Origin of the sequence: Streptomyces sp. NPDC048196 (genome assembly GCF_040652715.1) — a bacterium.
Lineage (GTDB): Bacteria > Actinomycetota > Actinomycetes > Streptomycetales > Streptomycetaceae > Streptomyces > Streptomyces siderophoricus.
The window spans coordinates 1-57,671 of sequence record NZ_JBEZMM010000023.1 but is presented as its reverse complement, the minus strand read 5'-3'; the positions used below and the strand labels follow the sequence as shown (position 1 = coordinate 57,671).

43 protein-coding genes and 1 pseudogene (1 of these 44 running past the window's edge) are annotated in these 57,671 nt (G+C 74.2%); 34 read left to right on the top strand and 10 right to left on the bottom strand.

The genetic code is table 11. The annotated features are described in order from the left end of the window. The 3 genes in view from AB0E02_RS22270 to AB0E02_RS22260 are tightly spaced (at most 14 nt apart) and all read left to right on the top strand, a layout consistent with a single transcriptional unit that may run on beyond the window. Positions 1-1,426: the 3' portion of a thiamine pyrophosphate-requiring protein gene (locus AB0E02_RS22270; protein WP_362141930.1), read on the top strand. 389 nt of this gene lie to the left of the window's left edge; 1,426 of the gene's 1,815 nt are visible here — the last part of the coding sequence; its start codon lies off the left edge, out of view; its stop codon occupies positions 1,424-1,426. Between the two features lie 2 nt (positions 1,427-1,428). Further along, complete coding sequence (locus AB0E02_RS22265; protein ID WP_362141928.1) at positions 1,429-2,553, top strand: enolase C-terminal domain-like protein; 1,125 nt, start codon at positions 1,429-1,431, stop codon at positions 2,551-2,553. Between the two features lie 14 nt (positions 2,554-2,567). Beyond that, positions 2,568-3,584, top strand: a complete 1,017-nt coding sequence (locus tag AB0E02_RS22260) for an SDR family oxidoreductase (protein WP_362141926.1) — start codon at positions 2,568-2,570, stop codon at positions 3,582-3,584. A 38-nt stretch (positions 3,585-3,622) separates the two neighbouring features. Here AB0E02_RS22260 and AB0E02_RS22255 read toward each other — a convergent pair whose 3' ends face one another. Both AB0E02_RS22255 and AB0E02_RS22250 read right to left on the bottom strand, forming a co-directional pair. Next, positions 3,623-5,680, bottom strand: coding sequence for a CocE/NonD family hydrolase (locus AB0E02_RS22255; protein ID WP_362141924.1), 2,058 nt, complete (start codon positions 5,678-5,680; stop codon positions 3,623-3,625). 44 nt (positions 5,681-5,724) lie between these two features. Beyond that, entirely contained in the window at positions 5,725-7,017 is a 1,293-nt protein-coding gene (locus tag AB0E02_RS22250; protein WP_362141922.1) for an ATP-grasp domain-containing protein, read from the bottom strand. A gap of 220 nt (positions 7,018-7,237) precedes the next feature. Here AB0E02_RS22250 and AB0E02_RS22245 point away from each other — a divergent pair, with 220 nt between their 5' ends. The 11 genes from AB0E02_RS22245 to AB0E02_RS22195 all read left to right on the top strand — a co-directional run bounded on the left by AB0E02_RS22245 (position 7,238) and on the right by AB0E02_RS22195 (position 18,932). Continuing rightward, on the top strand, positions 7,238-8,200 hold the full coding sequence (locus tag AB0E02_RS22245; protein ID WP_362141920.1) for a UDP-glucuronic acid decarboxylase family protein: 963 nt from the start codon (positions 7,238-7,240) through the stop codon (positions 8,198-8,200). A gap of 61 nt (positions 8,201-8,261) precedes the next feature. Further along, complete coding sequence (locus AB0E02_RS22240) at positions 8,262-9,941, top strand: carbamoyltransferase C-terminal domain-containing protein (protein WP_362141918.1); 1,680 nt, start codon at positions 8,262-8,264, stop codon at positions 9,939-9,941. Beyond that, entirely contained in the window at positions 9,938-11,011 is a 1,074-nt protein-coding gene (locus tag AB0E02_RS22235; protein WP_362141916.1) for a glycosyltransferase, read from the top strand. The genes AB0E02_RS22240 and AB0E02_RS22235 overlap by 4 nt, the downstream gene beginning before the upstream one ends. Next, positions 11,008-11,625, top strand: coding sequence for an HAD family hydrolase (locus tag AB0E02_RS22230; RefSeq protein ID WP_362141914.1), 618 nt, complete (start codon positions 11,008-11,010; stop codon positions 11,623-11,625). The genes AB0E02_RS22235 and AB0E02_RS22230 overlap by 4 nt, the downstream gene beginning before the upstream one ends. Then, positions 11,622-12,737 (top strand): glycosyltransferase family 9 protein, encoded by a 1,116-nt coding sequence (locus tag AB0E02_RS22225; protein WP_362141912.1) that lies wholly within the window; start codon positions 11,622-11,624, stop codon positions 12,735-12,737. The genes AB0E02_RS22230 and AB0E02_RS22225 overlap by 4 nt, the downstream gene beginning before the upstream one ends. After that, positions 12,734-13,699, top strand: a complete 966-nt coding sequence (locus AB0E02_RS22220) for a glycosyltransferase (protein WP_362141910.1) — start codon at positions 12,734-12,736, stop codon at positions 13,697-13,699. Before AB0E02_RS22225 ends, AB0E02_RS22220 begins: the two co-directional genes overlap by 4 nt. Next, positions 13,696-14,934: a glycosyltransferase gene (locus AB0E02_RS22215; protein ID WP_362141908.1), complete on the top strand. Its 1,239-nt coding sequence runs from the start codon at positions 13,696-13,698 to the stop codon at positions 14,932-14,934. The genes AB0E02_RS22220 and AB0E02_RS22215 overlap by 4 nt, the downstream gene beginning before the upstream one ends. 129 nt (positions 14,935-15,063) lie before the next feature. Beyond that, entirely contained in the window at positions 15,064-15,696 is a 633-nt protein-coding gene (locus AB0E02_RS22210) for an SIS domain-containing protein (protein ID WP_362141906.1), read from the top strand. Beyond that, the gene (gene rfaE2, locus AB0E02_RS22205) at positions 15,693-17,093 is read left to right on the top strand and encodes a D-glycero-beta-D-manno-heptose 1-phosphate adenylyltransferase (protein ID WP_362141904.1); all 1,401 of its coding nucleotides are present in this window, start codon (positions 15,693-15,695) and stop codon (positions 17,091-17,093) included. Before AB0E02_RS22210 ends, rfaE2 begins: the two co-directional genes overlap by 4 nt. Further along, positions 17,090-17,971 carry a glycosyltransferase gene (locus AB0E02_RS22200; protein ID WP_362141902.1) on the top strand — a complete coding sequence of 294 codons (882 nt, stop codon included), beginning with the start codon at positions 17,090-17,092 and terminating at the stop codon, positions 17,969-17,971. Before rfaE2 ends, AB0E02_RS22200 begins: the two co-directional genes overlap by 4 nt. 28 nt (positions 17,972-17,999) lie before the next feature. Beyond that, the gene (locus AB0E02_RS22195; RefSeq protein WP_362141900.1) at positions 18,000-18,932 is read left to right on the top strand and encodes a glycosyltransferase; all 933 of its coding nucleotides are present in this window, start codon (positions 18,000-18,002) and stop codon (positions 18,930-18,932) included. Here AB0E02_RS22195 and AB0E02_RS22190 read toward each other — a convergent pair. Beyond that, positions 18,920-19,885 (bottom strand): polysaccharide pyruvyl transferase family protein, encoded by a 966-nt coding sequence (locus tag AB0E02_RS22190; protein ID WP_362141898.1) that lies wholly within the window; start codon positions 19,883-19,885, stop codon positions 18,920-18,922. The genes AB0E02_RS22195 and AB0E02_RS22190 overlap by 13 nt on opposite strands. Next, complete coding sequence (locus tag AB0E02_RS22185) at positions 19,882-20,928, bottom strand: glycosyltransferase family 9 protein (protein ID WP_362141896.1); 1,047 nt, start codon at positions 20,926-20,928, stop codon at positions 19,882-19,884. The genes AB0E02_RS22190 and AB0E02_RS22185 overlap by 4 nt, the downstream gene beginning before the upstream one ends. Positions 20,929-21,472: 544 nt before the next feature. On the opposite strand from AB0E02_RS22185, the gene AB0E02_RS22180 reads away from it, so the two are divergent. The 3 genes from AB0E02_RS22180 to AB0E02_RS22170 are packed head-to-tail and all read left to right on the top strand — an operon-like array spanning position 21,473 to position 23,254. Continuing rightward, positions 21,473-22,906, top strand: coding sequence for an MFS transporter (locus AB0E02_RS22180; RefSeq protein WP_362141894.1), 1,434 nt, complete (start codon positions 21,473-21,475; stop codon positions 22,904-22,906). 18 nt (positions 22,907-22,924) lie between these two features. Then, on the top strand, positions 22,925-23,080 hold the full coding sequence (locus AB0E02_RS22175) for a hypothetical protein (RefSeq protein WP_362141892.1): 156 nt from the start codon (positions 22,925-22,927) through the stop codon (positions 23,078-23,080). A gap of 18 nt (positions 23,081-23,098) precedes the next feature. Next, positions 23,099-23,254: a hypothetical protein gene (locus AB0E02_RS22170; RefSeq protein WP_362141890.1), complete on the top strand. Its 156-nt coding sequence runs from the start codon at positions 23,099-23,101 to the stop codon at positions 23,252-23,254. A 3-nt stretch (positions 23,255-23,257) separates the two neighbouring features. On the opposite strand, the gene AB0E02_RS22165 is transcribed toward AB0E02_RS22170, so the two are convergent. Then, complete coding sequence (locus AB0E02_RS22165; RefSeq protein WP_362141888.1) at positions 23,258-24,244, bottom strand: winged helix-turn-helix domain-containing protein; 987 nt, start codon at positions 24,242-24,244, stop codon at positions 23,258-23,260. Positions 24,245-24,377: 133 nt separating this feature from the next. Here AB0E02_RS22165 and AB0E02_RS22160 point away from each other — a divergent pair, with 133 nt between their 5' ends. Together AB0E02_RS22160 and AB0E02_RS22155 are read left to right on the top strand one after the other, a co-directional pair. Beyond that, positions 24,378-25,661, top strand: coding sequence for an alpha/beta hydrolase (locus tag AB0E02_RS22160; protein ID WP_362141887.1), 1,284 nt, complete (start codon positions 24,378-24,380; stop codon positions 25,659-25,661). Between the two features lie 95 nt (positions 25,662-25,756). Continuing rightward, the gene (locus AB0E02_RS22155) at positions 25,757-26,971 is read left to right on the top strand and encodes an aromatic acid exporter family protein (RefSeq protein WP_362141885.1); all 1,215 of its coding nucleotides are present in this window, start codon (positions 25,757-25,759) and stop codon (positions 26,969-26,971) included. 369 nt (positions 26,972-27,340) lie between these two features. Here AB0E02_RS22155 and AB0E02_RS22150 read toward each other — a convergent pair whose 3' ends face one another. Beyond that, entirely contained in the window at positions 27,341-27,571 is a 231-nt protein-coding gene (locus tag AB0E02_RS22150) for a DUF5133 domain-containing protein (protein ID WP_362141883.1), read from the bottom strand. 94 nt (positions 27,572-27,665) lie between these two features. Next, positions 27,666-28,637 carry an SDR family NAD(P)-dependent oxidoreductase gene (locus tag AB0E02_RS22145; RefSeq protein ID WP_362141881.1) on the bottom strand — a complete coding sequence of 324 codons (972 nt, stop codon included), beginning with the start codon at positions 28,635-28,637 and terminating at the stop codon, positions 27,666-27,668. 467 nt (positions 28,638-29,104) lie between these two features. Here AB0E02_RS22145 and AB0E02_RS22140 point away from each other — a divergent pair, with 467 nt between their 5' ends. Both AB0E02_RS22140 and AB0E02_RS22135 read left to right on the top strand, forming a co-directional pair. Next, positions 29,105-29,653, top strand: a complete 549-nt coding sequence (locus AB0E02_RS22140) for a type 1 glutamine amidotransferase domain-containing protein (RefSeq protein ID WP_362141879.1) — start codon at positions 29,105-29,107, stop codon at positions 29,651-29,653. 1 nt (position 29,654) lies between these two features. Beyond that, positions 29,655-31,736, top strand: a complete 2,082-nt coding sequence (locus AB0E02_RS22135; protein WP_362141877.1) for a catalase — start codon at positions 29,655-29,657, stop codon at positions 31,734-31,736. A 68-nt stretch (positions 31,737-31,804) separates the two neighbouring features. Here AB0E02_RS22135 and AB0E02_RS22130 read toward each other — a convergent pair whose 3' ends face one another. Next, positions 31,805-32,887: a S1 family peptidase gene (locus tag AB0E02_RS22130; RefSeq protein ID WP_362141876.1), complete on the bottom strand. Its 1,083-nt coding sequence runs from the start codon at positions 32,885-32,887 to the stop codon at positions 31,805-31,807. A 989-nt stretch (positions 32,888-33,876) separates the two neighbouring features. Here AB0E02_RS22130 and AB0E02_RS22125 point away from each other — a divergent pair. The 6 genes from AB0E02_RS22125 (at position 33,877) to AB0E02_RS22100 (ending at position 43,610) form a co-directional block, all read left to right on the top strand. After that, a complete protein-coding gene (locus tag AB0E02_RS22125) occupies positions 33,877-35,400 on the top strand; it encodes a long-chain fatty acid--CoA ligase (RefSeq protein WP_362141874.1) in 1,524 nt (507 codons plus the stop codon). A 156-nt stretch (positions 35,401-35,556) separates the two neighbouring features. After that, a complete protein-coding gene (locus AB0E02_RS22120) occupies positions 35,557-40,035 on the top strand; it encodes an aminotransferase class I/II-fold pyridoxal phosphate-dependent enzyme (protein ID WP_362141872.1) in 4,479 nt (1,492 codons plus the stop codon). Positions 40,036-40,044: 9 nt separating this feature from the next. Then, positions 40,045-41,313: an MFS transporter gene (locus AB0E02_RS22115; RefSeq protein WP_362141870.1), complete on the top strand. Its 1,269-nt coding sequence runs from the start codon at positions 40,045-40,047 to the stop codon at positions 41,311-41,313. Continuing rightward, a complete protein-coding gene (locus AB0E02_RS22110; protein WP_362141868.1) occupies positions 41,310-42,110 on the top strand; it encodes a class I SAM-dependent methyltransferase in 801 nt (266 codons plus the stop codon). Before AB0E02_RS22115 ends, AB0E02_RS22110 begins: the two co-directional genes overlap by 4 nt. Before the next feature lie 179 nt (positions 42,111-42,289). Next, on the top strand, positions 42,290-42,904 hold the full coding sequence (locus AB0E02_RS22105) for a hypothetical protein (RefSeq protein WP_362141866.1): 615 nt from the start codon (positions 42,290-42,292) through the stop codon (positions 42,902-42,904). Then, complete coding sequence (locus AB0E02_RS22100; RefSeq protein ID WP_362141864.1) at positions 42,879-43,610, top strand: Fic family protein; 732 nt, start codon at positions 42,879-42,881, stop codon at positions 43,608-43,610. Before AB0E02_RS22105 ends, AB0E02_RS22100 begins: the two co-directional genes overlap by 26 nt. 107 nt (positions 43,611-43,717) lie before the next feature. Here the strand turns inward: AB0E02_RS22100 and AB0E02_RS22095 are convergent. After that, positions 43,718-44,368, bottom strand: a pseudogene (locus AB0E02_RS22095) (CPBP family glutamic-type intramembrane protease); the annotation flags it as partial. Between the two features lie 347 nt (positions 44,369-44,715). Next, a complete protein-coding gene (locus tag AB0E02_RS22090; protein WP_362141862.1) occupies positions 44,716-46,797 on the bottom strand; it encodes a protein kinase in 2,082 nt (693 codons plus the stop codon). A gap of 175 nt (positions 46,798-46,972) precedes the next feature. Between AB0E02_RS22090 and AB0E02_RS22085 the strand changes: the two genes are divergently transcribed. From AB0E02_RS22085 to AB0E02_RS22055, 7 genes are all read left to right on the top strand, one after another. After that, on the top strand, positions 46,973-47,446 hold the full coding sequence (locus AB0E02_RS22085) for a MarR family transcriptional regulator (protein ID WP_362141861.1): 474 nt from the start codon (positions 46,973-46,975) through the stop codon (positions 47,444-47,446). A 102-nt stretch (positions 47,447-47,548) separates the two neighbouring features. Beyond that, positions 47,549-48,460, top strand: a complete 912-nt coding sequence (locus AB0E02_RS22080) for a hypothetical protein (RefSeq protein ID WP_362141859.1) — start codon at positions 47,549-47,551, stop codon at positions 48,458-48,460. A 159-nt stretch (positions 48,461-48,619) separates the two neighbouring features. Beyond that, a complete protein-coding gene (gene bglX, locus AB0E02_RS22075) occupies positions 48,620-50,929 on the top strand; it encodes a beta-glucosidase BglX (RefSeq protein WP_362141857.1) in 2,310 nt (769 codons plus the stop codon). 428 nt (positions 50,930-51,357) lie between these two features. Next, entirely contained in the window at positions 51,358-52,236 is an 879-nt protein-coding gene (locus tag AB0E02_RS22070; RefSeq protein ID WP_362141855.1) for a glutathione S-transferase C-terminal domain-containing protein, read from the top strand. Positions 52,237-52,308: 72 nt separating this feature from the next. After that, positions 52,309-53,400: a hypothetical protein gene (locus tag AB0E02_RS22065; RefSeq protein WP_362141853.1), complete on the top strand. Its 1,092-nt coding sequence runs from the start codon at positions 52,309-52,311 to the stop codon at positions 53,398-53,400. Between the two features lie 111 nt (positions 53,401-53,511). Next, complete coding sequence (locus tag AB0E02_RS22060) at positions 53,512-55,200, top strand: CocE/NonD family hydrolase (protein WP_362141851.1); 1,689 nt, start codon at positions 53,512-53,514, stop codon at positions 55,198-55,200. 757 nt (positions 55,201-55,957) lie between these two features. Then, positions 55,958-57,460 carry a glutamate synthase subunit beta gene (locus AB0E02_RS22055; RefSeq protein ID WP_362141850.1) on the top strand — a complete coding sequence of 501 codons (1,503 nt, stop codon included), beginning with the start codon at positions 55,958-55,960 and terminating at the stop codon, positions 57,458-57,460. Positions 57,461-57,671: the final 211 nt, after the last annotated feature.

Below are 57,671 nucleotides of genomic sequence, written 5' to 3'. Positions count from 1 at the left end.
CGAAATGGTGACCGTCCCCGAGCAGCTGCCCAACGCGATCGACCGGGCCATCCGCACCGCCTACGGCCGGCGGACCGTGACCGCGGTGATCGTCCCCGCCGACGTCCAGGAACTGGACTACTCGCCGCCCACCCACGCCTTCAAGATGGTCCCCTCCAGCCTCGGCCTCGCCTCCTACGCGCCGGTGCCGACCGACGACGACCTCGCCCGGGCCGCGGAGGTCCTCAACGCCGGGGAGAAGGTCGCCGTCCTGATCGGGCAGGGCGCCCGCGGGGCCCGCGCCGAGGTGGAGCAGCTCGCCGACGTGCTCGGCGCCGGGGTGGCCAAGGCGCTGCTCGGCAAGGACGCGCTGCCCGACGACCTGCCCTACGTCACCGGCGCCATCGGGCTGCTGGGCACCCGGCCCTCCTACGAGATGATGCGGGACTGCGACACCCTGCTCGTGGTGGGGTCCAGCTTCCCCTACACCCAGTTCATGCCGGAGCTGGACCAGGCCCGGGCGGTGCAGATCGACATCGACCCGCACATGGTCGGGATGCGCTACCCCTTCGAGGTCAATCTCGTCGGCGACGCCAAGGCGACTTTGCAGCGGCTGCTGCCGCAGCTCAGGACGAAGAAGCACGGCACCTGGCGGAAGAAGATCGAGAAGGACACCGCCCGCTGGTGGGAGGTGATGGAGCGGCGGGCCGCCGTCGAGGCCGACCCGGTCAACCCCGAGTACGTCGTCCACGCCCTCGACGCGCTGCTCCCCGACGACGTCATCCTCGCCGCGGACTCCGGCTCGTCCGCCAACTGGTACGCCCGCCACCTGCGGATGCGCGGCACGATGCGGGGCTCGCTCTCCGGGACGCTGGCGACCATGGGCCCCGGCGTGCCGTACGTCATCGGTGCGAAGTTCGCCCACCCCGACCGGCCGGCGATCGCCCTCGTCGGGGACGGCGCGATGCAGATGAACGGCATGGCCGAGCTGATCACCGCCGGCAAGTACTGGTCCGAGTGGCAGGACCCGCGGCTGATCGTCGCCGTCCTCAACAACCAGGACCTCAACCAGGTGACCTGGGAGATGCGCGCCATGTCCGGCGCCCCGCAGTTCCTGCCCTCACAGGCGATCCCGGACGTGCGGTACGCCGACTTCGCCCGCTCCATCGGCCTGGACGGCGTCCGGGTGGAGAAGCCCGGCGAGGTCGAGGACGCCTGGCGCAAGGCGCTCGCCGCCGACCGGCCGTTCGTCATCGACTTCCGCACCGACCCGGCCGTCCCCCCGATCCCGCCGCACGCCAGCCTCGACCAGATCGAGGCCGCGGCCACGGCCATCCTCAAGGGCGACAGCGACCGCGCCGCGATGGTCAAGCAGGGCCTCAAGGCGAAGGTCCAGGAGATGCTTCCGGGCGGCAAGCACCGGCACGGCCGGCCGGACCAGGGCTGACGGTGCAGCAGACCAGCGGGGGCGGTGACCCGGTCGTCGACGCGGTCGAGGCGGCCGCCTACACCGTCCCCACCGACGCGCCCGAGGCCGACGGCACCCTGGAGTGGCACGAAACGACCCTGGTCGTGGTGCAGCTCCGCTCCGGCGGCACCACCGGCCTCGGCTACACCTACGGCGCGCCCCAGACCGCCGCGGTCGTCCGCGACGTACTGGCCCGGGAGGTGCGCGGCGCGTCCGTCTGGGACGTGCCCGCGGCCAACGAGGCGATGTCCCGGGCGGTGCGCAACGCCGGCCGGCCAGGGCTGGTCGCCGGCGCCCTGTCCGCCGTCGACATCGCCCTGTGGGACCTCAAGGCCCGGCTGCTCGGCCTGCCGCTCGTCCGGCTGCTCGGCGCGGCCGGCCGGGCGGTGCCCGTGTACGGCAGCGGGGGATTCACCACCTACGACGCGGACCGGCAGGACCGGCAGCTGCGCGGCTGGGTCGAGGAGCAGGGACTGCCCCGGGTCAAGATCAAGATCGGGGAGTCCTGGGGCCGGGCCGAGGGCCGCGACCGGGAACGCATCGCGCAGGCCCGCACCAGCATCGGCCCCGCCACCGAGCTGTACGTCGACGCCAACGGCGGCTACTCCGTCAAGCAGGCCGTCCGGCTCGCCGACCACCTCGCCCGGCACGGCGTCACGTGGTTCGAGGAGCCGGTCTCCTCCGACGACCTGACGGGCCTGGCTCAGGTCCGGGAAGCGGTGCCGGCCGAGGTCACCGCCGGCGAATACGGCTACGCCCTCCCGTACTTCGCGCACATGCTGGACGCCCGCGCGGTGGACTGCCTCCAGGCCGACGCCACCCGCTGCGGCGGCCTCACGGTCTGGCTGCGCGCCGCCGCGCTCGCCGAGGCCCGCGGCCTGGCGCTCTCCGGGCACTGCGCACCCCACGTCCACGCCCATGCGGCCGCGGCGATCCCCAACCTGCGCCACCTGGAGTGGTTCCACGACCATGTCCGCATCGAGAACCTGCTGTTCGACGGCGTGCTGGACCCGTCGGGCGGCAGCGTGACACCGGGCGCCGACGGAGCGCCGGGACACGGGCTGACCCTGCGCACCGCGGACGCCGAGCCGTACCGGGCCGGCTGAGGAGGACAACCGACATGGCACAGACCGTCGTCATCACAGGAGCGAGCGCCGGCATCGGCCGCGCCACCGCCCGGCTGTTCGGCGACCGGGGCGCCGACGTGGCGCTGGTGGCCCGCGGCCGGGCCGGTCTCGAGGCGGCCGCGGCGGAGGTCGAACGGGCCGGCGGCCGGGCGCTGGTACTGCCCACCGACGTCGCCGACCACGAGCAGGTGGAGGCCGCCGCGCAGGCCGCCGAGGACGCCTTCGGCCCGCTCGACGTCTGGGTCAACGACGCCTTCACCTCGGTCTTCGCGCCCTTCACCGAGATCGGGCCGGACGAGTACCGCCGGGTCACCGAGGTCACCTACCTCGGCTTCGTGCACGGCACCCGGGCCGCGCTGCGCCGGATGCTCCCCCGCGACGCCGGCACGGTCGTGCAGGTCGGCTCGGCGCTCGGCTACCGGTCCGTACCGCTGCAGTCCGCGTACTGCGGCGCCAAGCACGCCATCAACGGCTTCACCTCCGCCGTGCGCACCGAACTGCTCCACCAGGGCAGCAAGGTGCGGATCACCGTGGTCCAGATGCCCGCGGTCAACACCCCGCAGTTCTCCTGGGTGCTCTCCCGGCTGCCCCGGCACCCCTCCCCGGTGCCGCCCATCTACCAGCCCGAGGTCGCCGCCCGCGCCGTCGTGCACGCCGCGAACCACCCGCGCCGCAAGCAGTACTACGTCGGCGCGTCCACCGCGGCGACGATCTGGGCCGAGAAATTCGCCCCCGGCCTCCTCGACCGCTACCTCGCCCGCACCGGCTTCGACTCCCAGCAGACCGACCGGGCCCCGTCCTCCGCCCGGGACGTCAACCTGTGGCAGCCGGCGGACGACACCCCGGGCCACGACTACGGTGCCCACGGCGTCTTCGACCCGCAGGCCAAGGCGCACTCCGCCCAGGCGGCACTCGCCCGGCACCCCGCCCTGACCGCGGGCGCGGTCACCGCCACCGCGCTGGGCGCCCTCTCCCTGCTGCGGTCACGGGGGCGCCGCGCCGGGCGGTAGCGCCGGCGCGGCAAGGGGACCTCTCCCGTAGGAGGGCCCTACAGCAGATCCCGGGGCAGCCTCTCGTTCCACGTACGGGAGAACACCCGGCGGTCGTTCTCGAAGCCGTCCAGGGTGGCGTCCACGTGGAACTCCGTCCCGCTGCACCTGAGGACCGTGCGGGTCTCCACCCGGACGTCCCAGTCGTCGCGCCGGAAGCGCGTGGTCCAGGCCGCCTCACCGCGGACGGACGTGAAGTCGTCGGCGACCGCCGTGTACCGCTCGTGGGCGCGGATCCCGACGTCCAGCCCGATGCCCTCGTAGCGCACCGTCCCGCGGTCCTTGACGATCTCCAGCTCGGAGCGGTAGTCGACCAGGTCCCGCTTGACCTCCCAGCGCTGCTCCGGGGCCGTCAGCTGCGTGGTGGCGAGCGGCGGTGCGGCCTCGGGTTCCCCGAACGGGTCGGCGGGCACGAGGTCGGGCTCGCGCACCGGGCGCACCGGCAGGGTCAGGGTGCTGCTGCCCTCGTACATGGTCAGCCGCACCGGCCGGGGCGGCGGCCAGGCCAGTGGCCAGTACGACGTGGACAGCGACAGCCGGATGCGGTGGCCGGGCGGGAACGCCTGGGCGACACCGTTGAGTTCCACCGTGGCCCGGTAGCGGGCGCCCGGCTCCAGCGGTTCCGGCGTACCGATCCCGTTCCGGTGGGTCAGGTTCAGCACCCCGTAGGTGACCCGGGTGGCGGCACCGTCCGGGCTGACGTCGGACAGTCGGGCGGCCACCATGGCCACCGGCTCGTCGGCCGAGAACTCCAGCTCCACCGTAGGGGAGCCGAGGATCTCCACCCGCTCGGTGAGTGCCCCGGTCTCGAAGACCAGTGAGCCGCCGTCCTCCTCCCGCTGGTCGTACGGCAGGTCCGGGGGAGCGTTGTAGGAGGCCCACTTCCCGGCGAACTGGCCGACGGACAACGGGGACCGGACGGTCAGCGCGGCATCCTCCCGCGCCCGGTCACCGGGCTCGGTCGCCTCCTCCGCCGCCGCCTCGGGCGGGTCGATGCGGTACCCGCGCAGCGGGTGGCACACCGGCCGGACGTGCGGCGACGGCCAGTCCGGCTCGCCGACCCAGCGGCCCGGCCGCTCCTCGTACGACGTCGAGGGCGGCACGCTGTCCTGCATCCAGGTGCGCAGCATCGGGCCGTCCATCGCCCCGTTGTCGACGCCCTTGAGCCAGTGGTCCCACCACCGCACCACCTCCTGGAGATAGCCGATGGCCGGGCCGGGCTCGCCCACGTGCGGGTACTTGTGCGACCAGGGGCCGATCAGCCCCTTGCGCGGGACGTCCAGGTTGGCCAGCAGCCGGGTCACGGCGTTGGAATAGCCGTCCGCCCAGCCGCTGGAGGCCAGGACCGGGCAGCGCACGGCCGCGTAGTCCTCGCAGACCGAGGCGTGCCGCCAGTAGTCGTCGCGGCGCTGGTGACGCAGCCACTGAAGGACCCAGGGCCGGGTGTGTGCCAGGCGCTCGTGCCACATCTCCCGCCAGCGCGCGCCGACCACCGCGGGGTCCGGCGGGCAGGTGCCGTAGGCGAACATGGTGCCCGCCTCGGCCAGGTTGTCCGACAGCAGCGCGCCGCCCATGTAGTGCATGTCGTCGGCGTACCGGTCGTCCGTGAAGGAGGCGATGACGACGGCGCGCAGGCTCGGCGGCTGCCGGGCGGCGACCTGGAGGGCGGCGAACGCGCCCCAGGAGATGCCCATCATCCCGGTGGTGCCGTCGCACCACGGCTGGGCGGCGAGCCAGGCCAGCACGTCCTCGGCGTCGGCCTGTTCCCGCTCCAGGTACTCGTCGGTGAGCACCCCCTCCGACTCGCCGGTGCCCCGCAGGTCCACCCGGACGCAGGCGTAGCCGTGCCCGGCCAGGTAGGGGTGGTGCATCGAGTCGCGTACGGAGCTCAGATCGCGCTTGCGGTACGGGATGTACTCCAGCACCGCCGGCACCGGCTCCCGGTCGGAGGAGACCGGGCGCCAGATGCGCGCCGACAACCGGGTGCCGTCGGACACCGGCACCTCGACGTGCTCCTCCTCGGTCGTCGCACAGGGCAGTTCGCTGACGAAACGCATACGGCCGGGGCTCTCCTTTCGCGGCGGCCGGGCAGGCGGCCGGGCTAGCTGTCGTGCTCACCGGGCGGGGGCGGGTCGAAGGCGAGGTCCAGGGCGGCCACACACCGGTGGTACTTGGTGCACAGCTCCTCCTCACTGTCCCCTCCGGTGAAGATGTGGGCCACTTCGAAGCTGTAGCTGTCCTGCTCCGCCAGCTCCGACAGCCGCTGCCCCTCCGTGGGCCGCAGGTCGATCCGCACGCCCGGGATCTCCCGTTCGATGCGGGCGAGGTCCTCCGCGGTGGGCACCTGGCGGACGATGCCGTCGGTGAACGTGCGGTAGTACCACTTGGCGGCCGTGCGGTAGCGGCCGGCGCTTTTGGGCAGGGCGGGGTCCCGGCCGAGGGCCAGGCTCACCATGCAGTGGTGGTTGGGCACCCCGTCGACGTCCTCGAAGAGCTCGGCGTGCGACTGGGAGTGCCGCGGGTTGACCTCCAGCACGTTGATGTCCCCGGTCTGCGGGTCGTAGAAGTACTCGATGCTGAAGGTGGCGGCGTCCATGCCGATCTGCCGGATCAGGCGCTCCGAGACGTCGTGCAGCCGCCGGATGACGGGCTCGGGGAGCGTGGAGGGGTACTGGTGGCGCAGGAAGGACGGCTTGTCGGGGTAGTTGATGGAATCCAGCACGCCGTAAACGATGACCTCGCCTTCGTGGACATAGCCCTCGACGGCGACCTGGAGCCCGGAGAGCCGTTCCTCGGCCAGACACACCTCGGCGCCGACCTCCGCCATTTCCGGCGGCAGTGACACCCGGTCGAGGATGTCCGCGAACGGCCGGCCCACCCGCCCGATTCCGGCGCGGATCTCGTCCACCGCGGCACGGAATTCCTCCTGATCGCCCACCCCGAAAGCCAGCTCCGAGGAATACGCGAGCGCCGGCTTGAGCCACATCGGGAACCGGACGCCGTCCGGCGGCCGCGGATCGTCCGCGGCCAGATCCACCCGGCCGAAGCGCGGATGCTCCTCGATGGCCTTCTGCTGTTCCAGCCGGCACCAGTACTTGTGCTCACACTTGACGATCGACTCAAGACTCGTGCAGCGGGTGCCGTAACGCTCCCCGAGGATCGGGACGAAGGTGCTCACCGGAAAGTCCCAGAAGCCCACGATGGCGTCGACGTGGCCGTCGAAGGAATCCAGCTGCCGCTGCGCCTTTTCCAGCAGCTCGGGTACGGACACCTCGCCGACCTGGAGTTCCTCCAGCGTCAGCAGCCGGTGGAACCGGTAGTCGCCGGCGCCGGGCAGCTTGCGCAGAAGCGGGAGATTACCGTCGTCCAGGCCGATCACGAAGATGTTCCGCATCACGCCGCCTTACTCCTCGGGCCGGTGGTCGGGTTGTCCCGTGTACCCCCACCCGGCCGGAAGACACGGCGTTCCGCCTGTTGTACCCGCTGCGCCGCGGGGGCCCGGCGCAGCGGTGGCGGATTAACCCGACCGGCGGAGCCCGGCTCGCCGCCGCGGGCCCTTCCCAGGACGCTGATCGAGGAGCCCGACGACTTCGGACCAAGCCTTGAGGAGTCCCATGGACACGGCACTTTCGCGGAATTGGCAACGCGCGGTGGTGACCGGTGGCGCGGGTTTCGTCGGGTCCCATCTCTGCACCGAATTGGTGGCACGGGGAACCGCCGTCATATGCATCGACGATTTCAGCACCGGACGGCCGGAGAACATATCCGCGGTGCGTGACCACCCCGCTTTCACGGTCGTCGAGGCGAACGTCACCGAGCCGGTCCACCTCGACGCGGAGCCCGATCTGGTGCTGCACTTCGCGTCCCCGGCGTCGCCCGCCGACTACCTCAAACTCCCGCTGCACACCCTGGAGACCGGCAGCCTGGGCACCCGCAACATGCTCGCCCTGGCCCGGGCGAACGGCGCCCGCTTCCTGCTGGCGTCCACCTCCGAGGTCTACGGCGACCCGCAGCAGCACCCGCAGAGCGAGGACTACTGGGGGAACGTCAACCCCGTCGGGCCCCGCAGCGTCTACGACGAGGCCAAGCGCTTCGGTGAGGCCCTCACCACCGCGGAGGCCGGGGCGCACGGCACCGACACCGGCATCGTCCGGCTCTTCAACACCTACGGCCCCCGCATGCGCGGCCACGACGGACGCGCGGTGCCCACCTTCATCCGCCAGGCCCTGGCCGGCGATCCGCTCACGGTCACCGGCGACGGCTGCCAGACCCGCTCGCTGTGCTACGTCGACGACACCGTGCGCGGCATCCTCGCGGCCGCCGGGTCCGACCTGCGCGGCCCGGTGAACCTGGGCAACCCGGCCGAGATCAGTATGCTCGAACTCGCCCGGCTCGTCATCGAGTTGACCGGCTCCCGGTCCTCCGTCCGGTTCATCGACCGGCCGACCGACGACCCGGCGGTGCGCTGCCCGGACATCACCATGGCCCGCGGCAAGCTCCAGTGGGAACCCCGGGTGTCGCCACGGGACGGCCTGGCCCGCACCATCGCGTGGTTCCGGGAGCGGCAGGCGCCCTGATCCCGCGAGTCCCGGAGACCCAACCGCCGCCCCCGGACGAAGGAAAGGCCCGCGAACCGTGATGCGCATCCTTGGAATCAACGCCCTCTTCCACGACCCCGCCGCCGCACTCGTCATCGACGGCATCACGGTGGCCGCGGCGGAGGAGGAGAGGTTCTCCCGGCGCAAGCACGGCAAACGGCCGGTGCCGTTCTCCGCCTGGGAACTGCCCGAGCAGGCCGCCCGCTGGTGCCTCGACTACGCCGGCCTGCGCCCCCAGGACATCGACGCGGTCGCCTACTCCTTCGACCCCCGACTGGCCCGGCCCGCCGCACAGATGGGCCTGCACGACCCCTGGGACCACCTGCGCCTGACCTACGCCCGCGAGGCACCCGGCTTCCTCGCCCAGGCGCTGCCCGGCCTCGACCCGGACGCGGTGCGGTTCGTGCCGCACCACATGGCGCACGCCGCGTCCGGCGCCTTCGCCGCACCGGACGCCGACACCTCCTCCGTCCTGGTCCTCGACGGCCGCGGCGAGGCCACCTCCCACCTGGCCGCCCACCGCGTCCAGGGCAAACTGGAGCCGCTGTACGGCCAGGAGCTGCCGCATTCGCTCGGCCTGGTCTACGAGGAACTGACCGAGCACCTCGGATTCCTGCGCTCCTCCGACGAGTTCAAGGTCATGGCCCTCGCCTCGTACGGCAGGCCCCGGATGCTGGCCGAACTCCGCCGCCACATCCACCCGACCGGGGACGGCGGCTTCCGCGCCACCGGCGTGCCCTGGCACGAACTGTGCGCCCCGCGCCGCCCGGACGAGCCCTGGCACCAGGACCACGCCGACCTCGCCGCCAGCGCCCAGACCTGCCTGGAGGAGACCCTGCTGGACCTGGTCCGCTGGCTGCACGGCCGGACCCACGACGACGTGCTGACCCTCGCCGGCGGCGTCGCCCTCAACTGCGTCGCCAATGCGCGGATCGCCCGCGAGGGCCCGTTCGGCCGGGTCTGGGTCCAGCCGGCGGCCGGCGACGCGGGCACCGCGCTCGGCTCCGCCCTGCTGATCGGCGCCGACGCGGGCGAGGAACCGCTGCCCATGCCCGGCGCCGCCCTCGGCCGCGACTGGACCGACGCCGAACTCGAAACCTGGCTCCGGACCGCCGCCGTCCCCCACGAACGCCCCGCCGACATCGCCCGGACCGTCGCCGAGGCCCTCGCGGACAACGCGATCGTCGCGTGGTTCCAGGGCCGCGCCGAATACGGACCGCGGGCCCTGGGACACCGCTCCCTGCTGGCCCACCCCGGCCACTTCGCCAACCTGGAGCGGCTCAACGACGTCAAGGGCCGCGAGCAGTTCCGGCCGGTCGCCCCCATGGTGCTCACCGACCGCGCGGCGGACATCTTCGACGGCCAACTCCCCAGCCCCTACATGCTGTTCGTCCACGACGTGGCCCCCGAGTGGCGGGACCGCATCCCCGCCGTGGTCCACGTGGACGGCACCGCCCGGATCCAGACCGTCGACCCGGCCGCCGAACCGCTCGTGGCCCGGATGCTGACCGAGTTCGAACGGCTCACCGGCCTGCCCGTCGTCGTCAACACCAGCCTCAACACGGCCGGCCGGCCGATGGTCGACGACCCCCGCGACGCCCTGGAGTGCTTCGGCTCCACCCCCGTCGACCTGCTGGCCATCGGCCCGTTCGCGGTCCGCCGCCGGGACTTCTTCGCCGCCGGGCAGCACGCCCCGCACAAAGCGGAGGACCCCCGATGACCGCCCCGTCCGCCCCGGGTGACCGGTCCACCGACTACACCGTCGTGATCCCCACGCTCGGCCGGCCCAGCCTGACCGCCTGCCTGGCCGCGCTCGCCGCCGCCGACGGCCCGCCGCCGCGCCGGGTGATCCTCGTCGACGACCGCCCCCTCGACGACTGCACACCGCTGCCCGCCGACATCCCCCGGGCGCTGCGCGACCGCACCGTGACCGTGCCCGGCTGCGCCCGCGGCCCGGCCGCCGCCCGCAACACCGGCTGGCGGGCGGCCGGCGGCACCCCCTGGATCGTCTTCCTCGACGACGACGTGCTCCCCGGACCCGCCTGGGCGAGGGAACTGGCCGCCGACCTCGCCGCCGCCACCCCGCGCACCGCCGGCGTCTCGGCCCGGATCGACGTGCCGCTGCCGTCCGGACGCGAACCCACCGACTGGGAACGCAACACCGCGGGACTGGCCACCTCCCGCTGGATCACCGCCGACATGGCCTACCGCCGGGCCGCCCTGGAATGCGTCGGGGGCTTCGACGAACGCTTCCGGCGCGCCTTCCGGGAGGACGCGGACCTGGCCCTGCGGGTGCTGACGACCGGCTGGACGCTGGCCGAGGGCCGCCGCCGCACCACCCACCCGGTCCGCCCCGCCGACCGCTGGATCTCGGTACGGCTCCAGGCCGGCAACGCCGACGACGTCCTGATGACCCGCCGGCACGGCCGGGGCTGGTGGCGCCGCGCCCAGGCCCCGCGCGGCCGGCTCCCCGGACACCTCGCGGTGACCGCGGCGGCCGCCGGCGCGCTGCTGTGCGGCGCGGCCGGCAAACGGGGCGCCGCGGCGGCGCTGGCCGCCCTGTGGCTCGCCGGGACCGCCGAGTTCGCCTGGGCCAGGATCGCCCCCGGCCCGCGTACCCGGGACGAGACCCGGACCATGGCGCTGACCAGCGTCCTGATCCCGCCCGCCGCCACCGCGCACTGGCTGCGCGGACTGCTCCGCCACCGCCGCATCGCTCCGGTGGACCCCTGGGGCGGCGCACACCCCGCGCCCGACGTCCGGCCCCGGCCGGCCCCGGAACGGGTATGACCGTGGCCGCCCCGGAGCGGACCGGCGGTCCCTGGCTCTACGCCGGGCGACCGTGCCCCGCCGCGCCCGCACCGGTGCGGCCCGCCGCGGTGCTCTTCGACCGGGACGGGACGCTGGTCGCCGACGTGCCCTACAACGGCGACCCGGCACGGGTCGCACCGATGCCCGGCGCCCGGGCCGCACTGGACGCGCTGCGTGGCCGCGGCATCCCGGTGGGCGTGGTCAGCAACCAGTCCGGGGTGGCCCGCGGCCTGCTCACCCGGAGCCAGGTCGAGGCCGTGCAGCGCCGGGTGGAAGAACTGCTGGGGCCGTTCGCCGTCTGGGCGGTGTGCCCGCACGGGCCCGCGGACGGCTGCGACTGCCGCAAACCGGCACCCGGCCTGGTGCTCGCCGCCTGCCGCCGGCTCGGCGTCGCGCCCGAGGACACCGCCGTCGTCGGGGACATCGGCGCCGACCTGGGCGCGGCCCGCGCCGCGGGTGCCCGCGGCGTGCTCGTGCCCACCCCCGTCACCCGCCCCGAGGAGATCGCCGCCGCGCCCTGCCGCGCGGCCGATCTCCCGGACGCGGTACGGCAGTTGCTGGGCCGGCCGAGCAGTGCGGAGCCGGTGCGATGAGCACCGCGCCGCGCACCCTCGTCGTCCGGCTGGACAGCGGCGGCGACGTGCTGCTCGCCGGGCCCGCCGTGCGGGCCGTGGCGGCCGGCTCGTCGCACACCGCGCTGCTCTGCGGCCCCACCGGCGAGCGCGCCGCGCACCTGCTGCCCGGCGTCGACGAGGTGCTGGTCCACGACGCGCCGTGGGTCGGCCTGCGACCCCCGCCGGTCAGCCGGGCCACCACCGACGCGCTGGTCGACGCCTTGGCCGCGGGCCGGTTCGACCGGGCGCTGATCCTCGTCTCCTACCACCAGAGCCCGCTGCCGGCCGCGCTGCTGCTCAAGATGGCCGGCGCCATCTGGACCGCCGCGGACAGCACGGACTACCCGGGCGCGCTGCTGGACCTCCGGCACCGGCGGGCGCCGCACCGCCACGAGGCCGAGGCCGCGCTGGACCTCGCCGAGGCCGCCGGCTACGCGCTGCCGCCCGGCGACCGGGGAGCCCTGGAGATCCTGCCGCCGCCCGCCACCACACGGCTCACCGGCCGCGACCCCTACGTGGTGCTGCACCCCGGTGCGGCGGTGCCCGCCCGGGCCTGGAGCGCCGACCGGGCCGCCCGCGCCGTGGCCGCACTGGCGGCGGCCGGCCACCGCGTCGTCGTCACCGGCGGCCCTGACGAACGCCGGCTGACCGCCGCCGTGGCCGGCGACCACGCCCTGGACCTCGGCGGCCGCACCGATCTGCACCAGCTCGCCGGCGTCCTCGCCGGGGCCCGGGCCGCGGTCGTCGGCAACACCGGCCCGGCACACCTGGCCGCCGCGGTGGGCACCCCCGTCGTCTCCCTCTTCGCGCCGGTGGTCCCCGCCGAACGGTGGGCCCCCTACGGCGTCCCGCACGTCCTGCTCGGCGACCAGCAGGCGCCCTGCGCGGACAGCCGCGCCCGGAGCTGCCCGGTGCCCGGACACCCCTGCCTCGACGCGGTCACGGACGCCGAACTGCTGGCCGCGCTGGCCCGGGTGACGGCGGGCCGGGGCGCGGCGGTGCCGGCCGCACCGGGCCGTGCGGACGGCCGGGCCCCGGGGGCCGGCGCGCCACGGACACCGACCGACGACGAGCGAGGGGCGACCGTATGAACATCCTGCTGTGGCATGTGCACGGCTCCTGGACCACCGCGTTCGTCCAGGGCCCGCACACCTACCTGGTGCCGGTCACCCCCGACCGCGGACCCGACGGGCGGGGCCGGGCCCGGACCTTCCCCTGGCCCGGATCGGTGCAGGAGAAGACCCCCGCCCAGCTCCGGGAGACCCCCGTCGACCTGGTCGTCCTGCAGCGGCCGCACGAGGCGGAACTCGCCGCGTCCTGGCTCGGCGGCCGCCGCCCCGGCCGTGACCTGCCCGCCGTCTACCTGGAGCACAACGCCCCCGACGGCGCCGTACCGCACACCCGGCACCCGTACGCCGACCGCGACGACCTGGTGCTGGTGCACGTCACCCACTTCAACCGGCTGTTCTGGGACAGCGGCCGGACCCGCGCCGTCGTGATCGAGCACGGCATCGTCGACCCCGGACACCGCTACACCGGCCGGCTCCCGCGCGCCGCCGTCGTCGTCAACGAGCCGGTCCGCCGCGGGCGTACGGTCGGCACCGACCTGCTGCCCGCACTGGCCGCGGCCGCCCCGCTCGACGTCTTCGGCATGCGCACCGAGGGGCTCGCCGGCCATCTCGGCCTCTCCCCGGACGCCTGCCGCACGGTCGAACTCCCGCAGGCGGAGCTGCACACCGCGATGGCCGAGCGGCGGGTGTACCTGCACCCCGTCCGCTGGACCTCGCTCGGCCTGTCCCTGCTGGAGGCCATGCACCTGGGCATGCCGGTGGTGGCGCTGGCGACGACGGAGGCCGTCGAGGCGGTACCCCCCGGCGCCGGCACGCTCTCCAACCGTCCCGAGATCCTCGCCCGCGCCGTCCGCACCTACCTTGCCGAACCGGAAGCCGCCGCCGAGGACGGCGCCCGGGCCCGGCAGGCCGCGCTCGGCCGGTACGGGCTCAAGCGCTTTCTCCATGACTGGGAAAGCCTGATCACGGAGGTACTCGCATGACCGCCCGCGGCACCGCCCCCCACCTGTCCATCGCGCTGGTCTCCGAGCACGCCAGCCCGCTCGCGGTCCTCGGCGGTGTGGACGCCGGCGGCCAGAACGTCCACGTGGCGCGGCTGGCCGGTGCGCTCGCCGACCGCGGCCACCGGGTCACCGTGTACACCCGCCGGGACGCACCCGACCCACCCGACCAGGTCGGCCTGCGGCCGGGGGTGACCGTCCGGCACATCGCGGCGGGCCCGCCGTGCCACCTGCCCAAGGACGAACTCCTGCCGTTCATCCCGGAGTTCGGCCGGTTGCTGACCGAGGACTGGGCCCTGGGGCCGCCGGACGTGGTGCACTCGCACTTCTGGATGTCCGGACTCGCCGCCCTGCAGGCCACCCGGAAACTGGACCTGCCGCTGGCCCACACGTACCACGCGCTGGGCACCGTCAAGCGGCGCCACCAGAAGGACAGCGACACCAGCCCGGCCGGCCGCATCCCCTCCGAGGCCGAGGTCGGCGACGGCTGCGACCAGGTGATCGCCACCTGCCGCGACGAGGTCACCGAACTGATGCGGATGGGCATCCCGTCCCGCAAGGTCAGCGTGGTGCCGTGCGGGGTGGACGCCACCGCCTTCAGCCCGCACGGGCCGGTCGCCGACCGGGGCCCGGTGCGCCATCTGCTGCTGCAACTCGGCCGACTGGTGCCCCGCAAGGGCGCCGCGCTGTCCGTCTCCGCGCTGCCCCGGCTGCCCGACGCCCACCTCGTCATCGCCGGCGGGCCGCCCGCCGCCGAACTCGACCAGGACCCCGAGGTCCGGCGGCTGCGGGCGCTCGCCCGGGCGGCCGGGGTGGCCGACCGGGTCCGCTTCACCGGCGGGGTGCCGTGCGAGGACGTCCCGCCGCTGCTGCGCGCCGCCGACGTGGTGCTGTGCCCGGCGGACTACGAACCGTTCGGGATCGTGCCGCTGGAAGCCATGGCCTGCGGCACCCCGGTGGTCGCCACCGCGGTCGGCGGCCAGCTGGACACCGTCGTCGACACCGTCTCGGGACGGCTGGTCCCGCCCCGCGACCCGGGCGCCCTCGCCCGGGCCGTCGGCGAACTCCTCGCCGACCCCGAACACCGGGCCGCCTGCGGTGCCGCGGGCCGCCGCCGGGTCCTGGCCCGCTACGGCTGGGACACCGTCGCGGCGGCCACCGAGACCGTCTACCGCGGGCTGCTCGCGCACCGGCCGACCGTGCCGGAGGCCGTCTGACGAACCGTCAACCAACCGGGACGACGCTTTCCCGCCCCGGCCGACCCGGCCGGCCCTCGACCGCGGACTTTTGAAGGAGGTGCGGGCCCCGACCGCCGCCGGTTTCACGCACGGAGCGGCCCGATCGACATGAGCCATCCCCTTGAGAGCGCACACCAGCACTGCCAGTCCCTCCAGGAGGCGCTGGGCCATCTGCGCCGGCACAGTCTGCACCAGCTCGCGCGGTGGGCCTCCCACCTCAGCGCCGTACTGCCGCTGGGCGGCCGGCTGCTCGCGGCGGGCAACGGCGGCAGCGCGGCCCAGGCCCAGCACCTGACGGCCGAACTGGTCGGCCGCTACCAGCAGGAACGTCCCGCCTACTCCGCCGTCGCACTGCACGCGGAGACCTCCAGCGTCACCGCGATCGGCAACGACTACGGCTTCGACCAGGTCTTCGCCCGGCAGGTCGAGGCCCACGGCCGGCCCGGCGACATCCTCGTGCTGCTGTCCACCTCGGGCCGCAGCGGCAATCTGCTCGCCGCCGCCGACACCGCCCGCAAGGCCGGCCTGCGGGTGTGGGCGCTGACCGGTCCGCGGCCCAACCCGCTGGCCGACGCGGCCGACGAAGCGCTGTGCATCGAATCGGCCAGCACCGCCACCGTCCAGGAGGCGCATCTGATCGCGCTGCACATCCTCTGCGAGAACTTCGACGCGGTCGGCCCCGAGGCCGCCGCCGCGCTGTCCGCGGAGGAGCCCGGCATCAGCCCGGAGGGCGCGGTATGAGCTCCCGTCAGCCGCTGCTCGTCGTCGGCGACGTCCTGCTGGACCGGGACCTGGCGGGCGACGCCACCCGGCTGGCACCGGACGCGCCCGCCCCGGTCGTGGAGGTGGCCGACGACCGCAGCCGGCCGGGCGGGGCCGGGCTGGCCGCCGCGCTCGCCGCCCGGGCCGGCCGCGAGGTGACCCTGGTGACGGCCCTGGGCGACGACCCGGCGAGCGAGCAGGTCCGCCGCCAACTCCGCCCGGTGCTGCGGCTGGTGGAGCTTCCGCTGAACGGCACGCTGCCCGAGAAGACCCGGGTGCTGGCCGGCGGCCGGCCCCTGGTGCGCTTCGACCGCGGGGGCGGCACCCCCGGCGAGGCCGGTCCCGACGTGGCCGCCGCGCTCGACGCGGCGCGGGCCGTCCTGGTCGCCGACTACGGCCGCGGCACCGCCCGGGCGGTCGCCGGGCGGCTCGCCGACGCCGCGCGCCGCGGGCCGCTGGTGTGGGACCCGCACCCCAGGGGCGGCCGGCCGGTGCCCGGTGCGCGGCTGGTGACCCCCAACGCGGCCGAGGCCCGGACGCTGACCGGCGACGACGCCCGGTCGTTGCACGCCGACGCGGCGCGCGGCAGCCGGCTGGCCGCCCACTGGCGCGCGGCCGCCGTCGCGGTGACGCTCGGCGCCCGCGGCGCGCTGCTGGCCAGGGCCGGCGGCGACTCCCCGATGCTGGTGCCCGCCCCGTACCGGGCCACCGGCGACCCCTGCGGGGCCGGCGACTGCTTCGCCGCCACCGCGGCCGCCGCGCTCGCCGACGGTGCGCTGCCCGAGGAAGCCGTGCAGCTCGCCGTCACCGAAGCCACCTCCTTCGTCGCCGCCGGCGGCGCCGGCAGCCCGGCGCTGTGGGACGGCCCGCCGCCCGCGGACCACACCCCGCCGCGGGACGCCGATCCGTACGCGCTGGCCCGCTCGGTACGGGCCCGCGGCGGCACCGTCATCGCCACCGGCGGCTGCTTCGACCTGCTGCACGCCGGGCACGTCGGGCTCCTGGAGAGCGCCCGGCGGATCGGCGACTGCCTCATCGTCTGCCTCAACTCCGACGCGTCGGTCGCCCGGCTCAAGGGCCCGGGCCGCCCGCTCACCCGCCTCGACGACCGGATGCGGGTGCTGGCCGGACTGGGCTGCGTGGACGCGGTCGCGGTCTTCGACGAGGACTCCCCGGTGAACCTGCTGCGCCGGCTGCGGCCGGACGTCTGGGTCAAGGGCGGCGACTACACCGTCGACACCCTGCCCGAGGCCGCCACCGTCCAGGAATGGGGTGGCCAGGCCCTGGTTCTGCCCTATCTGGACGGCCGCTCCACCACCGCGCTGGCGCGGCGCGCCGCCCGCTCCGCCACCGGCCGGCCGAGGGCCCGCTCGTGACGCCGCGGACCACCGCCCGGGTCGGCGTCGTGATCATCACCCGCAACCGGTGGCACAGCCTGGCCCGCACCCTCGACCGGCTGGCCGGCCTCCCCGAGCGGCCACCGGTCGTCGTCGTGGACAACGGTTCCTCCGACGGCACCCCGGAGGCGGTCCGCACCCACCACCCCGCCGTGCACGTACTCACCGCGGGCCGCAACCTCGGCGCGGTCGGCCGCACTTACGGGGCCGCGGCCCTGACCACGCCCTACGTGGCCTTCAGCGACGACGACTCATGGTGGGAACCCGGCGCGCTGGCCCGCGCCGCCGACCTCTTCGACCACCACCCCCGGCTCGGCCTCGCCGCGGCCAGCACCCTGACCGGACCGGCCGGTGCCCGCGACCCGCTCAACGCCGCCCTCGCCGCCTCCCCCCTGGGCCGGGAACCCGACCTCCCCGGACCCTCCGTGCTCGGCTTCCTGGCCTGCGCCTCGGTGGTGCGCCGGACGGCCTTCCTGGCGGTGGGCGGCTTCCACCCCGTACTGCACTTCGGCGGTGAGGAATCCCTGCTCGCCATGGACCTGGAGGCCGGCGGGTGGGGCGTCGCCTACTGCCCCGAGCTGATCGCCCGTCACCAGCCCGACGGCCCGGACGGCATCCCCCGGCCGGGCCGCACCGTACGGGTACGGCGCAACGCGGTGCTCGCCGCCTGGCTGCGCCGCCCCTACCGCCATGCGCTCACCCACACCGTGCGGCTGGCGCTGGACGGCCTCGACGATCCGGACGCCCGGCGGGCGCTGTCCGAGACGGCCCGCCGGCTGCCGGCCGCACTGGCGCGCCGCCGCCGGCTGCCGCCGCGGGTCGAACGCCGCCTGCAGGTCCTCGAAGCCCGCCCGTGACGCGGCCACCCGGCCGAGGGAGCCCGCCGTGACCGATCCCCGCACCACCGTCATCGTCATCACCCACAACCGCAGGCGCGACCTGGTGCACACCCTCGACCGGCTGGCCGAACTCCCCGAGCGGCCACCGGTCGTCATCGTCGACAACCACTCGACGGACGGCACCGCCCCGGCCGTGCGCCGCCACCCCCTCCCGGCCCGGCTGATCGCCCTCGACCGCAACCTCGGCGCGGTCGGCCGCAATCTGGCCGCACGCACCGTCACCACGCCCTACCTCGCGTTCTGCGACGACGACTCCTGGTGGCAGCCCGGTTCGCTGGCCGGTGCGGCCGACCTGCTGGACGCCCACCGGAACCTGGGCGCCGTGACCGCCCGCATCCTGGCCCATCCGCACCCGGACGGCCCGGCTCCCACGGACGCTCCCCAGGAGCCGCACGAGGACCCCATCGTCCAGGAGCTCCGGCAGTCGCCGCTGCCCGCCCCGAAGTGGCTGCCCGGTCCGGCACTGGGCTCGTTCCTCGCCGCCGCGACCGTGCTGCGCACCGACGCCTTCCGCGCCGCGGGCGGCTTCTCGCCGCGGCTGGTGCTCGGCGGTGAGGAGGAGCTGCTGGCCGCCGATCTCGCGGTGGCCGGCTGGTGGCTGACGTACGCCGACCACCTGACGGTCCATCACCGCGCCTCGCCGCACCGGGACCCCGCCCTGCGCCGCCGGCAGGGCATCCGCAACACCCTCTGGTTCACCTGGCTGCGCCGCCCGCTGCCCGGCGCGGTGCGCCGCACGGCCTCCCTGGCCGCGACCGTCCCGCGGGACGCCGTGTCGCTGGCTGCCTTCGCCGAGGCCGCCGCCGGGCTGCCCTGGGTGGTGCGGGAACGGCGCCGGCTGCCACCGGAGATCGAACGGTGGATGCGCCTGCTGGAGGCACCGCAGCGGGCGTCCACGGCCCGGTCCTACCGCGGCTGATCCGCGCCGGGCCGCTCCGTTGCCGCCCCGGCGGCCCCGCGCAGCCGGTCGACCAGCACGCGCAGCAGTTCCCCGTCCGGCCGGTGCTCCGGGTACGTGGCGGCCCGGGCCCGGCCGGCGGGGGACAGGCACCAGGCGAGCAGCCGGTCGAGCTCCGCCGGGCGGACCTCCTCCGGGCGCAGCACCGCCGGCCAGCCGAGCGCCGCCGCCTGGGCGCTGACCTTCGCGCCGCCCTCGACCGGGTCCACGGCCAGCACCGGCGTCCCGGCGCGCAGGGCGAGCACCAGCCCGTGCAGCCGGGTCGTCACCACCGCGTCCAGCCGAGCGAACACCGCATGCACCTCCTGCGGGGTGGCCGGGAGGCGCCAGTCCCGGGTGTCCAGCCGGGTGTCCAGCGGGAGCCGGGCCACCCGGGCGGCACCCAGCCACCTGGTGAGGGCGTCGGACACCTGGTGATGCCGCCGGCGGTCGCCGTATTCGTGCTGGCCGCCGGTGAGCACCACCCCCACCAGCGGCAGGGCGCCCGACGCCGCGGCGGACAGGCTGAGGTCCACCGTGGCGGCGGGCCGCCCGGGGGCGTCACGGGGAAGCACCTCGTCGAACCGGCGCACCGCCGGATCGGCCGGGTCCACCACCGACACCCCGACCGCGATCCGGCGGCACCGGGCGAACCGGTCGTGCAGTGCCGTGAGCGGGCTCTCCGCGCCGTCCGGGGACCGCCGGGAGTGCACCGGTCCGCAGACGAACAGCAGATGGGTGTAGCGGGCCGGGTCGGCGTCCGCCAGGTGGAGCGCGTCCGGCCGGAACGCCGGGGACCACGCGGTGTCGTACGGGACACCGGCCCCGTGCAGCGTCCGCTGCACGGCCTCGGCGGCGAGCGCGTCGCCGGCCGTCACCTCGCCGTGCAGGAAGCTGAACCAGCCGGTGACCAGGGCGCGCAGCGGGCCGGTCATCGCGCCGGGGCCATGACGGAGGGCGGCCGGCCGGGGAGCGGCAGCTCCTCGACCGCGGCGAGCACCTCGTCGACGGTGATCCGCAGCAGCCGGTCGTCCGGCCGGTCGCCGTGCGCATCGCCGGGGCGCGGCCGGTCGTCGGGGTCCGGATGCCACAGCACGCGGTGCCGGCCCGTGCCCGGCGGGCCCCACAACCGGGGGGCGACCGGACCGAACAGCACCACCGACGGCGTGCCCAGCGCGCTCGCCAGATGCGCCAGCCCGGTGTCGCCGACGAGCACCGCGCGGGCCTGCGCGACCAGCGCCGCGAGCTCGCCGAACGGCAGGTCCGTGGCCCCGCCCAGCACCGCCGCCCGCGGCAGCCGGGCCCGCTCCGCGACCCGCCGGGCGAGCGGCCCCTCGCCCTTCCCCGCGGTGACCACGACCCGGTGCCCGGCGCGGTGCAGGGCCGCGGCCACCGCCGCGAACCGTTCCGCCGGCCAGCACCGGGCCGCCGCGTCCGCGCCGGGATGCACCACGACCGCCCCGGGGGCCGGCGAGGCGAGCGCCGGGGCGGCGATGCCCAGGTCGGCCGGATCGGCCGGCAGGCCGTACCAGGTGAGCAGCCGGCACCAGCGGTCCCGCTCGTGCTCGTCCTCCCGCCAGTCCGGGCCGTCGAGCTCCGGGCCGGCCGGGTGGGCGTACGCGAAGAGCCGGGCGGGCCGCAGCGCCCGCAGGAGTCCGTGGCTGGCCGGGCCGTTGCCGTGCAGGTCCACCGCCAGGTCCGGGGGCGGGCCGGGCCAGTCGAGGGTCCGCGGGACCTCCCGGCCGGGCGCCGCCGTGGGCAGCAGCCGGTCGACCACGCCGGTCGCCGCGGCCGCCTCGGCGAGCCGCCGGGGTGCTGCCAGGACGAGGGTGTGGTCCGGACGGGCGGTGCGCAGCGCGCGCAGCGCGGGGACCGCGGTCAGCAGATCGCCCAGCCCCAGCGCCCGGAGCACCAGGATCCGCGGGCCGGGATGGTGACCGTCGGGCGGCGGGCAGGAGCGCGGACGGGCCGAGGGCATGGGACGCCTCCTTCGCGGACGCCGGGCGGGCTTCCTCCAATGTGGGGGCGCGGCCGCGGCCCCGCGACTTGTCGCCCGTCACCCGCGCGGGCCGGCCCCCGCCGGGCAAGCGGCCGCAACGGTCCCCGACGACGGCCGCGGAGGGTGACCCGGCCCACTCCCGACGGCCTCCGGGCAGGCGACTGAGACCTGGCCCACAGACCGCGAACCGCCCTGTGAGCAACCACACTTACGCCCGCCCCGGCCGTCATCTCCCGTGCCGGACAAGGGAGATGACACCGGCTGAGGCCGGCCGCCGGCCGCGCGCGGCGCCGCGGGCCCCGCGCCCGCTTCCGGGCGTCCCGGCCGATCTGTGAAGATGTGACATCGCTGGCCCGCAAGGCTTCGTCACGGACGGCCCGGCCTGAGCCCAGCACCGACAGACCTCGGTACGGACGCCGCGCACGCAGTGGTGCCCCGCGCCCGCCGAACCGCTTCCCGAGCCTGACGGGCTCTTCACAAAGTCTCTGCCGCTGTGCCTTCTCCTGCTCTCGCCCCTGCCCGCATGCCGGCGCAGGCGCCCCCGCCCGAGTCCGCCACCGAATCCACGAGCGCCCGGCCGCACGGCCGCGCGCCCCGCACCGTGCGCTTCCCCGCACCCCGCCGTGCCCTCGGCGCCGCCAAGGGCCCCGCAGGGGGCCGGAAGGGCGACCACGCTCCGTGGCGCTCGCTGCGCTACCGCAGCATGCGCTGGTGGTCGTTCGCCAACCTGGTGTCCAACGCCGGCACCTGGATGCAGCTCACCGTGCAGAACCTCCTGGTCCTGCAGCTGACCGGCTCCGCCGCCGCCACCGGTCTCTCGCTCTCCGTCCAGGCAGGGCCCGGGCTGCTCATGGGCCTGGTGGGCGGCGCCGCCGTCGACCGCTGGCCCCGGAAGGTCACCGCCGCGGTCAGCCAGGCCGTGCTCGGTGTGATCGCCTTCACGACGGCCGCCCTGATCGCCTTCGACCAGCTCAACTACGGCATCCTGCTGGCCCTGGCCGGCGTCACCGGCCTGATCGCCACCATCGACGGCCCGGCCTGCGCCCTGCTGGGCAACGATCTGGTCCCCACCGAGGACGTCCCGTCGGCCATCGCCGTCGGGTCGCTGGTGCACAGCGTCGGCCGGCTGGGCGGCACCGCCCTGGCCGGCCTCTCCGTGGGCGTCCTCGGCACCGGAGCCGCCTACGCCGCCAACGGCCTGTCGTTCCTCTTCGTCGCCGCGGTCATCCCCTTCCTGCGCCCGGTGAGCGCGGCACTGCGCCGGCCCGCCGGGGAGCCGGACGGCGCGGCCGCCGCCCCCGCGGCACCGGCCGCGGAGCCGGAACCCGAAGTCGGCACCGGCGCCCGCGACGGGCTGGCCTTCTTCCTCCGCAGGCCGCGACTGGTGGCCCTGGCGGCCGTCACCGGCCTGAGCGCGATCTTCGGCCGCAACTACCAGCTGACCCTGGCCGTGCTGGTCACCGGCCCGCTCGGCGCCGGTGCGGCCGCCTTCGGCACGGTCTCCACCGTCCTGGCGGTCGGCGGCATCCTCGGCGCGGTGCTCGCCGCCCGCCTCCGCAAGCCCACCGTCGCCCTGGTCGGTGCGCTGGCCGCGGCCGGTGCGCTGCTGCAGATCGTCGCGGGCTTCTCCCCGTCCCTGGTCGTCCTGCTCGTCCTGGTCCTGCCGATGTCCGTGGTCGAGTCGATCTCCGACACCGCCGGCACCACGGTCCTGCAGACCGACCCGCCGGCCCACATGCGCGGCCGGGTGCTGGGCGTCTGGCGCAGCGCCAGCACCGGCTGGGGCCTGGTCGGCCCGCCGCTGCTCGGCTTCCTCATGGAACTGGCCGGCGCCCGCGGCGCCCTGGTGGCCGGCGGCCTGATCATCGCCGGTGCGGTCGCCGCCGGGGCCCTGCTCCAGTCCCGCCGGCGCGCCGCGACCGGGCCGGTCCCGGTCCCCTGTCCCACGGCCGCGTAGCCGTCAGGTGCCCCGGCGGTGCGGCTGCTCCTGCCGCCGTACCAGCAGACCGCCGAGCGCGGTGTGCCGGCGCGGCATCGGATCGCGGGTGCGGTGGCCGCCGGGGGCCTGCTCCAGTCCCGCCGGCGCGCCGCGACCGGGCCGGTCCCGGCCCCCTGTCCCACGGCCGCGTAGCCGTCAGGCGCCCCCGCGGTGTGGCTGCTCCTGCTGCCGCACCGGCAGATCGCCGAGCGCGGTGCGCCGGTGCGGCATCGGATCGCCGGTGCGGTGGCCGCCGGGGCCCTGCTGCGGTCCCGCCGGCGCGCCGCGACCGGGCCGGTCCCGGCCCCCTGTCCCACGGCCGCGTAGCCGTCAGGCGCCCCGGCGGTGCGGCTGCTCCTGCCGCCGCACCAGCAGATCGCCGAGCGCGGTGCGCCGGTGCAGCACCGCCCGCCCCGCGCGCACCGTGCTGATCAGCCCGGCCCTGCGCAGCGCGGCGGTGTGGGCCGAGGCGGTGGCGTTGCTGATGCCCAGCCGCCGGGCGAGGTCACCGGTGGTGTGCTCGCGGGCGAGCACCCGCAGCATCGCGGCCCGGGTCCGGCCCAGCACCCCGGCCAGCGCCTCCGTCCCGTCGTCCGCCCCGGGCGGCACCAGCGGCACCCCCGGGCCCGCCGGATAGGTCACGTACAGCGGACGCCCGGGCAGATCGGCCAGCAGCGGCGGGCCGGTCCAGTGGAAGGTGGGCTGCAGCACCACTCCGCGCCCGTTCAGCACGACGTCCCGCGAGAAGGGCGCCGGGCACTCCCAGACGTCCCCGCACAGCCGGGCCCCGGGGACCAGCCCGTCGAGCGCCGCGCCCACCCCGTGCTCGGCGGCGCTCAGCGCATGCCGGGTGAACTCCGCCCGGTGCAGGTCCTGCACCAGGGACCAGACGGGCCGCAGCAGCGTCTCGAAGGCCGCGCGCTGGGCCCGGCCGAGCACCCGCCAGGCCTCCGCGTCCCCCTGGTGCAGCCCGCGGATCCACGGCGGGGGCGGCCCGGGCACCGTGGCGTACACCCGCTCCATCTCGGCGCGGACCAGTTCGGGGCGGGCCGACCGGACGGTGGCCAGGCCCTCCTGGAGGGAGTCGGCGAAGACGTCGAGGAACACCGGCGCCCGGTCCGCCGGGACCAGGTCCCCCAGCGGTTCCGCGGCGGCCGGCAGCGACCGCAGGACCCGGTGCCGCCACCGGCCGAACAGCACCCCGTCGTCGCGGCGGCACATCATCATCAGCGCCGTGTTCAGCTCCAGCAGCGGCGCCGCCCGGGAGGCGAACCGGACCCGGCCGACATCGGCGGACGTGAAGTGCAGCCGGATCACACATTCCCCCTGGTGACGCCACCCTTTCGGCCAGGTCCTCAACGATGGCCGCGGCTCCCCGCCGCCCGCCAGCATGCGACTGCACGCCACGGCACGAGGCCACGGCGCAGGCGCCCGGGAAGGGGATTCCATCGTGAGCGTACGCAACGGGGCAGGGGGCGGGGACGGCCGGCAGGCCGGGCCGGGCCGGCGGACGGTCGCCGCGACGGCCGCACTGGGCGCCGCCCTCCTGCTCACCGGCGGCTGCGGCACCAGCCGGAGCCGCCCGGGGGGACGGCGCCCGGACCACGGGCCGGCCTTCGTACCGCGGCTGCCGGCGCCGACCGGCCCGCACCCGCTCGGGGTCACCACGCTGTATCTGGTCGACCCGTCCCGGCACGACCCGTGGGACCACCGTCTCACCCGCAGGGAAGTCATGATCACGGTCCGCTATCCGGCCCGGACCGTTGCGGGCCACCCCGTCGCACCGCAGATGACCCCGGGCGCCGCGAAGGTCTTCGCGGGCCTCGACCCGCGCTTCCACCCCGGTCTGCCGACGTCCGGGGTCGACTGGGCGGCCACCCGGACCCATGCGCACACCGGCGCGCCCGCGCAGCCCGTACGCCGCCCGGTGCTGCTCCACACCCCCGGTGGCGGCGACCCGCGCACGCTCGGTACCGGGCTCGCCGAGGAACTGGCCAGCCACGGCTGGGTGGTGGTGAGCATCGACCACCCCGGCGACGCCGGTGAGGTGGAGTTCCCGGTCACCACACCGCAGCGCCCGGCCCCCGTCCGCACCACCGTCTTCCGCGGCGATCCCCGCACGGACCCGGACCTCTTCCGCACCATGGTCGACACCAGGCTGGCCGACACCCGGTTCGTCCTCACACAGCTGGCCGTACTGGCCGCCGGCCGGAACCCCGACGCGGCCGGCCGCCCGCTGCCCGACGGCCTCGGCCACGCGCTGGACCTCCGGCGGGTGGGCATCTACGGCCACTCGGCCGGCGGCACCACCGCCGCCCAGGCCCTCCACGACGACCGCTGCCTGCGCGCCGCGGTCAACCTGGAGGGCCACCTCGACCACCCCTCCCGGCGGCCCGGCCGGGCCGGACCGCTGTTCCCGGTGGCCCGCCACGGCGTGGACCGGCCGCTGCTCCTCGTGGGCACCGACGGCTTCCCCGGCCGGCAGGAGCTGGCCCGTTCCTGGTCCGCCCTGCTCGCCCACCCGCACGGCCGCACCCGCCGGCGGGAGATCCGGCACACCGCGCACGCCGTCTTCACCGACCACGCCGCCTTCGCACCGCAGTTGCAGACCGCCGGCCTGATGACCGCCCGGGACCGGAACGCGCTGGTCGGCGCGCTGGACCCGGCGCGATCGATCCCCGCCGTGCGCGGCCTGGTCCGCACGTTCTTCGCCCGGCACCTGCCGCCGCGCTGACCGGGGCGGCCGGACGGGTGCCACGGCCCGCGCCGGGTACCGGCTTTCGGGGGAGGCTCAAGGTGCGGGACGGACGGCGGAGAGGAGTTTCGGGCATGGCCGGTGACCCGGGGGAGCGGACGACGGGACGCGGCCGGGCCGCCCGTACGGCGGCGTGGTGGCAGCGGGCCCGGGCCTACGACGGACACGAACGGCACACGGTGTTCCTCATCGGGAAGAGCACCGTGGCCGCCACCGTCGCCTGGCTGATCTCCTACCAGCTCCTGCACGCCCGGTCACCGGCCTTCGCGCCGTTCTCCGCGGTACTGATCATGCAGGTGACGGTGTATCAGTCCCTACACCAGTCGCTGCGCTACATCGGCGCGGTGGTCGCCGGAGTGGCGGTGCAGGCGGTGCTGGGGTTCGCCGGCGGACCCCAGCTCGCCACGTTCGCCCTGGTCGCGCTGATCGCCCTCACCCTCGGCCGGTGGCCGGCCCTGGGCAGCCAGGGCAACCAGGTCGCCACCGCGGCCTTCTTCGCCTTCGCGACCTACACCTCCGCCACCACGTACCTCGACCGGGCCGCCCAGCTCGGACAGATCGTCCTGCTCGTCCTCATCGGCTGCGCCGTGGGCCTCGCGGTGAACGTCACGCTCGTCCCGCCGATGCGCTACCGCAGCGCCGAATACGCCCTGCGCGCCCTGGCCCGTGCCCTCGACGACCTGTTCGCCGACATGCACCCGGTCCTGCGGCAGGGCGAGCTGGACGCGGAGGCCACGCAGCGGTGGCGCACCCGCGCGGACCAGACCGGAGAGCTGATCGACCAGGCCAGGGCCGGTCTGCGCACCGCGCGGGAGAGCCTCTACTACAACCCGCGCCGGCTGCTGGGCCGCCACCGCGGCCGGAGCGGCTTCGAGGGCTACCGGTCGGTGCTGGCGGCGCTGGAGCGCGCACTGCACCACGTCGCCTCGCTCGCGCGCAGCCTGGACCAGTGGCGGGAGGCCGAGGACCGCTACCGTTACCGCGATTTCCTGCGCGCCTACGCGGACTTCCTGGCCTCCCTCTCGACGCTCACCCAGCTCCTGAGCGCGCTGGACGAGGACCTGGTGGCCGCCCAGGCCCGCGCACTCGACGCCCCGGCCGAGCGGGCCCGGGAGTGCCGCGGTGCGCTCGCCGAGCAGGCCGCGCGGGCCGGCCTGCCGCTGGCCGACCCGACCCGCCCCTACGGTGTGCTCGTCGTCGAGGCGACCCGTCTGATGCAGGAGTTCTCGTACCTCAGCGACGTCATCGGTTCACTGCCCCGAGTCGCGGGCGAGGGCCCGTCGCGGTGAAGTAGGAGGAGGGGCGCGGCCTGCTCGGGGGCACCCCTACGGCCTCGGGGGAGCAGAGGAAAGGGAGCCCGAGATGGACCACGCCGGAACCCCTGGGGAACCATACGACGAGCCGGGCAACCCGCCGCCCGCGGCCGGCCCCCCGAAGCCGCCCCCCGAGCCCGGCGGGGCCCCGCCCGCGACCGGCCGCGGCAGGCCCATGAAGCTCACCGAGATGGCCCGGCGCAAGGCGAAGCAGGCCATGGAGAAACTGAAGCCGCACGAGGGCAAGGGCCACGGAGAACCGCACACTTAGGGGATTCTCCGCGGTGCCCGCACGCCGACGTGTGTGTCGACTGCCGGCGGACCCCGCCGCGGGCCGGGGCCGGCTCAGGCCCCGGGCAGCAGTGAGTCGTCCGCCACGCGGGCGCCCGGCAGGCGGAGGTCGGCGGCGATCAGGGCCGCGTCCACATCGCGGGTACCGGTGGAGATGCACAGCGTGTACGCGAGGTCGTCCATCCGCTGCCGCACCTCCTCGGTGCCGCGGTCCGCGTGCAGCAGCTCCAGCGTCCGGTACTCGTCGGCGATCCCTTGCAGCACTGCGGGGTGGGCCAACAGCATGGTGGTCTCCTTCCGTCGGCCGTCCGGGTCCACGGCTGCTCGTGCCCGTTCGCCGGCGGTCCACACCTGTCCCGCCACCCGTCCCGCCGGAGGCTCAGCCCCGCTGGTTGAAGCGGCCGGCCGCCCGCTCGTTGAGCACGCCCAGCACCCTGCGCAACCGGCGGGCGGGCGGCTGCTCCTCCGCCTCGACCCGGTAGCCCTCCGCCGTACCGGTGCCGCCGTCGCGGGGCAGCACCCGGCCCACCGCCGACACCAGCCGGGTGGTGAGCACCGGCGCCACGCCGTGCGCCACGGAGCCCAGTTTGGCCGCCGGGGTGAGCACGATCCGGGGCCGCCGCCGCTGCACCGCGCAGACGATGCGCTCGGCCGCCCGCTCGGCGTTCATCGACAGGACGGGCGCGCCGGCCAGCGCCTGGAACCAGGCGTACTCCCGGCGCCGGTCGCCGCCGAACCGCGCGTGCAGATGCGATCCGGTCCGCATCAGCCCGGGGTGCACCCCGGTGACGGTGACCCCGTGCGCGGCCTCCTCCGCGTGCAGCCCCTCGGCCAGCGCGGCGACCGCCGACTTGGCGCACGAGTACGGCAGCAGGTGCGGCACCGCCAGCAGGCCGCCGACCGATCCGACGAGCGCCAGCCGGCCGCCCGCCGGACTGCGCCTGAGGTGCGGCAGGGCGGCGAACGCGGTGTTCAGGGCGCCGTGGAAGATGGAGTCCAGGGCGTCCCGGAACCCTTCCACGCCGAGGGCCTCGGCCGGGCCGACCTGGATGATGCCGGCATTGGCGATGACGATGTCCAACCTGCCGTTGTCCCGCGCGATCTCCGCCAACCGCTCCTGGACCGCGGCGCCGTCGCGCACATCGCACACCACGCCGCGCACCGCGCCGCCGCCCGGCCGGCCGAGCTTGCCGACCGCCCGGTCCAGTTCGGCCGCGTCCCGTGCCAGCAGGACGACGTCGCAGTCCCGGCGCAGCAGCTGACGGGCCATGAGCAGACCCAGTCCGCGCGAGCCGCCGGTGACCACGGCGGTGAGCCCTTCGATCGAGGGAGCGGCCGGCAACACCCGCATGAGGAGCCCTTTCGTCGAGCCCGTTGCCCGTGAGGACGAGGGCTCCGGCCGCACTGTCCGTGTGGCGTCGAAGAGCCCTCGCTGTGGCGTGTGTGCGGACGCGGCAGGACCGGCGCATCGCGGAACGGCCCGTGCGCGTCGCCCCTCCGACGCTACCCGGAGGCGTTGCGGTGCGCATGTGCGCCGGGCGGCGGCCGCGGACCCCGCCGCCCCGTTTCACCGGCCGCGCCCCGGGCACCCGGCTCAGGGACCGGGCGGAACGGCCGGGCGGCGGCCGCGAGCCGTTCGGTTACCGCGGGACGCATCCGGCTTAATCGCGGCGGATCCGGCATGGGCGGCCGGGCGTACCGGGAATTCGTCCTGCGCGCGATCCCGGCGTCCGCCGCACCGCGCCCTGTGCCGACGACCGGCGCGACCGCACGCATGGCAGCGGCCTCAGTGCCGCAGCACGAAAGGAATGACGGCTCATGCAGATTGCTTTCCTGGTAGCGCCCGAGGGTGTGGAGCAGGTCGAACTGACCGGCCCCTGGCAGGCGGTTCTGGATTCGGGGGACGTTCCCCATCTGGTGTCCACCAAGTCCGGCCGGATCCAGGCGTTCAACCACCTCGACAAGGCCGACACCTTTCCGGTGGACCGGACGGTGGACGCGGTCGACGTGTCGGAGTACGGCGGCCTGGTCCTGCCCGGTGGCGTCGCCAATCCCGATGCGCTGCGTATGGACAAGAACGCGGTCGCCTTCGTGAAGAGCTTCTTCGACCGGGGGCGTCCGGTGGCCGCCATCTGCCACGCAGCGTGGACGCTGGTCGAGGCCGATGTGGTACGGGGGCGCACCCTGACGTCCTGGCCGAGTCTGCAGACGGATATCCGCAATGCCGGCGGCACCTGGGTGGACGAACAGGTCAAGGTCTGTACGGCGGGCAACAACACGCTGATCACCAGCCGTAAGCCGGCCGACCTGAAGGCGTTCTGCGCCACCTTCGTCACGGAATTCGCCCAGGCGGGAAGGGCGGCCTGAGGTGGCGGACCAGAAACAGGAGCAGCGCCGCGCGCATTTCGCGGACGATCCTGCCGCCGGTCCGCTGACCACCGACCAGGGCGTGACCGTCGACCACACCGACGATTCGCTGCAGGCCGGTGAACGCGGCCCGACGCTGATGGAGGACTTCCACTTCCGGGAGAAGCTCACCCGCTTCGACCACGAGCGGATCCCGGAGCGGGTGGTGCACGCCCGGGGCGCCGGCGCCTACGGCTACTTCCAGCCGTATGAATCCTGCGCGGAGTTCACCCGGGCCGCCTTCCTCCAGGACCCGGCCGTGCAGACCCCGGTGTTCGTGCGGTTCTCCACGGTCCAGGGCCCGCGCGGTTCGGCGGACACCGTGCGGGACGTCCGTGGATTCGCCACGAAGTTCTACACCTCGGAAGGCAATTACGACCTGGTCGGCAACAACATGCCGGTCTTCTTCATCCAGGACGGCATCAAGTTCCCGGACTTCGTGCACGCGGTGAAGATGGAGCCGCACAACGAGATTCCCACCGGGGCGTCCGCGCACGACACGCTGTGGGATTTCGTCTCGCTCCAGCCCGAAACCCTCCACATGATGATGTGGCTGATGTCGGACCGGGCCATTCCGCGCAGTTTCCGGATGATGCAGGGCTTCGGCGTGCACACCTTCCGCTTCGTGAACGCGCAGGGCAAGGGCACGTTCGTGAAATTCCACTGGAAGCCCAAGCTCGGCGTGCACTCGCTGGTCTGGGACGAGGCCCAGGAAACGATGGGCCGCGACCCGGACTTCAACCGCCGCGACCTCTGGGACATGATCGAGGCCGGGGAATATCCGGAATACGAACTCGGCGTCCAGCTCGTACCGGAGGAGGACGAGCACTCCTTCGACTTCGACCTCCTCGACGCCACCAAAATCATTCCCGAAGAGCTGGTGCCGGTGCGGCCCATCGGCCGGATGGTGCTCAACCGCAACCCGGACAACTTCTTCGCGGAGACCGAACAGGTCGCCTTCCACACCGCGAACGTCGTGCCCGGCATCGACTTCACCAACGACCCGCTGCTCCAGGCCCGGAACTTCTCGTACCTCGACACCCAGCTCATCCGGCTGGGCGGGCCCAACTTCCCCCAGCTGCCGGTCAACCGGCCGCTCGCGCCGGTCCGCAACAACCAGCGCGACGGCTACCACCAGAGCCGGATCCACCAGGGCACCAGCTACTCGCCGAACTCCCTCGGCGGCGGCTGCCCGGCGCTCGCCGGCGCCGACGAATCCGCCTTCCGGCACCTGACCGAGCGGGTCGACGGGCAGAAGATCCGTAAGCGGAGCCCCAGCTTCACCGACCACTACACCCAGGCGGCGCTGTTCTGGCACAGCATGGCCGACTGGGAACAGCAGCACATCATCGACGCGTTCCGCTTCGAACTGGGCAAGGTCAACGCCAAGGAGGTCCGCGAACGCACCGTCGGCGAGCTGGCGCACATCGACCACACCCTGGCCTCCAAGGTCGCCGAGGGCCTCGGCATCCCCGCCCCGGAGGCCACCGACACCCCGCGGCCCACCCCGTCCCCGGCGCTGAGCTTCGAGAACCTCAAGGGCGACGGCTCCATCCGCAGCCGCCAGATCGCGGTCCTGGTCAGGGACGGCGTGGACGCACAGCAAGTCGGGGGACTGAAGCAGGCGTTGGGGGAGCAGGGCGCCTTCGTCGAGGCCCTGGCACCCCAGGACGGTGAGGTCTCCGGCGCCGCCGGCAGCCTCTCGGCGGACCGGGCGCTGCCGACCGTGGCCTCCGTGCTCTACGACGCGGTGGTGCTGCCCGACGGCGGCCTCGGGGCGGGCGACACCGTGGCCGACGGCGCCGCCCGCCGCTTCGTGCTCGACGCCTACCGGCACGGCAAGGCCATCGGCGCCCTGGGCTCCGGGATCGAGGTGCTGAAGAAACTGCTGCCCGACCAGGTGCGCACCGCCTCCGGGGGTGCGGAACCGGTGAGCGACCAGGGCGTGGTGACCGCCGCCGCGAACGGTGACGCCTTCGCCCGTGCCTTCGCCGAGGCCACCGCCGCCCACCGGCACCGCAACCGCCCGCCGGCGAGGATCTGAGCCGGCACCGGGAGATCCGGCCCGGCTCCCCGTCCCGGCGGCCGCCCGGCCGCCGGGACGAGGCCGCGTCAGCCGAGCCGTGACCCCGTCTTCGCCAGGGCCTCGGTCACCGGCTGGTAGAGGCTCACCCCGCCCGCGGCACAGCTGCCGCGGCCGCCGGAGGTCAGCCCGAGCGCGGTGTCCCCCTCGAAGAGCGGACCGCCGCTGTCGCCGGACTCCGCACAGACCGAGGTCTGGATCAGTCCCTCGACGGTCCCCTCCTGGTAGTTGGCCGTCACGTTGAGCGCGGTGACCTCTCCGTCGTGCACATGGGTCGTGCTGCCGCTGCGCCGCACCTTCTGGCCCACGATCGGGTCGGCGGCCCGGGCGATGTGCTGCGCCCCGCCGCTGTAGAGGTTCACCTCGCTCGGGTGCGCCATGTCCGCGGCGGTGTACCGAGCGATCCCGAAGTCGTCACCGGGGAAGCTCCCCGCCTCCGACATCGCGAACGGGGGGCCTTGCAGGGTGGCGGACCAGATCGGCACCGCGTGCGTGCAGTGGCCGGCCGTCAGGAAGTACGGCTGCCCGCCCTTGGTGACGTTGAAGCCGAGCGAACAGCGCGCGTCGTCGCCCCAGATGGCGTCCCCGCCGGCGATCAGCGGCTCGATGGTGTCCGGCGACAGCTGGATCACCGCCCGGTCGCCGAGCGAGCCGGCGACCGCCTTGAGCCGTTCCAGATCCTCCCCCCGGACGGTGCGGTCGGCGGTGACGACCACCTTGTTGATCCTCGGGTCCATGGCCCAGGAGGTCCCGGGGATCGAGGCGTGCTCCTTGAGGGTCGCCCGGGCCGCGTCCAGCGACGCCAGGGAGTGCTTGACGATCCTCGCCTCGGCGCCGGCCGCCCGGGCCTTGCCGGCCGCCTCCTCGGTGGTCACGTTCACCACCAGCTTGTGGTTGTCGGGGTCGTAGTAGGAACCGGCCCCGGCCGCACCGAGCGAGGAGCTGATGGCCACCGCCCGTTCGGCGGCGGCGATCGCCGACGGGGGGCCGGGGGCCCGGGCGGTGTGCGCCTGGGCGCTCTGCAGGGCGAGCAGGGGAGCGATGGCCAGGGTCACCACACCGACGCCGGCGAGGACGGAACGAGGCGTGGGTACGCGCGGATGCTTCAACACAAAACCTCTCGCTGGGGAGCGGGCCAGCAGCGGGTCTCCGTCATGCGCACGCCTCAAGGGCTACTGGCGCCACGGGCGGGGCCGAAGGGCCGGGCGAGGCGGCGCGGGGTGTCTACTCTCCCTGCCCGTGCACCACCCCCGGCCGCCCACACTTCTCCAGGAATCACCTGTACGGACGGCTGAACGGACCGCGCCGCGGGCCGTACCGACGGACAACGACGACCCGGCCGCCCGCCGGCCGGACCCGTCGCCCCATCAGTCCGCCTCGTACGGAAGGGCCTTCGGGTGCCGCTCATCACGCGGCTGCGTCAGCTCCTGGCCAGGGGGACGAACCGGCGCCGGAGGCGGGCCGTCACCGCAGTCCTCGCCGGACGTGCTCGGGTGCGGCGCGCTCGTCCTGCCGGACGACCTGATCCGCCTGCCGCCCGGCGCGTTCGTCCGGTGGCTCCATAACCAGCAGCGCTGCCGCACCGTCACCTCCAGCGACCGGCTCACCCTGACCCGCGCCGTCCGCCGGGCCGGGGCCTGGCGGACGGTCGGCATCACGTCGGGTGTCAGCCGGTCCTGGCCGGAGGGCCGCTTCCACGGCCTCGACACCGTCTGCCGGTCTTCCTCGGCGACCACCGCCGGTCCCCACCGTCACCGGCCGGCACGCCGGCCAGCATGTACCCGTGGCGATCGTCGCCCATGCCCCGGCCGTGCCGCGCCGGATCTCCGGCCGGGGCCGGTAGCCCGGCCTCCGGCCCGGACGCAGGACGCCGGTCCGGCGGGTGGACACCTTCCGCGACCGCTTCCTGACCGCCTACGGATCCCGGCCCGGCTCCGCCCACCAGGCGCGGAAGCGACCCGCGCCCGCCTCCGGAGCGACCGTCAACCCCCGGCGAAATCAAACCCCTTCGCCCCGTTGAGCATTGCTCAGCCGCTGCCTATGCTCGGCACGCACCGACGCACATCACGTGGAGTCGGGCCGCACCCCGCCAGGAGCCCGAATGAGCTTCAACCTCGCCATCGCTCTTCGTGAATCCCGCCGGAACCACCCGGACAAACCCCTGTGCCACCACGGCACGCGGACCACCACCTACGCCGGGGCCGACGAGACCTCCGGCCGGATCGCCGCGACCCTGCGCGCGCTGGGCCTGCAGCGCGGTGACGTGGTCGCCGTCCACCTGCCCAACGTGCCGGAGTTCCTGTTCGCCTACTTCGGCATCCTCAAGGCCGGCCTGGTCATGGTCCCGCTCAACCCCCTGCTGAGGACCCCCGAGATCGCCTATCACCTCACCGACTCCGGGGCCCGGCTGCTCCTGACCCACGAGGAGTTCGCCGACGAGGCGGTCAAGGGCGCCGAACTCGCCGGCGGCGTACCGGCGTACGTCGTCCCGGGGCCCGGCAGCGCGCGGCGGATCGCCGGCACCCGGCCCTACGACGAGCTCACCACCGCCGACGACACCGGCGAGATCGTGCCGGCCGACGCCGACGACACCGCCGTCCTGCTCTACACCAGCGGCACCACCGGCCGCCCCAAGGGCGCCGAGCTCACCCACTTCCAGCTCTACATGAACTGCACCGTCACCGGCGAGGTGTTCGGCTGCCGCCCCGACGACATCGCCCTCGCGGTGCTGCCGCTCTTCCACGTCTTCGGCCTCTCCGGCGTCCTCAACCTGGCCGTGCGGTACGGCGGGACGCTCGCCCTGGTCCCGCGCTTCGAGACCGGTGCGGTCCTCGACGCGCTCGAACGGCACCGCTGCACGATCTTCGCCGGTGTCCCCACCATGTACACGGCCCTCCTCCAGGCCGACACCTCCCACCGGGACCTGTCGGCGTTGCGCGTCGGGGCCTGTGGCGGCGCGCCGATGCCGGGGGAGACCATCCGGGCCTTCGAGGAGAAGTTCCCCGGCGTGGCCGTCCTGGAGGGCTACGGCCTGTCCGAGACGGCCAGCACCGCCACCTTCAACATCAGTGCCGAGCAGCGCAAGGTGCTCTCCATCGGCAAGCCGATCTGGGGCGTGGAGGTGCGGATCGCCGACGACACCGGTGTCGCGCTGCCGCCCGGTCCCGACCACGTGGGCGAGATCCTGATCCGCGGCCACAACGTCATGAAGGGCTACTTCCGGCGTCCCGAGGAGACCGCCGAGGCGTTGCGCGACGGCTGGCTGCACACCGGGGACCTCGGCTACCAGGACGACGACGGCTACTTCTTCGTCGTCGACCGCAAGAAGGACCTGATCATCCGTGGCGGCTACAACGTCTATCCGCGCGAGGTCGAGGAGGTCCTGTACGCCCATCCGGGTGTCGCCGAGGCCGCGGTCATCGGCCGCCCCGACGACCGGCTCGGCGAGGAGGTCGTCGCCGTCGTCGCGCTGCGCCGCGGTGTCCACACCACCCCCGAGGAACTCACCGCCCACTGCCGGCAACAGCTTGCCGCGTACAAGTACCCCCGGGAGATCCGGCTCGTCGACGCGCTGCCCAAGGGCCCCACCGGCAAGATCCTCAAGAAGGAGCTGCGCGCCCGGTGACGTGACCACCAGCGCCTCTCTGTCCATGCCTTTGGCATATGCCAATGACGCATGCCGTCATGCATATACAGAAAAGCGGACATAGTATCAAAAAGCGTCCAGGTTGATCCCGCAGGCGGTTGGCTTCCGTCCGGTCACGGGAGGAGGCGGTTCGCTTTGAGCCGCATACACCGCCTGATGACCGCGTATGTCATCTGCGTGATCCCGCCCACCGTGGTCTACCTGACGGTGCCTGCCGCACACACCGTCACCTGGGCCGCCATCGGCCTCGGCAGCGTCTGGGCCATCATCGCCGGGATCCGCATGCACCGGCCGGCCCACGCCTGGCCCTGGCTGGTGCTCGCCGCCGCGAACGTCACCTTCACCGCCGGCGACACCACGTACAACGTGCTCAACACGTTCCTGGACCAGGACAACCCGTTCCCCTCCCTCGCCGACGTCTTCTACCTGGCGACCTACCCCCTGTTCGCCGGCGGGCTGCTGGGCTTCATCCGCTACCGCCGGACCGGCCGCGACGTGGCGAGCCTGCTGGACGCGATGATCCTCACCTCCGGCCTGGCCCTGCTCTCCTGGGACTACCTGATCAACCCGTACACCACGGCCCCCGACATGACGTGGGTGCAGCGGACCATCTCGATCGCCTATCCCCTCGGCGACGTGCTGATGCTGGCGATGCTGGCCCGGCTGCTGACACCCGGCTCCGCGCGGACCCGGGCCGTCCAGTTCCTCACCCTCGGCACCTTCGGCATCCTCTTCTCCGACGTCCTGTACGGGCTCCTCCAGCTCAAAGGGGTCTGGCAGGTCGGCACGCCGATAGACCTGGGCTGGGTGGTCTTCTTCACCGCCTGGGGACTTGCCGCACTGCATCCGTCGATGGTGGAACTGACCGAGCGCACCCCCGTACGCCAGGCGGGCATCCACCCCCGGCGGCTCGTCGTGCTCGCGCTGACGTCGCTCATCGCGCCGGTGCTGCTCGTCCAGGAGGCCGTCCGTGGCGACCTGCACGACGTGCCCGTGATCGCGGTGTTCTCGGCCGTGCTCTTCCTGCTCGTGTTCGCCCGGCTGTCGGGACTGGTCGTGGTGCACCTGATGGCCGTGACCCGGGAACGCGGCCTGCGGGTGGCGGCCGCCGCGCTGGTGTCCACGTCCGGCGTCGAGGAGATCGCCCACTCGATCCGCCGGGCGGCCGGACCGCTCTTCGGCCCGGGGGTGGGCCACGAGGTCGCCCTGCTGACCCTCGTCCCCGGTGAGACGCGGCTGCGCACCGTGCCCACCGCCGCACAGCCGCACACCTGGACCGTCGACTGGCAGGACGAGCCGGCCGACGCCTGGCGCCCCCGGCTCCTGGCCCGCGAGACACAGATCGTGCGCGTCGCCGACCTCGGCCCGGAGGCCGCCGCGGAACTCGCCCCCCTGCCCAGCGCCCTGCTGTGCCCCCTGGCCGTCAGCAACGGCCCCGCCGGGGACTCCCTGATCGGCGCCCTGATCGTCGCCGGCACCGAGAAGAGCCTGGCCGAACGGTGGGGCTCCTTCGAGACCCTCGCCGCGCAGGCGGCCCTGGCGATGGAACGCGTCGCGCTCGGCCAGGAGATCAACCGGCGCAACAGCGAGGCGTACTTCCGCACCCTGGTGCACAACACCTCGGACGTCATCCTCATCCTCGACGACGACAACGCCATCCGCTATGCCAGCCCCTCAGCGGAGGGCATGTTCGGCCGCACCCCGCTCAACGGAGTGCGCCTCGCCGAGCTCATGACCGAACAGGACGGCGAACGCGCCCTGCGCGCCCTGGCCCGGATGCGCGACGACGACTGCCAGGACAGCCGCGACGACTGGCAGGTCCTGCACCGCGGCGGCGCGCGCATCGACGTCGAGGCCCGGTGCAGCAACCTGCGGCACGACGAGACCGTCCACGGCCTGGTCCTGACCCTCCGGGACGTGACCGAGCAGCGCAAACTCGAACGCGAACTCACCCACCGCGCCTTCCACGACGCGCTCACCGGCCTGCCCAACCGGCTGCTCCTCCTGGACCGGATCGAGCGAGCCCTGGTGCGCGGCCGCCGCGACGGCACCGTCGCCTGCGTCCTCTTCATCGACCTCGACGACTTCAAGGTCGTCAACGACACCAGCGGCCACTCCGTCGGCGACGAACTGCTGATCGCGGTGGCACGACGGCTGACCGGAACGATGCGGGCCAGCGACACCGCGGCGCGCCTGGGCGGCGACGAGTTCGGGGTGCTCATGGAAGGCGTGCGCGAGCCCGCCGACGCCGAAGCGCTCGGCGAGCAGGTCGTACAGAACCTCAACCAGCCCTTCCGGCTCTCCTCGCAGATGGTCAGCACCTCCGCCAGCGTGGGCATCGCCACCGCCCGGGACAGCGCCGACGCCGAGGAACTGCTCGGCCACGCCGACCTGGCCCTGTACGCGGCGAAGACGGCCGGCAAGCGGCAGTGGCGCCGCTACCAGGCGGGGCTGCACACCGGCATGCTCGAACGGCACGAACTCCGGTCCCGGCTGGAGGGCGCGCTGGACGCGGAGGCGTTCGACGTCCGTTACCAGCCCATCGTGGAGATCGAAACCGGCGCGCTCGCCGGCTTCGAGGCGCTGGCCCGCTGGCCGCACGCCCGGCGCGGCGCGGTGACACCCCACCAGTTCATCGCGCTCGCCGAGGAGACCGGGCACATCATGCCGCTCGGCGCCTGGGTGCTCCAGCAGGCCACCGCCAACCTCGCCCGCTGGCAGCGCGAGCTGCCCCGGCCGGACCCGCTGCACATCAACGTGAACGTCTCCGCCCGGCAGTTCCGCGACCCCGGCTTCCTCGACGAGGTCCGTGCCGTCCTCCGCACCACCGGAGTGGCCCACGGCTCCCTCGTACTGGAGTTGACCGAGACCGTCCTGATGCACTCCGACGAGCAGATCCGCGCGGTGATGAGGGCGCTCAAGGATCTCGGCGTGCGCATGGCGATCGACGACTTCGGCACCGGCTTCTCGTCGCTCAGCTATCTCCGGGAATTCCCCATCGACCTGCTGAAGGTCGACAAATCGTTCATCGACGACATCGGTGTCGACACCCAACAAGTCGCCCTGGTCGAGGGTATTGTGCGCATCGCCGACACGCTCGGTCTGCAGGTCATCGCCGAAGGCATCGAAGAGGACGTGCAACGGGACCGGCTCCTGGCCATGGGGTGCCGGTACGGGCAGGGCTATCTGTTCGCCCGCCCGATGACGGTGGACCAGGCGGAACAGCTGCTGCGGAGCACGGCCGAGAGCCGGGCCCCGTCCCTGGCCGGCAGCGCGGCGACCAGCCCGGTATCCCGCCGGACCACCGCACCCTCAGACCCACAGCGCACCGGTACCCGCCGGTCCGGGGCGGAGGAGGATCACGTGCACAAGGCACTGAGGACAACCGGCGGAGCACGACGCGATCCGCGGTGGGGCGAGCTCGACCGCCTGCGGCAGACCAACCCCATGTGCGACGCGGTCATCGACGAGGTGGACGGCCGGCACCTGCGCAGCGGCGACCACTGGCTCATCGACTTCGCCTCCTGCAACTACCTGGGCTTCGACCTCGACCCCGAGATCATGGCCGCCATCGAACCGCAGGTCCGGCGCTGGGGCACCCACCCCAGCTGGTCACGGCTGATCGGCAACCCCCGGCTCTACCCCGACATCGAGGACCGGCTCACCACACTGCTCCACGCCCCGGACAGCCTGCTGCTCCCGACCATCACCCTCATCCACGCCTCCGTGATACCGGTACTGGGCGGCGAGGGACACATCTTCGTCGAGGCCCGCGCGCACCGCACGGTCTACGACGGATGCCTGGTGGCCCGGGGTCAGGGCGCCACCGTGCAGCGCTTCCACGCCGACCGGCCGGACGAACTGGAGGTCCTGCTGCGCTCTGCGCCGCGCGGAGCCTCCCGCCTGGTGTGCCTGGACGGCGTCGACAGCATGACCGGAAACCTCCCCGACCTGCCCCTGCTCGCGGGCATCTGCCGACAGCGGGACGCCCTGCTCTACATCGACGACGCGCACGGATTCGGCGTCATCGGCGAGCGCGGCACCGACGAGACCTCCCCGTACGGCAGCCGCGGCAACTGCATCGTGCGGCACCTCGACGAGACCTACGACGGCATCGTCCTGGTCGGCGGCTTCTCCAAGGCGTACTCCTCGCTGCTGGCGTTCCTGGCCCTGCCGACATGGCTGAAGAACCACCTCAAGGTCGCCGCCGCGCCGTACCTGTACTCCGGGCCGTCCCCCACGGCGTCGCTGGCCACCGCGCTCGCCGGCCTCGACGTCAACGACCGGCGCGGGGACACCGTCCGCGCCGCCCTGCACCGCAAGACCGCCCGCGTCCTGGACCACCTCTACCTGCTGGGCATCGAGACCCCCAACGAAAGCGGACTGCCCATCATCGAGCTCCCGCTCGCCCGCGACTCCGACCTGGACGACGTCGGCCGGTTCATGTGGGACCGCGGCATCTACGTGACGCTGGCGGCGTACCCCCTCGTCCCGCGCAACCGGGTGGGCATCCGCATCCAGGTCACCGCCGCGAACACCGACGACGACATCGGCCGGCTCAACGAGACGATCTCCGCCCTGGCCGAGCGGTTCGCACTCCGGCAGAGGACCTGAATGCGCGTCATGGAGGATGCGGGCCGGGCCCGCCGGGTACGGCTGCTCACCCCGCTCGCCCACCGCGACTTCCGGGTCCTGTGGATCGGGATGAGCATCTCCCTGGTGGGCGACGGGGTGCTGCTCGTCGCCCTGGCCTGGCAGGTCTACACGCTGTCCGGCTCGCCCGGCGCGATGTCCGCGGTCGGCGTGGCACGGGCCGTCCCGCAGGTCGCGCTGGTGCTGCTCGGCGGCGTGGTCAGCGACCGCTTCGACCGCCGGCGCACCATGCTGATCAGCGACCTCGTCCGCTTCGTCTGCCTGCTCACGCTGGCCGTCCTGGCCCTCGGCGACGCCCTGGAGCTGTGGCAACTGATCGTCGTGGTCATGGTGTACGGCGGCGCCGCCGGCTTCTTCCCCCCGGCCTACGACGCCGTCGTGCCCACCCTCGTCCTGAAGTCCGAACTCGTCCAGGCCAACGCCCTCGACCAGTTCGTCCGCCCGGCCGCCGTCCAGATCGGCGGTACCGCGCTGGGCGGCATCCTGGTCGCCGGCATCGGCACCGGCGGGGCGTTCGCGTTCGACGCGCTCACCTTCGCCGTGTCCGTCGGCTGTCTGCTCTGCATCCGCCCCAAGCCGCCACCCGCCGGCGCCCGCGGCTCGCTCTGGGCCGACCTGCTCAGCGGCCTGGCGTACGTCCGGGCCAACAGCTGGCTCTGGGCCACCTTCGTCTCCGCCACCTTCGCCTACCTGCTCTTCCTCGGCCCGGCCGAGGTGCTGCTGCCCTACCTGGTCAAGAACGGGCTGCACGGCTCCGCCGCGGACCTGGGCGTGGTGCTCACCAGCGGCGGACTGGCGTCCGTGCTGGTCGCCCTGGCCGTCGGCCAGACCGGGGTACCGAGCAGGTTCATCACCTTCGTGTACGTCTCCTGGACGCTGGCCACACTCGCCGTCGCCGGGTACGGCCTGGCCACCCACTCCTGGCAGCTGGCGGTCGCCTGCGCCGCCGTCAACGGCTTCGAGACCGCCGGCCTGGTCGCCTGGGCCACCGCGAAGCAGCGGCTCGTACCGGGCGCCCTGCTCGGCCGGGTCTCCAGCGTCGAATGGTTCGTGTCGATCTCCCTGCTGCCGCTGTCCTACGCCCTGGCCGCGCCGGTCGCGGCCGCCGTCGGCGTCCGGGCGACCCTCATCGGCGCCGGCGTCCTCGGGGCCGTCGTCACCTTGGTCTTCCTCTACGTGCCGGGCGTACGCTCGGTGGACCGGGGCAGTGCGCCCCGCACCGCGAAAGAGGGCACATGAAAGAGCCCGCCGAACACCCGCCGGGACCGGTCCGCAACGACGACGCCGACTGGGACCACTGGCCGGTCCAGGACTACCTCGCGGAGAACTACCGCGAGATCCACCCCTGCGACGCGGCCGTCATCCGGCACCACTCCGCCTTCTACCGCCGGTTCGCGCCCGGCAGCATCGCCCGCTCCCTGGAATTCGGCGCGGGCCCCAACCTCTACCCGCTGATGCTCGCCGGCGCCGCCAGCCGGCAGGTGGACGCGGTCGAGCGCAGCGCGGCCAACGTCGCCTACCTGACCGGCCAGCTCCGCCACGGCCCCGACGAGAGCTGGCAGGCCTTCTACGCCTTCTGCCGCGAACTGGACCCCGCACTGCCCCCGACCGCCACCGAGGCCCTGGCCCGCGTCCGCGTCCTCCACGACGACGTCCGGACCCTGCCGGCCGGCACCTACGAACTCGCGTCGATGAACTTCGTGGCCGAGAGCATCACCGAGGACTTCGAGGAATTCGCGCAGCTCTGCCACACCTACCTCGCCACGGTCCGCCCGGGCGGCCACCTCGTCGCCTCCTTCATGGAGAACATGCCGACCTACCGCATCGGCACCGCCCCCGAATGGCCCGGCTGCCCGGTCGACGCCACCGTCCTCCGCGAGGTCTTCGGCCCCCGCACCGACGAACTCGTCCTCACCCACGTGGACCCCGACCCGACCCGCCCCGACTACGGCGACACCGGCATGGTGCTGCTCCGCGCCCGCACCGTCGCGAAGGACGGAAAAGCGGAGGCGGGCATGCGGAACGACCGGGCATAATCGGTCAACTGTCCTGTTCCCGGCCCCTGGAGCCCGCCACGTCCACCGAACCGCCCGAGCCGTATTCCCCGCCGCGCCCGCTGACCTGGCCCGAACTCGACCCGCAGCGCCACCCGTTCACCTTCGACGCGGCGGAAGAGGCCACCGTCACCGCCCTGATCAAGGAGTACGTCCCGCCCGTGCTGTCCGGCATGGACGGGTGGTGGCAGGGCGAGCGCTGGTGCGAGCGCCATATCCACCGGATCTTCCTGGAGCGCTACGGACTCTGGGCCCGGGAGTGGAACTGGACCGTCGGCCCGGCCGGGGGAGTGGTCGGCAGCTGGTGCTGCGGCCCCGTCTCGGTGACCACCCCCGACGAGACCGCCGCCCGGGCCGTCGCCGCCCTCCTGGAGTGGCGGGCCTGGCTGGAGGAACTCGCCGCCCGCTTCGGGGAGTTGGCGCCGCCCCCGGGTGCGACCCCGGAGGAGCGCAGCTGGCACCTGGAGCGGGCGGCGGTGCGGCTGGTGACCCGGGTACTGGACCGCACCGGCGCGGAGAGCGGCTGGTACGGCCAGTGCGCGCTCGCGCTGGAGTGGTTCCTGACCTCGACCGGGATGGACCAGGCGGCCGCGGGTGCGGCGGTGCAGACCGCCATCGGCGGGCGGTTCAGGAGCTGGGCCGCGCCCGGCCCGGCGCTGATCGATACGGTCGGCGAGGACCTGGCCGTCGGCCTGACCGGCCGGCCGCCCTACCGCGACCACCGCGAACACGCCCACCTGGAGGACTTCCATGACCGCCGGCACACCCGCCACTGACGCCGGGCCGCCCGCCCCGGCCGGCGATGCGACGGCCGCCTGGCACCGGGCCAGGGCACGGGTCGACTGGGCGCACACCGGCGCGTACGAGGCCGCCGGCCCGGTCGTGCCGGCCACGGACGGCTTCACCGCCTGGTGCGAGGGCCCGGTCGGCCGCCGCGACCCGGTCCGCGCCGGGCGGCTGCGGTCCGCCCATGTGCTGGTTCGCGCGGACGCGGCGCGCCGCGCCCCGCTCACCTTCGGTCTGCTGGCCGGCTGGCAGCGCCTGGTCCTCGGCACCCCCGACGCACCGTTCCGGACCGGCGACGCCTACGCGAAGAACGGCCGCGAACGCTACCCGCTGACCCCGCACACCTGCGCGGACCTCGCCCGTTGCCTGCGCGAGGGCGACGAGGCGGGCGTTCCGCTGCCCGCCCGCGCCGCCCGGGCCTTTCTCGACGTGGCCTTCCACCACCCCTTCCCGGACGGCAACGGTCGCGCCGCGCTGCTCGCCCTCACCTTCGTCCTGGCCCGCGAAGGCGTCGTCCTCGACGAGGTGGGCCCCCTCCAGACCACCCGCTACGCCGACGACCCCGACGGCGCCGCCGACCTCGCCGTACTCGTGGGGATCCTGGTCCGGGCGACCGAGCGCCGCGCGGCCCGCCCCCGCCTCCGGCCCGACAGCCACCGCGTCCCTACGAAGACCGCTGCCGTGAGCACCAGATAGCCCAGCTCCAGGACCGCGGCATGCGCCGGGGCCACGCTCGCCGACCAGCCCGCCGCGCGCTCGCGTCCCTCGAACACGACCCGGTTGACGCTCAGGAACGCCAGATGCGTACCGATCGCCGCCCACAGCGGCGCGCGGGCGGGAACGGTCCGGGCGGCCACCAGCGTCAGCCCGAACACTGCGAGCAGCACCAGATACGCCCACGGGTCCTGGCCGGCCGGCGTCGGGCCCACCGCCGGCGGATCCCCGCCCACCACCCGGGCCGTACCCGCCTGCACCACCGTGGACGCGGCCGGCACCAGCAGGAAGACCACCGTCGTCCCCAGCGCCGACACCACCCCGCCGAACCGGTCCCGCAACGCCGCCCAGGCCTGCCCGCGCAGCGTCGTCTCCTCCGGCAGGGCCTCCAGCAGCACCGCTACCAGCGCATTGCCCGTCAGGAACGCCCCCAGCGCCGCCGGGTCGAGACCGGACCACCGCACCCACCCGGCCGCCGTGCCCGCCCCGAGCACCAGGCCGGCACACGACACCGTGACGGCCAGCCCGCCCAGGAAGGCCCGCACCGCCGCGGCCGGCGGCCCGGCCCCCAGCCGGCGGCACCCCGCCCACCGCCCGGCCGACCGCAACGCCCGTACGCCGCCCACGGCCAGCACGCTCACCAGCACCGCGGGCAGCAACTGCCGCGCCCAGCCGTCCGCGCCGAGCGACCGCGCCAGCCGTTCCCCCAGCGCATTGCCCGCCCCCAGCGCGACCGCCATCACCGCACCGCCCAGCAGCGCCCGCCCGCACGCTCCCCAGCCCGACACCGCCGGGCGTGCCCCCGCGGTCCCGCTCCCGCTGCTCTTCGTCTCCACCGACGTACCGGCCATCGCCCTCGCGCTCCCTTCCCGCCCGGCGGGTGTCCCGGGACGTACGGATGCCCGCGTCCCCGGCGGTGAAGCGGCACCCGGGCGGGCATCCCCCGCACGCCCGGGGAAACCCTCCTGCGGGACGACCCGGCGCCGGCGGGAGCTACATCCCTCGGCGGTCACCCGTGGTGCGGCGGTCGTAAGCCGTCCGCGGGAGCGGTCACTGGGGGTCGGCGGCCGGGTCGGGTGGCGGCGGGTCAGGCGACCTTGGCGCAGATCATCGTCCGGCCGTCGTAGACGTTCCAGGAGTAGCGGTAGTGGCCGGGGTCGGCGGGGCACGCGTTGGTGCCCGCCGAGGCCGACAGGACGGCGGTGATCTGCATGATGTAGTTGAACGCCCGGGGCACCTTGTCGGCGTTGCAGTTCCACAGGGTGAGGAGGTTGGCGCCGCCGGGCCGGTTGCCGCTGTTCTTGGCGAGGAAGCACTGGCCCTTGCGGAACTGCCGCTCCACACACAGGTTGACGGTGGAGTAGTCCTCGGCGGAGTGCCACCAGCCGCCGCGCCCGCCGCCGGACGGGCAGCTCCCGGAGCCGGCGACGCGGGCCACCCGCAGATACGCGTTGGCCGCACCGCAGTCGACCCGCGACGGCACCGTACGGCTCCAACTCCCGTAGCCGTCCTGGTAGGCGTCCAGGCAGTCACCGGCCCGCACGGCCGCGAAGGCCTGGTCGACCGGGCCGGGCGTGCGGGTCGTGGCGACGGCTGTGGGCACGCCCCCGCTCCCGCCGCTGGTGGAGGTCCCGCCGGACGTCCCGCTCGACGAACTTCCCGAAGAACTCCCCGACGAGCTCCCCGAGGAACTGCTCGACGAGCTCCCCGAGGAACTGCTCGACGAGCCGCTCGACGTCCCGCTCGTCAGCCCGGAGCCGAGGGAGCTCCCGCCGCTGGTGTACGTCCCGCTCGTCGAGCTCCCCGAGGCGCTGCTGGACGAACCGGACGACGAACCGGCGGTGTCGGCGGCCTTCCAGGGCTGCCAGACGAACACCGTGAACGCGATGAGGACGAGCACCAGCCAGCCGCACCCGCCGGACGAGGAGCTGCTCCCGGAGGAGCCGCCGCCGGAGGCGGTCACCGGCTTCGGCGTCGCCTTCGCCGCCGGCTTCGGCGCCGGCTTCGGCGCGGGCTTGGGTGTCGGTGTCGGTGTCGAGGCGGGCTTGGGCTTGGGCTTCGCCTGTACGGGCCTGGGCTTGGGCTGGGGCGCCGGCCTGGGCTTCTGCTGTGCCGGTTTCGGCGTGGCCTTGGGCTTCGGCTCCGGTGCGGACTCCGGCGTGCCGGCCCGCTCCCGCTGCTCGGTGTAGACGCGGGTGGGCCCGGGCGGCGGCACCTTGCGCGTCCGCGCGTCGAGGGTGCGGTCCTCCGCACCGCCGTCCGCACGCAGGGCGCGCCCCTGCGCCTCGTACTCCTGGATCAGCGCGGTCCACCGCGGCGGCAGCCAGCGTTCGGCGCGGCGCGAGGTCGGTACCCGTTCCAGCCCTTCCTGGAACTCCCGCAGGACGTCGGCGGGCCGCGGACGCTCGTCCGGATCGATGGCCAGACACGGGCGGATCAGCGAGCCCAGTTCCTTGGGCAGCCCGGTGAGATCGAGGTCGCCGCGCTGGACGACGGCCAGCAGTCGGATCATGTCGCCGGTCTCCGGGTACGGCGGGCGGCCGACGGCGAGATGGAAGAGGGTGGCGCCGAGCGAGTAGACGTCACTGGCCGCGGTGGAGGGCTCGGCGCGCGCCTGCTCGGGTGAGGTGAAGGCGATCGTGCCCAGTGTCAGCGAGGTGCGGGTGAGGTCGTAGGCGTGCGAGATGCCGAAGTCGATGAGACGCGGTCCGGACAGCGGCAGCAGGAGGTTCTGCGGTTTGACGTCCCGGTGCACGATGCCCTCGTCGTGCAGGGCGACCAGGGCCTGTGCCGTTCCCGCGGCGATCCAGCGCACGGCCGTACCGGGCAGCCGTCCCGCGGTGCGGACGAGTTCGGACAGCGAGGGCGCGGGGATGTACTCGATCGCCATCCACGGCTGCTCGGCGTCCGGGTCGGCGTCGAGCACCCGCGCCGTATGGGGGCTCTCGATCCGCCGGGCCAGTGCCACCTCGCGGGCGAACCGGCGTCGGTCGGTGTCGCTGACCGCGCCCTCGGCGAGCAGCGTCTTGACGGCGACCAGCGATCCGTCGGCCGTGGACCGCCCCAGATAGATCCGCCCCATGCCGCCCGCACCGAGCCGCCCCAGCAGCCGGTAGTCACCGAGCCGCTGTGGGTCGTCGCCGAGCGGCCTGATTCCGATACCGGTCATGCCGTGCCCCCTGGTCCCCCTGCCATAGCACCGGTCAAACCCTGCCACGCCGAGGGGAGTTGAGGAAGCCGGAACCGCCTGCCCGCCTTGACCCCAAGTCGAGTTGAGGTTCTACGGTGGGCGCGTTGTTGATCAGCGAAGGGGCGCAGGAACCCGGAGAGGGGACTCAGGAGCCATGGCAGGCAAGGGGACCGTGACACTCAAGGACTACCCGGAGGAGGAACTGGCCGCCCAGCCCATCGGCGCATGGACCGGACAGGCGTACCGCCGGGTGGTCGGTGGCCTGCGCGCGCAGCTGGCGGTGGAGGACCTCACACAGCCGCACTGGTGGACGCTCAACCACGCGGCCGGGGCGCCCGGTACGTGGACCCGCGCCGCGCTGACCGAGCGGCTGCGACCGTATGACGACCTCGGCACCGACTTCGACGCCGTGTACGACGACCTGATCGCCCGGGGGTGGCTGACCGAGGACGCCGACGGCATGCGGCTGACCGAGGCGGGTGAGGCCGGACGGCTGCGCGCACACGAGCGCAACCTGCAGGTCCATCGGCGGACCCACGAAGGCATCGACACCGCCGACTTCGTGACCACCATCAACGTCCTGCGCCGCATCGTCGCCAATCTGGGCGGCAACGGAGATCTCCCCTGATCGTTGTGCTCTCCGGCGCCGCCGACCGCCCACCCCACCGCAGGAGGTGGTTCGTGGTCGGCGCCGCCGACGCCCTGATTCCCGGCGCGAGGAGACAGTCCGATGGCCCCTGCCCCGCACGACGGCGGTTCCGGTTCGCCCGCACGGATGACCCGTTTCGACGACCTCTACGACCAGCCGGACCCGCGCGCGTACTTCCGTGTGCTGGGCGCGCTGGACTACCGGACACCGCAGCACGCCCAGGGCGTCTTCCGCCGTCTCCTGCGCGCCGCCGTCGCCGCCGCCCCGGAGGACCGCGCCGCCGGCCGGCGGCCCGCGACCGTCCTGGACCTCTGCTGCTCGTACGGCATCAACGCCGCCCTGCTCAACCACGACGTGACCCTGGCGGAGCTCGCGGCCCACTACACCTCGGCGGCGGCCGCCGGCCTGAGCACCGCCGAACTCATCGAGCAGGACCGGCAGTTCTACGCCGCGCGCCGCCGCCCCGACGCGGTGCCCGTCGTCGGCATCGACATCGCCGCACCGGCCATCGGCTACGCCCGCGCGGTCGGCCTGCTGGACGCGGCGTTCGCCGAGAACCTCGAAACCGCCGAACCGAGCCCCGCGCTGCGCCGGGCCCTCGGCGGCCTGCGGCTGATCACGGTGACCGGCGGAGCCAGCTTCCTGTCCGCCCGTACCTTCCGCTCGCTGCTGGCGGAGGACGCGGCGCGGGAGGGCGGCCGGGACCTGCCGTGGGTGGCGGCCTTCGTCCTCCGCACCGGCTCCTACCGGCCGATCGCCGACGGCCTGGCCCGGCTCGGGCTGACCACCGAGAAGGACGGCACCCGGACCTATCCGCAACGCCGGTTCACCGACGCCGACGAGCAGAAGTACGCCGTCGCCGCGGTGACGGCGGCCGGTGACGATCCGTCGGGCAAGGAGTCCCTCGGCCACTTCCACACGACCCTGTACGTCTCCCGGCCCGCCGCCCAGGCGGCCGCCCAGCCGCTGAGCACCCTGCTGCCCACCCCGTGAACGTACATCTCATGAATCAGTGGCCCCCCACGGCCCGCGCTTCATGTTCAACCCATTGACCCCGTGCCGGTGCCTCGCTTAACTGCCGTACGCCATCAGCGCGTTGAATCGCCACGCCGGCGCATGTCGGCGGCGTGCCCACGCAGTGAGGAGTCGCCGGTGTCCGGTTCCGGATCGATCAGCCGTCGTCACATCTTCAAGGCATCCGCCGGGGCCGCGGTCCTCGTGGGGACGGGCGCGGGCCGCACCCTCCCCTCGTCCACCGCCGCCGAGACACCCCGTACCACGGCGCGAGCGCCCCGCGACCCGAAGACCGAACGCCGGGTCCGGGCGCTGCTGGCCAAGATGACGGTCGAGGAGAAGTTCGGCCAGCTCCAGCAGCTGACCTGGCACGCCGACACCGGCCCGGGCGACGGCCAGAACAAGGAGTGCGCCGAACTCGCCGCCAAGGGCCTGCTGGGCTCGGTGCTCAACCTCACCGGCGTCGAGAAGTGCAACGACCTCCAGCGCGCGGCCGTGGAGACGTCACGGCTGGGCATCCCGCTGATCTTCGGCCAGGACGTCATCCACGGCTACCTCACCACCTTCCCGATACCCCTCGCCCAGGGCAGCAGCTTCGACCCCGGCGTGGTCACCGCCGACGCCGAGACCAGCGCCCGCGAGGCCGCCTCGCAGGGCATCCACTGGACGTTCGCGCCCATGGCGGACGTCAGCCGGGAGCCGCGCTGGGGACGGGTGGCCGAGGGCAGCGGCGAGGACCCGTACCTGACCGCGAAGCTGACCGCCGCCAAGGTCCGCGGCTACCAGGGCGCGGACTACGCCGCCGGGGACCGGCTCGCCGCCTGTGCCAAGCACTTCGTCGGCTACGGCTTCCCCGAGGGCGGCCGCGACTACAACACCGCCGACCTCTCCGAACGGCGGCTGCGCGACGTCTGCCTGCCGCCCTTCAAGGCCGCCGTGGACGCCGGCGTCGCCACCGTCATGGCGTCCTTCAACACCGTGGCCGGCGTCCCCGCACACGCCAACCGGCACACCCTGACCGACATCCTGCACGAGGAGTTCGGCTTCGACGGCTTCGTCGTCGGCGACTACACCGGCGTCCAGGAACTCATCGCGCACGGCATCGCCGCGGACGGCGCCGACGCCGCCCGGCTCGCCCTGGGCGCCGGCGTCGACATGGAGATGGTTTCGACGACCTACGCCGAGCACGGCAAGAAGCTGCTCGCCGAGGGGAGGATCAGCCACGAGCGGCTGGACGACGCGGTCGCCCGGGTGCTGCGCGTCAAGTTCCGCGCCGGCCTCTTCGAGCGTCCCTACGTCGACGAGGCCGCGGAGATCACCGCACCGAGCGCCGCGGCCCGGAAGGCGGCCCGGACCGCGGCCGCCCGCTCCATGGTCCTGCTGCGCAACGAGAAGCACACCCTGCCGCTCACCACCCGCACCGGCTCGATCGCCGTCATCGGCCCGCTCGGCGACGACACCAAGGAACTGCACGGCACCTGGGCGAGCATCGGCGCCGCCCTGTTCCCCGCGGTGTCCGTCCTGGACGGCATCAGGCAGGCCGCTCCCTCCGCCACCGTGCGCTTCGCCCGCGGATGCGCGGTGGAGGGCGACGACACCGGTGCCTTCGACGAGGCGGTGGCCGTGGCCCGGGCCGCCGACGCCGTGGTCGCCGTGGTCGGGGAGAAGGCCGCACAGAGCGGCGAGGCGGCCGCCCGCAGCGACATCACCCTGCCCGGCGTCCAGGCGCAGCTCGTGGCGAAGCTGGCCGACACGGGCAAGCCCCTGGTCGTCGTGGTCCTCTCGGGCCGTCCGCTCGTCCTCACCGGCGTCGCCGACCGCGCCGACGCGGTCCTCCAGGGCTGGCACCCCGGCATCGAAGGCGGCCACGCCGTCGCTGACCTCCTCTTCGGCAAGGTCAACCCCGGCGGCAAGCTACCGGTGACCTTCCCCCGCTCGGTCGGTCAACTGCCGCTGTACTACGCGCACGAGAACACCGGCCGCCCCTTCGACCCGGACAACAAATACACCTCGAAGTACCTCGACCTCCCGCACACCCCGCTCTACCCCTTCGGCCACGGCCTCAGCTACACCACGTTCGCCTTCTCCGGCCTGGAGCTGTCGGCCGAGGTCCTGCCGGCGAGGAGCGTCACCGACGGCGGGGCGACGGTCCGCGCCGCCGTACGGGTCGAGAACACCGGCACCCGCGCCGGCGACGAGGTCGTCCAGCTCTACCTCCGCGACAAGGTCGCCAGCGTCGTCCAGCCGGTCCGCAGACTGGTCGGCTTCTCCCGCGTCCACCTGAGGCCGGGGGAGCGGCGGACGGTCCGCTTCACCCTCGGACGCCAGGAACTGGGCTTCCACACCAACGACCCGCGCGGCGAATTCCGCGTCGAACCAGGGGAGTTCGAGCTCTACGCGGACAACAGCTCCCAGGCCACCCTGAGGACGGGTTTCCTCCTGACCTGACACCGGGGGCCGCGGCCGCCGGTGCGCGAGGCACCGGTGGTTCGCGGCTGTTTCCCGGCCCGGACGCATGCGCCACCGCGGCCGTGGACAGGCTCTTGACGCGGCTCCGGCCGCGCCTCGACACTCAGGGGCGGGAACCCTGGCGAACAGGTGGGAAATCATGGGGCACGCAGGGCTGGGCACCGCTCGCGCGCACGGCGCGATCCAGCCGCTTCCCCTTCTGACGTCGCGTCGCCACATCGATCTGCTGCGCGTCTGCAGCGCGGCGAGTTCGCTCCCCCGAAGCCGGTAGACCGCCGGGCAACGGCCCGCCGAGCCGGCCGGCAGCGGCCCGTCGGCGCCCGTGCAGTGCTGCCCTGCCGCCGTGCGGGCCTGCGCACTTCCGCGCCCCTCGCCACTTCAGAGCACCCCGGATCCCAGGGAGCCGTATGTCCACCCCGTCCCAGACCGTCGTCCCCTCCCTCCGCGGCAGGATCGGTGGTGACGCCCGCAGCGGCCACTACCCCGTGCCGCACCGCTACCGCCTGCATCTGACGCGGTCCTGTCCGCAGTCCTTGCGCATCGCCGTCGCGCACGGCCTGCTCGGCCTCGGCGAGACCCTCCCGCTGACGCTGCTGCCGGCCGTCCCCGACGGCCCGGAAGGCGAATACGCCGCCTTGCGCCCGCTGTACGAGGCCAGTTCCCACCAGCACCCCGGACCGGCGGCCGCCCCGGTCCTCAGCGACGGCTGGACCGGCCGGATCGTCAGCGCGCACGCGCCGGACATCCTGCGGGACCTGGCCGGGCGATTCAGCGGCGAGGGCCCCGAGCTGTACCCGGCCCACGCCCGCGACGACATCGAGGAGGTCGCCCGGCTCTGCGAGCACGAACTCCACGAGGCCGCACAGCGCGCCGGCCGGCTCGGCATCGGCAGTTCCGGCCACCAGGAGGCGCTGGAGACGCTGTTCCGGGCACTGGACGGACTGGAGCGGCGCCTGGCCGGCCGGGACCACGTACTCGGCGGTGGACTCACCCTCGCCGACGTCCATGTGTGGGTCTCGCTGGTCCAGCTCGACACCGTCCACCGCTGGCATCTGGACGCCACGGCGGTGCACCGGATCGCCGGGTACCGGCGGCTGTGGGCGTACGCACGGCGGCTGGCCGCGCTGCCCGCCATCGGCTCCCACCTGGACCTGGACGGTATCGCCCGCCGGCACCACGCGCGCTGCCAGGGGCAGGAGGCCGCCGGGGCGGCGGTGCAGATCGTGGACTGGGCGGCGCACGTTCCCGTGACCTCTCCCTCGCGTCCGACTCAACCGACGGGTTGACGCCGCCGCCCGGACCCCCCACGTACGCTTCCTTCGTCGAAGCGGCCGGGGGCCGGGAAGGAGCGGACGACGGTGCGTCTACTGCTGGGGATCGCCGGTGCGGTCATCGTGCTCGGGGTGTTCTCCTCGGTGCTGCACTCGCTGGTGATCCCCCGGCCGACGCCGTCCGGCCTCGGCCGGATCGTCCAGCGGCTGGTCCACCGGCCGTTCCGGCTGCTGGCCGACCGCCTGCCGAGCGCGGAGGCCAAGGACCGGGTGCTCGCCCCGATGGCGCCGCTGGCCATCGTCGTCACCCTGATCACCTGGCTGGGCTGCTTCCTGATCGGGTACGCCCTGCTGGAGGCGGCGGTGAGCCGGCTCGGCGTCAGGGAGGCGCTGACCGAGTCCGGTTCCTCGCTCTTCACGCTCGGTTTCGCCAGCGGTGACCGCGCGACGCTGAACGCCATCGACTTCTGCGCCGCCGTCACGGGCCCGATCGTGATCGGCCTCCAGATCGGCTATCTGCCCGCCCTCTACGGCGCTTACCAACGCCGGGAGACCGAGGTGACGCTGCTGCAGGCGCGCGCCGGAAGCCCGGCCTGGGGACCGGAGATCCTGGCCCGCTACGCGCAGGTGGAGCTGCTGGACATCCTCACCGAGCTGTTCCGCACCTGGGAGCGGTGGAGCGCGGACGTGAGCGAGAGCCACACGACGTACCCGGTCCTGATCCACTTCCGTTCCCCGAAGGTGACCCGCAACTGGCTGATCGCCCTGCTGGCCGTGATGGACGCCGCGGCCCTGCGACTGTCCTTCAACCCCTCCCAGCCGCAGGCCGAGGTGCGGATGGCGCTGCGCGCCGGCTTCGTCTGCCTGCGCGAGATCGCCACCATCGAGGGCATCGCCTACGACCAGGACCCGCACCCCGACGACGCGTTGCAGCTGAGCCACGAGGACTTCCTGCGGGGCGTCGAGCGGATGGCGGCCCAGGGCTATCCCATGGAGCGCACCCCGGAGGAGGCATGGCCGCACTTCCGCGGCTGGCGGGTCAACTACGAAGCGCTCGCCTACCGCCTGGCCCGCGACATCGAGGCGGTCCCGGCCCCCTGGTCCGGGTCCCGCCGCAGGGAAGTGACCATCCGCACCCCGCTCACCCCGGTCGACCGGCGCCCGGTTACCAGTGAGTAAGTTTGGCTGATCATCGCCTCCCGGGGCCGATCATGCGCCCGTACGCTCACCAGCACCGCAACCGGATGGGTGTCACCGTGGCACGGCGGTCAGAATTCCGATGGAGCATCGATGGCGCGATCCCGCCGTACCCACCGCAGGCCCCACGGCCACCGGCACCGAGCAACAACTGCCTTACTCGTCACGGCACTTGGCGTCGGCGCCGGTCTCACCACCGCTCCCGCCTCGGCGGCGCCGGCGCCCGCCCACCGACCCGCTGCCACCGCCACCGCGCAGCTCGGCCACCCCTCGTTCCGGCTCGCCGACATCCCCATGAAGGACGGCACCGTCCTCAAGGCCGATGTGTTCACCCCGGCCCCCGGCACCCCCGGCGCCGACCGTAAGGGCCACTACCCCCTCGTCGTGCAGCCGGCCAGCTGGGGGCAGAACGACCTGGAGTACGTCGCCCAGGGCAAGCAACTGGCCGCCGCCGGCTACATCGCCGTCACCTACACCGTGCGCGGCTTCTGGCGCTCCGGCGGACAGGTCGACGTCGCCGGCCCCAAGGACGTCTCCGACGTCTCCTCGGTCATCGACTGGGCCCTCGCCCACACCCCGGCCGACCGGCAGCGCATCGGCATGGTGGGACTCTCCCTCGGCGGCGGAATCACCCTCATGGGCGCCGCGTCCGACCCCCGGATCAAGGCGGTCGCCGCCATGAGCGGCTGGGGAGACCTCACCAACTCCCTGTACAGCGGCGGCACTCGACACCTCCAGGCCGCCGCCCTCCTCGCCGCCATCCAGGCGCCCACCGGCCGCCGCAGCCCCGAATACGGCCGGATGCTGGCCGACCTCTTCGCCGGCCGGGACATGCCCAAGGTGGTCCGCTGGGCGGACACCAGGTCCCCGGCCACCTACGTGAACCGCCTCAACGCCCACGGCACGGCCGTCTTCCTCGCCCACGCCTGGGGCGACAGCTTCTTCAACCCCAGCCAGCTGACCGCCTTCTACCAGCGGCTGACCGGCCCCAAGCGGCTCGAACTCCGCCCCGGCGACCACGCCACGCAGGAGCTGACGAGCCTGCTGGGCCTGGACAACCCGACCTGGAAGAGCGCCCGCCACTGGCTCGACCGGCACCTCAAGGGCACCGGCGGCGGCCCCGGCCCGCGGCAGTCGGTGGACCTGGAAGTCCGCCCGAACGGCAACCACGAGAGCTACCCGGACTGGCGCGCCATCAGCTCCCGCACCGCCCACCTCCGCCTGGGCAGCCCGGGCCCGCTGGAGACCGGCGCGCTCGGCGGCACGGCGGCCGGACCCGGCTGGCGGAAGTCCGTCGTCGGCGGCACGGATTCCGGCGCGGACGGCGGCGTCGCCCTCCTCGCCGGGGCGCTCGACCAGGTCGCCGCCCTGCCCCCGACCGTCATCCTCCCACTGCTGCCCCGCAGTTCGGCCGCCGTCTGGCAGTCGGTGCCCTACGCCTCGGCCCAGCACCTCCGCGGCGCCGCCCGGGTGCACACCCAGGTCACCGCCGCCGCACCGGACGGCACCGTGTTCGGCTACCTCTACGACGTCAACTCGCTGGGCATCGGCAAGCTCATCTCGCACGCCCCGCAGAGCTGGTCCGGCAAGAAGCCGGGCCGCGCTTTCCCGCTCGACCTCTCCCTCTTCACCACCGCCTACGACCTGCCCGCCGGGCACCGGCTGGCGCTGGTCCTGGACACCAAGGACCCGATGTACGCCGGCCGTACGCCACGGGGAAGCAGCGTGTCCTTCGGCTCCACCACGGCCGATCCGGCCGAGCTGACCCTGCCCTTGCGCTGACCGGACCCGCCGCAGTACGGGCAGCACCGGCACGGCGGACGACGGCCCGCGGCGCGTACTGCGGCTGTCGGGGGAACCCTGATCCGGGCGCGCGTGGTGCGTGGCATCAAGAATTGCAGGGTGCAAGGGTTGCTGCGGGCCGTCACCGGACCGGCCGGCCGTCTGTCTCCCGGGTCCTTTCGGCCTGCCGTCCGGTGACACCGCGCCCCGCCCCGGGGACCGACCGCGGAGCGGCTCCCCTCCCGCCGGTCTCGGCCCCCGCCCCGGCCGCCGCCGCAGTGCTTCCCCCGCGGCGCACCGGCGGACTGCACCGGGGCGCAGCGGGCCGAGGCGCCGGACTAGCGCCTCGGCCTCGCCGCGGGCGCCGCGGCCGAGCGCGGCGCCGCCACGTTCGGGGCCGGCACGGCCAGGCGGGCCAGCCGGATCCCGCCCTCCGCGGCGACCCGGCGCAGACTGCGGATCCCCTCACGCCCCCGAGAAGGGCAAAGGGCGGCCCGGGCCCTTGGCCTGCGCCTTTACACGCCACAGGCACCGAATGATCGACGCCCGGAGGGCCCACGCCGTACGGGAACGCGACCAAGCCCATCCCCGCCCCGCACACCGCGGACCGACAGGAGGGAGCCAGGAGAGAGTCAGAAGGGAGCAAGGAGGAAGCCAGGAGGGAGTGCCGCCGGGGCCAGCCACCCGCCGTCCGATGAAAGCGGCACCCGTCAGGCGTAGGCTGGCCGGAACGCCGCAAGTGCGATGGAGGCGGCGCATGACCGACCCTTACGGATTCCTCAGGACACCGCGGCGGCCCGTCCCGCCGCGACCCGTAGAGGAGCGGCTGAACGACTGGCACGAGGTCTACGCGGGCCAGGCGCTGCTCCCCCTCGTGTCCGAGCAGGCAGGGCGTTGCATGGACTGCGGCATACCGTTCTGCCACAACGGCTGCCCGCTGGGAAACCTCATCCCCGAGTGGAACGCGTACGCCTCGCGCGGCGACTGGCGGGCCGCCGCGGAGCGGCTGCACGCCACGAACAACTTTCCCGAGTTCACCGGGCGGCTGTGCCCGGCGCCCTGCGAGGAAGCCTGCGTACTGGCCCTCAACGCCGATCCGGTGACGATCAAGAATGTCGAGCAGGCCATCGCCGACGAGATCTGGGAGCGCGGTTACGCACCCCCGCACCCGCCGCACCGGCTCAGCGGGAAGACCGTCGCGGTCATCGGCTCCGGCCCCGCCGGGCTGGCCGCGGCACAGCAGCTCACCCGCACCGGCCACACCGTCGTCGTCTACGAACGCGCCGACCGCCTCGGCGGACTGCTGCGGTACGGCATCCCCTCGTTCAAGATGGAGAAGCACCACATCGACCGCCGGATCGAGCAAATGCTGGCGGAGGGCACCAAGTTCCGCACCGGCGCCGACGTCGGCGGCGAGCTGGACGCCCGTGAGCTCCGAAGGCGCCACGACGCGGTCATCATCGCCGTCGGCGCCGGCGAACGGCGGGAACTCCCGGTGCCCGGCCGCGAGTTGGCCGGCATCCACCAGGCCATGGACTATCTGACCTTCGCCAACCGCGTGGTGGAGGGCGACTACGCCACACCGCCGGTCACCGCCGAGGGCAGACACGTGGTGATCGTCGGCGGCGGGGACACCGGCTCGGACTGCCTGGGCACCGCACTGCGCCAGGGTGCGTCCACCGTGGTGCAGCTGGACATCAACCCGGAGCCGGGCCGCGAACGGACGGAGGCCCACCCCTGGCCGACGTACCCGAAGGTCTACCGGATCTCGCACGCCCACGAGGAGGCCCGGGGCCGGGAGGGCACCGATCCGCGGCTGTTCTCCTCCGCGACCCTGGCCTTCGAGGGGGACCCGGCGGGCCGGGTGTGTGCGCTGCACCTCACCGAGGTCGAACCGCAGGCCCGGCGACCGCTGCCGGGCAGCGAACGGGTGCTGCCGGCGGAACTGGTCCTGCTCGCCCTCGGCTTCTCCGGCCCGGAACGGAACAGCGGCCTGCGGACGCAGTACGGGCTCGCGCTCGACGACCGCGGCAACTTCGCCCGGGACGGCACCTTCGCCGCCGAAGGTGCCGAAGGCGCCGAGGGCGCCGAGTGTGCCGAGGGCGTGTTCGTCGCGGGCGACGCGGGACGCGGACAGTCCCTCGTCGTCTGGGCCCTCGCGGAAGGCCGGGCCGCCGCGGCCGCCACGGACCGCTACCTGACCGGCGCCACCACACTGCCGGCCCCGGTCACGGCACATGACCGGCCACTTGTTGCCTGACGTTTCGCTGCGCTTGGCTTTTCTCCCACGTACTTGGCTTTCCCGCCGCGGGGCTTGGTCGCCGTTGCGCTTTGCGGCGCCCCGTACGTAGCCGTCTGCTGCGCCGCGGTTGTTGTTCGCCGTTGCGCCTGCGGCGGGCTGGGTTGTTGTTGGGTGCGGTGACTGGCCTGCGGGGCCTTGTTCGTGGACTGCTGTCGCTTTACGTCCACGA

Bases quoted from the DNA above. Each gene is read 5' to 3' on its own strand.
- AB0E02_RS22085 (WP_362141861.1), top strand. From the start codon at position 46,973: ATGGCAGGCAAGGGGACCGTGACACTCAAGGACTACCCGGAGGAGGAA.
- AB0E02_RS22220 (WP_362141910.1), top strand. From the start codon at position 12,734: ATGAACATCCTGCTGTGGCATGTGCACGGCTCCTGGACCACCGCGTTC.
- AB0E02_RS22235 (WP_362141916.1), top strand. From the start codon at position 9,938: ATGACCGCCCCGTCCGCCCCGGGTGACCGGTCCACCGACTACACCGTC.
- AB0E02_RS22240 (WP_362141918.1), top strand. From the start codon at position 8,262: ATGCGCATCCTTGGAATCAACGCCCTCTTCCACGACCCCGCCGCCGCA.
- AB0E02_RS22115 (WP_362141870.1), top strand. From the start codon at position 40,045: ATGGAGGATGCGGGCCGGGCCCGCCGGGTACGGCTGCTCACCCCGCTC.
- AB0E02_RS22090 (WP_362141862.1), bottom strand. From the start codon at position 46,797: ATGACCGGTATCGGAATCAGGCCGCTCGGCGACGACCCACAGCGGCTC.
- rfaE2 (WP_362141904.1), top strand. From the start codon at position 15,693: ATGAGCTCCCGTCAGCCGCTGCTCGTCGTCGGCGACGTCCTGCTGGAC.
- AB0E02_RS22060 (WP_362141851.1), top strand. From the start codon at position 53,512: ATGGCGCGATCCCGCCGTACCCACCGCAGGCCCCACGGCCACCGGCAC.
- AB0E02_RS22055 (WP_362141850.1), top strand. From the start codon at position 55,958: ATGACCGACCCTTACGGATTCCTCAGGACACCGCGGCGGCCCGTCCCG.
- AB0E02_RS22210 (WP_362141906.1), top strand. From the start codon at position 15,064: ATGAGCCATCCCCTTGAGAGCGCACACCAGCACTGCCAGTCCCTCCAG.
- AB0E02_RS22230 (WP_362141914.1), top strand. From the start codon at position 11,008: ATGACCGTGGCCGCCCCGGAGCGGACCGGCGGTCCCTGGCTCTACGCC.
- AB0E02_RS22245 (WP_362141920.1), top strand. From the start codon at position 7,238: ATGGACACGGCACTTTCGCGGAATTGGCAACGCGCGGTGGTGACCGGT.
- AB0E02_RS22225 (WP_362141912.1), top strand. From the start codon at position 11,622: ATGAGCACCGCGCCGCGCACCCTCGTCGTCCGGCTGGACAGCGGCGGC.
- AB0E02_RS22100 (WP_362141864.1), top strand. From the start codon at position 42,879: ATGACCGCCGGCACACCCGCCACTGACGCCGGGCCGCCCGCCCCGGCC.
- AB0E02_RS22070 (WP_362141855.1), top strand. From the start codon at position 51,358: ATGTCCACCCCGTCCCAGACCGTCGTCCCCTCCCTCCGCGGCAGGATC.
- AB0E02_RS22080 (WP_362141859.1), top strand. From the start codon at position 47,549: ATGGCCCCTGCCCCGCACGACGGCGGTTCCGGTTCGCCCGCACGGATG.
- AB0E02_RS22110 (WP_362141868.1), top strand. From the start codon at position 41,310: ATGAAAGAGCCCGCCGAACACCCGCCGGGACCGGTCCGCAACGACGAC.
- AB0E02_RS22260 (WP_362141926.1), top strand. From the start codon at position 2,568: ATGGCACAGACCGTCGTCATCACAGGAGCGAGCGCCGGCATCGGCCGC.
- AB0E02_RS22215 (WP_362141908.1), top strand. From the start codon at position 13,696: ATGACCGCCCGCGGCACCGCCCCCCACCTGTCCATCGCGCTGGTCTCC.
- AB0E02_RS22185 (WP_362141896.1), bottom strand. From the start codon at position 20,928: ATGCCCTCGGCCCGTCCGCGCTCCTGCCCGCCGCCCGACGGTCACCAT.
- AB0E02_RS22125 (WP_362141874.1), top strand. From the start codon at position 33,877: ATGAGCTTCAACCTCGCCATCGCTCTTCGTGAATCCCGCCGGAACCAC.
- AB0E02_RS22250 (WP_362141922.1), bottom strand. From the start codon at position 7,017: ATGCGGAACATCTTCGTGATCGGCCTGGACGACGGTAATCTCCCGCTT.
- AB0E02_RS22150 (WP_362141883.1), bottom strand. From the start codon at position 27,571: ATGCTGTTGGCCCACCCCGCAGTGCTGCAAGGGATCGCCGACGAGTAC.
- AB0E02_RS22190 (WP_362141898.1), bottom strand. From the start codon at position 19,885: ATGACCGGCCCGCTGCGCGCCCTGGTCACCGGCTGGTTCAGCTTCCTG.
- AB0E02_RS22155 (WP_362141885.1), top strand. From the start codon at position 25,757: ATGGCCGGTGACCCGGGGGAGCGGACGACGGGACGCGGCCGGGCCGCC.
- AB0E02_RS22145 (WP_362141881.1), bottom strand. From the start codon at position 28,637: ATGCGGGTGTTGCCGGCCGCTCCCTCGATCGAAGGGCTCACCGCCGTG.
- AB0E02_RS22180 (WP_362141894.1), top strand. From the start codon at position 21,473: ATGCCGGCGCAGGCGCCCCCGCCCGAGTCCGCCACCGAATCCACGAGC.
- AB0E02_RS22140 (WP_362141879.1), top strand. From the start codon at position 29,105: ATGCAGATTGCTTTCCTGGTAGCGCCCGAGGGTGTGGAGCAGGTCGAA.
- AB0E02_RS22255 (WP_362141924.1), bottom strand. From the start codon at position 5,680: ATGCGTTTCGTCAGCGAACTGCCCTGTGCGACGACCGAGGAGGAGCAC.